The sequence below is a fragment of the Pseudoxanthobacter soli DSM 19599 genome, assembly GCF_900148505.1.
In the GTDB taxonomy this organism is placed as follows: domain Bacteria; phylum Pseudomonadota; class Alphaproteobacteria; order Rhizobiales; family Segnochrobactraceae; genus Pseudoxanthobacter; species Pseudoxanthobacter soli.
Genome location: NZ_FRXO01000002.1, coordinates 571,507 through 629,177, shown reverse-complemented (window position 1 = coordinate 629,177; position 57,671 = coordinate 571,507). Strand labels below are relative to the sequence as shown.

42 protein-coding genes and 3 pseudogenes (2 of these 45 only partly in view) are annotated in these 57,671 nt (G+C 68.1%); 24 read left to right on the top strand and 21 right to left on the bottom strand.

The genetic code is table 11. From position 1 onward, the window contains the following. Nucleotides 1–4,056, bottom strand: the 5' portion of a protein-coding gene (locus BUF17_RS07135; RefSeq protein ID WP_073626922.1) for an NACHT domain-containing protein. It extends 321 nt beyond the left edge of the window; the window shows 4,056 of its 4,377 coding nt (coding positions 1–4,056); its start codon is at nucleotides 4,054–4,056; its stop codon lies beyond the left edge, outside the window. Nucleotides 4,057–4,398: 342 nt separating this feature from the next. Between BUF17_RS07135 and BUF17_RS07130 the strand changes: the two genes are divergently transcribed. From BUF17_RS07130 to BUF17_RS23195, 5 genes and pseudogenes are all read left to right on the top strand, one after another. After that, the gene (locus BUF17_RS07130; RefSeq protein WP_139282442.1) at nucleotides 4,399–7,608 is read left to right on the top strand and encodes a PDDEXK family nuclease; all 3,210 of its coding nucleotides are present in this window, start codon (nucleotides 4,399–4,401) and stop codon (nucleotides 7,606–7,608) included. A 591-nt stretch (nucleotides 7,609–8,199) separates the two neighbouring features. After that, nucleotides 8,200–9,624, top strand: a complete 1,425-nt coding sequence (locus BUF17_RS07125; protein WP_073626921.1) for an LLM class flavin-dependent oxidoreductase — start codon at nucleotides 8,200–8,202, stop codon at nucleotides 9,622–9,624. Between the two features lie 149 nt (nucleotides 9,625–9,773). Next, nucleotides 9,774–10,332, top strand: a pseudogene (locus tag BUF17_RS07120) (ABC transporter ATP-binding protein). Further along, a pseudogene (locus BUF17_RS07115) lies at nucleotides 10,262–10,684 on the top strand (Mu-like prophage major head subunit gpT family protein); the annotation flags it as partial. The pseudogenes BUF17_RS07120 and BUF17_RS07115, both read left to right, overlap by 71 nt. A gap of 28 nt (nucleotides 10,685–10,712) precedes the next feature. After that, nucleotides 10,713–10,901, top strand: a pseudogene (locus BUF17_RS23195) (hypothetical protein); the annotation flags it as partial. A gap of 42 nt (nucleotides 10,902–10,943) precedes the next feature. On the opposite strand, the gene BUF17_RS07110 reads toward BUF17_RS23195, so the two are convergent. From BUF17_RS07110 to BUF17_RS07065, 10 genes are all read right to left on the bottom strand, one after another. Then, entirely contained in the window at nucleotides 10,944–11,441 is a 498-nt protein-coding gene (locus BUF17_RS07110) for an RES family NAD+ phosphorylase (protein ID WP_073626919.1), read from the bottom strand. A gap of 5 nt (nucleotides 11,442–11,446) precedes the next feature. Further along, nucleotides 11,447–11,797 (bottom strand): antitoxin Xre/MbcA/ParS toxin-binding domain-containing protein, encoded by a 351-nt coding sequence (locus BUF17_RS07105; RefSeq protein WP_073626918.1) that lies wholly within the window; start codon nucleotides 11,795–11,797, stop codon nucleotides 11,447–11,449. Nucleotides 11,798–11,860: 63 nt separating this feature from the next. Continuing rightward, entirely contained in the window at nucleotides 11,861–13,060 is a 1,200-nt protein-coding gene (locus BUF17_RS07100) for an MFS transporter (RefSeq protein WP_175563634.1), read from the bottom strand. Between the two features lie 10 nt (nucleotides 13,061–13,070). Further along, a complete protein-coding gene (locus BUF17_RS07095; RefSeq protein WP_073626917.1) occupies nucleotides 13,071–13,877 on the bottom strand; it encodes an SDR family NAD(P)-dependent oxidoreductase in 807 nt (268 codons plus the stop codon). After that, nucleotides 13,874–15,133, bottom strand: a complete 1,260-nt coding sequence (locus BUF17_RS07090) for an aminotransferase class III-fold pyridoxal phosphate-dependent enzyme (RefSeq protein ID WP_073626916.1) — start codon at nucleotides 15,131–15,133, stop codon at nucleotides 13,874–13,876. The genes BUF17_RS07095 and BUF17_RS07090 overlap by 4 nt, the downstream gene beginning before the upstream one ends. Before the next feature lie 30 nt (nucleotides 15,134–15,163). Next, complete coding sequence (locus tag BUF17_RS07085) at nucleotides 15,164–16,450, bottom strand: TRAP transporter large permease (RefSeq protein ID WP_073626915.1); 1,287 nt, start codon at nucleotides 16,448–16,450, stop codon at nucleotides 15,164–15,166. 130 nt (nucleotides 16,451–16,580) lie between these two features. Further along, nucleotides 16,581–17,060, bottom strand: a complete 480-nt coding sequence (locus BUF17_RS07080; protein WP_244530793.1) for a TRAP transporter small permease — start codon at nucleotides 17,058–17,060, stop codon at nucleotides 16,581–16,583. Continuing rightward, nucleotides 17,057–18,040: a TRAP transporter substrate-binding protein gene (locus tag BUF17_RS07075; RefSeq protein ID WP_073626914.1), complete on the bottom strand. Its 984-nt coding sequence runs from the start codon at nucleotides 18,038–18,040 to the stop codon at nucleotides 17,057–17,059. Before BUF17_RS07075 ends, BUF17_RS07080 begins: the two co-directional genes overlap by 4 nt. A 208-nt stretch (nucleotides 18,041–18,248) precedes the next feature. Further along, on the bottom strand, nucleotides 18,249–19,178 hold the full coding sequence (locus BUF17_RS07070; protein WP_073626913.1) for a LysR family transcriptional regulator: 930 nt from the start codon (nucleotides 19,176–19,178) through the stop codon (nucleotides 18,249–18,251). A gap of 252 nt (nucleotides 19,179–19,430) precedes the next feature. Then, nucleotides 19,431–20,144: an HAD family hydrolase gene (locus BUF17_RS07065; RefSeq protein WP_073627265.1), complete on the bottom strand. Its 714-nt coding sequence runs from the start codon at nucleotides 20,142–20,144 to the stop codon at nucleotides 19,431–19,433. Nucleotides 20,145–20,639: 495 nt separating this feature from the next. Between BUF17_RS07065 and glmM the strand changes: the two genes are divergently transcribed. The 13 genes from glmM (at nucleotide 20,640) to BUF17_RS22495 (ending at nucleotide 40,535) form a co-directional block, all read left to right on the top strand. Beyond that, a complete protein-coding gene (gene glmM / locus BUF17_RS07060) occupies nucleotides 20,640–21,986 on the top strand; it encodes a phosphoglucosamine mutase (RefSeq protein ID WP_073626912.1) in 1,347 nt (448 codons plus the stop codon). A gap of 137 nt (nucleotides 21,987–22,123) precedes the next feature. Further along, a complete protein-coding gene (locus BUF17_RS07055) occupies nucleotides 22,124–22,870 on the top strand; it encodes an outer membrane protein (RefSeq protein WP_073626911.1) in 747 nt (248 codons plus the stop codon). A gap of 196 nt (nucleotides 22,871–23,066) precedes the next feature. Continuing rightward, a complete protein-coding gene (locus BUF17_RS07050) occupies nucleotides 23,067–24,242 on the top strand; it encodes a phosphoserine transaminase (protein WP_073626910.1) in 1,176 nt (391 codons plus the stop codon). Nucleotides 24,243–24,384: 142 nt separating this feature from the next. Then, on the top strand, nucleotides 24,385–25,971 hold the full coding sequence (serA, locus tag BUF17_RS07045) for a phosphoglycerate dehydrogenase (RefSeq protein WP_073626909.1): 1,587 nt from the start codon (nucleotides 24,385–24,387) through the stop codon (nucleotides 25,969–25,971). Between the two features lie 222 nt (nucleotides 25,972–26,193). Beyond that, nucleotides 26,194–27,693: a sugar ABC transporter ATP-binding protein gene (locus BUF17_RS07040; protein WP_244530791.1), complete on the top strand. Its 1,500-nt coding sequence runs from the start codon at nucleotides 26,194–26,196 to the stop codon at nucleotides 27,691–27,693. Then, on the top strand, nucleotides 27,690–28,733 hold the full coding sequence (locus tag BUF17_RS07035; RefSeq protein WP_073626907.1) for an ABC transporter permease: 1,044 nt from the start codon (nucleotides 27,690–27,692) through the stop codon (nucleotides 28,731–28,733). Before BUF17_RS07040 ends, BUF17_RS07035 begins: the two co-directional genes overlap by 4 nt. Before the next feature lie 69 nt (nucleotides 28,734–28,802). Further along, nucleotides 28,803–29,864, top strand: coding sequence for a substrate-binding domain-containing protein (locus BUF17_RS07030; protein WP_342185832.1), 1,062 nt, complete (start codon nucleotides 28,803–28,805; stop codon nucleotides 29,862–29,864). A 221-nt stretch (nucleotides 29,865–30,085) separates the two neighbouring features. Continuing rightward, nucleotides 30,086–32,392: an Orn/Lys/Arg family decarboxylase gene (locus tag BUF17_RS07025; protein WP_073626906.1), complete on the top strand. Its 2,307-nt coding sequence runs from the start codon at nucleotides 30,086–30,088 to the stop codon at nucleotides 32,390–32,392. Nucleotides 32,393–32,465: 73 nt separating this feature from the next. Further along, complete coding sequence (gene adiC / locus BUF17_RS07020) at nucleotides 32,466–34,028, top strand: arginine/agmatine antiporter (protein ID WP_073626905.1); 1,563 nt, start codon at nucleotides 32,466–32,468, stop codon at nucleotides 34,026–34,028. Nucleotides 34,029–34,280: 252 nt separating this feature from the next. Beyond that, nucleotides 34,281–36,125, top strand: a complete 1,845-nt coding sequence (locus BUF17_RS07015) for a DUF3858 domain-containing protein (protein ID WP_073626904.1) — start codon at nucleotides 34,281–34,283, stop codon at nucleotides 36,123–36,125. 371 nt (nucleotides 36,126–36,496) lie between these two features. After that, a complete protein-coding gene (locus tag BUF17_RS07010; protein WP_073626903.1) occupies nucleotides 36,497–36,787 on the top strand; it encodes a hypothetical protein in 291 nt (96 codons plus the stop codon). A gap of 466 nt (nucleotides 36,788–37,253) precedes the next feature. After that, nucleotides 37,254–38,999 (top strand): ABC transporter permease, encoded by a 1,746-nt coding sequence (locus tag BUF17_RS07005; protein ID WP_084564173.1) that lies wholly within the window; start codon nucleotides 37,254–37,256, stop codon nucleotides 38,997–38,999. Nucleotides 39,000–39,200: 201 nt separating this feature from the next. After that, nucleotides 39,201–40,535 carry a hypothetical protein gene (locus tag BUF17_RS22495; RefSeq protein ID WP_073626901.1) on the top strand — a complete coding sequence of 445 codons (1,335 nt, stop codon included), beginning with the start codon at nucleotides 39,201–39,203 and terminating at the stop codon, nucleotides 40,533–40,535. Between the two features lie 252 nt (nucleotides 40,536–40,787). Here the strand turns inward: BUF17_RS22495 and BUF17_RS23370 are convergent, their stop codons facing one another. Both BUF17_RS23370 and BUF17_RS06990 read right to left on the bottom strand, forming a co-directional pair. Next, the gene (locus BUF17_RS23370; protein WP_073626900.1) at nucleotides 40,788–42,032 is read right to left on the bottom strand and encodes a hypothetical protein; all 1,245 of its coding nucleotides are present in this window, start codon (nucleotides 42,030–42,032) and stop codon (nucleotides 40,788–40,790) included. Nucleotides 42,033–42,637: 605 nt separating this feature from the next. Continuing rightward, entirely contained in the window at nucleotides 42,638–43,141 is a 504-nt protein-coding gene (locus tag BUF17_RS06990) for a L,D-transpeptidase family protein (protein WP_244530790.1), read from the bottom strand. A 542-nt stretch (nucleotides 43,142–43,683) separates the two neighbouring features. Here BUF17_RS06990 and BUF17_RS06985 point away from each other — a divergent pair. Beyond that, nucleotides 43,684–44,394 carry a response regulator transcription factor gene (locus BUF17_RS06985; RefSeq protein ID WP_073627259.1) on the top strand — a complete coding sequence of 237 codons (711 nt, stop codon included), beginning with the start codon at nucleotides 43,684–43,686 and terminating at the stop codon, nucleotides 44,392–44,394. 72 nt (nucleotides 44,395–44,466) lie between these two features. Continuing rightward, the gene (locus BUF17_RS06980; RefSeq protein WP_073626899.1) at nucleotides 44,467–44,979 is read left to right on the top strand and encodes a Crp/Fnr family transcriptional regulator; all 513 of its coding nucleotides are present in this window, start codon (nucleotides 44,467–44,469) and stop codon (nucleotides 44,977–44,979) included. A gap of 4 nt (nucleotides 44,980–44,983) precedes the next feature. On the opposite strand, the gene BUF17_RS06975 is transcribed toward BUF17_RS06980, so the two are convergent. Further along, a complete protein-coding gene (locus BUF17_RS06975; RefSeq protein WP_073626898.1) occupies nucleotides 44,984–45,790 on the bottom strand; it encodes an exodeoxyribonuclease III in 807 nt (268 codons plus the stop codon). A 304-nt stretch (nucleotides 45,791–46,094) separates the two neighbouring features. Between BUF17_RS06975 and BUF17_RS06970 the strand changes: the two genes are divergently transcribed. Both BUF17_RS06970 and BUF17_RS06965 read left to right on the top strand, forming a co-directional pair. Beyond that, on the top strand, nucleotides 46,095–47,048 hold the full coding sequence (locus tag BUF17_RS06970) for an acetyl-CoA carboxylase carboxyltransferase subunit alpha (protein ID WP_073626897.1): 954 nt from the start codon (nucleotides 46,095–46,097) through the stop codon (nucleotides 47,046–47,048). A 299-nt stretch (nucleotides 47,049–47,347) separates the two neighbouring features. Next, nucleotides 47,348–49,582, top strand: coding sequence for a L,D-transpeptidase family protein (locus BUF17_RS06965; RefSeq protein WP_139282440.1), 2,235 nt, complete (start codon nucleotides 47,348–47,350; stop codon nucleotides 49,580–49,582). A gap of 344 nt (nucleotides 49,583–49,926) precedes the next feature. On the opposite strand, the gene yddG is transcribed toward BUF17_RS06965, so the two are convergent. The 5 genes from yddG to BUF17_RS06940 form a co-directional block, all read right to left on the bottom strand. Further along, on the bottom strand, nucleotides 49,927–50,802 hold the full coding sequence (yddG, locus tag BUF17_RS06960; protein WP_073626894.1) for an aromatic amino acid exporter YddG: 876 nt from the start codon (nucleotides 50,800–50,802) through the stop codon (nucleotides 49,927–49,929). Between the two features lie 141 nt (nucleotides 50,803–50,943). Further along, nucleotides 50,944–51,408 (bottom strand): cupin domain-containing protein, encoded by a 465-nt coding sequence (locus BUF17_RS06955; protein ID WP_073626892.1) that lies wholly within the window; start codon nucleotides 51,406–51,408, stop codon nucleotides 50,944–50,946. Further along, nucleotides 51,405–52,214: a hydroxyacylglutathione hydrolase gene (gene gloB, locus BUF17_RS06950; protein WP_073626890.1), complete on the bottom strand. Its 810-nt coding sequence runs from the start codon at nucleotides 52,212–52,214 to the stop codon at nucleotides 51,405–51,407. The genes BUF17_RS06955 and gloB overlap by 4 nt, the downstream gene beginning before the upstream one ends. Nucleotides 52,215–52,380: 166 nt before the next feature. After that, entirely contained in the window at nucleotides 52,381–53,493 is a 1,113-nt protein-coding gene (locus tag BUF17_RS06945; protein WP_073626889.1) for a L,D-transpeptidase family protein, read from the bottom strand. A gap of 246 nt (nucleotides 53,494–53,739) precedes the next feature. Beyond that, entirely contained in the window at nucleotides 53,740–54,150 is a 411-nt protein-coding gene (locus tag BUF17_RS06940) for a group II truncated hemoglobin (protein ID WP_073626887.1), read from the bottom strand. Nucleotides 54,151–54,309: 159 nt separating this feature from the next. Here BUF17_RS06940 and BUF17_RS06935 point away from each other — a divergent pair, with 159 nt between their 5' ends. Together BUF17_RS06935 and sthA are read left to right on the top strand one after the other, a co-directional pair. Continuing rightward, a complete protein-coding gene (locus BUF17_RS06935; RefSeq protein WP_073626885.1) occupies nucleotides 54,310–55,239 on the top strand; it encodes a glutaminase in 930 nt (309 codons plus the stop codon). A 270-nt stretch (nucleotides 55,240–55,509) separates the two neighbouring features. Then, entirely contained in the window at nucleotides 55,510–56,901 is a 1,392-nt protein-coding gene (sthA, locus tag BUF17_RS06930; RefSeq protein ID WP_073626883.1) for a Si-specific NAD(P)(+) transhydrogenase, read from the top strand. Between the two features lie 149 nt (nucleotides 56,902–57,050). Here sthA and BUF17_RS06925 read toward each other — a convergent pair whose 3' ends face one another. Together BUF17_RS06925 and BUF17_RS06920 are read right to left on the bottom strand one after the other, a co-directional pair. Further along, on the bottom strand, nucleotides 57,051–57,341 hold the full coding sequence (locus tag BUF17_RS06925; RefSeq protein ID WP_073626881.1) for a hypothetical protein: 291 nt from the start codon (nucleotides 57,339–57,341) through the stop codon (nucleotides 57,051–57,053). A 204-nt stretch (nucleotides 57,342–57,545) separates the two neighbouring features. Continuing rightward, on the bottom strand, nucleotides 57,546–57,671 hold the 3' end of the coding sequence (locus BUF17_RS06920) for a hypothetical protein (RefSeq protein WP_073626879.1). 1,503 nt of this gene lie beyond the right edge of the window; the window shows 126 of its 1,629 coding nt (coding positions 1,504–1,629); its start codon lies off the right edge, out of view — the gene reads right to left on this strand; it ends in the stop codon at nucleotides 57,546–57,548.

Here is a 57,671-nt window from a genome sequence, read left to right as displayed (position 1 = left end):
CAGCATCACTACGCCATCCGTGTCAGGGGCTTCGGCAACTGCGCTAGCTAGCAAGGCAAGCTGCTTCGTTGTCGGCCCATCCTTCAGGAGGTCATAGGCATAGGCGCGAACCTCGGAGAACTCCGAAATCAAACCACCCAATTCGCGTTGCCAATGCCACCCGTCGTATGACTTGCCGTCGAGCGCGCCGCTGACGGTTAAGTCAACAAGGCGGCGCGCGGCGGATACGGTGCCGAACCTCAACGCGGTCGCGCGCCACTGATGGTTCTGGTAGAGACGCGGGTCTGCTTCTGCGAGCGTGAAAGTCACGTCTTCTGCGTCGTCCGAGCACGAACTGCTGAGTCCGCCGACCATCTCTTCAAGCATTCGTGGTTCGCGCTGCGCGTCCGGCATGACGCTCACGATGGCGGGCAGATCGGTGACAGGTGTGGCGAATGGCAAAAGGCGCAACCAATCGCGTAGCTGATACGCGTCGCTCTGAGTCAGAATCCAGGTCTCCTTCTTGGCCGCCTCAAAGGTCTCAGCTATGCCGTGGGCCACGAGCTTGATGTCGATGTCCTCGCCAGAGATGATCAGCGACAATAGCAAGGCTGCGCGCGCCTGCCTCGGCGCGAGAGAAATAAGCTTCTGGATCGTCGCGTCACGCTGGCCGTGCGGGAGCCGTGCCCCGACAATGCCGAGCGCAACTGCCAGCTTCACCTGCGCATCCGTCGAACCGTCGACAATCAAGGTCTCGATTGCGTCGAAGATCGCCTCTGCCTCGACCGATGTCGCGGCGGGATCGCCGGCGCGCGCCTCGCGGCGCGCTTCCACGCGCGAGAAATCTACGCCGCTGCGGAACTTCTTGTCGTCCTTGGGTTCGTTCGCCTCAAACCACTGGGCAGCCAGCACACGCGCCGCCAGCTCACCAAATTGCTCATCCGTCAGGTATTCACGCATCAGCGCAGAGGTCTCCGGCGCATTAATCGCCAAAAACGCACGTTGGTACTCGTGCATGTGCGGATGCTGCGCTTCGTGTACAGCGTCGCGATCCTTCCAGCCGCCCGCAGTCGCTTTTTCGTGGAAAGCCCGATAGCGGCGTAAGTTGTCGTCAAGCAATCTCTTCAAGGACGGAAGATGTGCGACGGACGGTGCGTGGCTCATCATCGTTGCAATGGTGGCCACTCGCCAACGCTTCTCATCCCCAGCGGCGAGCATGCGCTCGGCCCATTCGCGCGCCAGCACTCCGATTGCGGTCAAGCCATCCTCTTTGAAGGGGCGCGCCCGCTCATCGCCGCTAACGATCTCGCGAGAAAACAATTCGGCCAGCTGGGCAAGTTCCTCATTGCCGGCATCTGCCGCCCGCGCCTGAACAGCTGCCACTAGACTTGCGCCCGGCGTGTGGCCGATACGGTTTCGCAGACCGTGAAAGCGATCACCCGCCGCCTGATTGTACTTCCCGCTGGCGTCGCGCACGACCTTCCCAGCGGCAAGATACGCGTCGATCAGCCGGCCAACAGCGTTTGGTCCCAGCACTGAAGCGGCGGCCTCGGCGCGATCGTCGTGGCGGCTTGCTTCTTCGAGAGCGATCCCCAGCAGCGCGTCGTCCTCAAGGGCAAACCCGGCGGCCGCGAGAATATTGTCCGCGCCGTAGAAGAGTTGGCGGTGTTCGCGCACGCGTCGCAGCAGCCCGTTAGCGAGAGCCTCCGGATATCGCTTTCGCGCTTCATACAACAAGTGTATTTCGCCATCGCGTTTCCGGTCGATCTCCATTTCGGCGATAATCTGAGCAACCTCGGCGTCGCGGTCATCTCCGCCCGGCGCGTACACGATCGTGCGCAGGCGCTGGAAGTTCGAAATGCCAGCAGCCTCGCGCCGTTCGCGCGCGCGCCGGAGTTCCCGCTGTACGGCATCGGCTGCAATATCGTCGAGGTGTTCCTTTTCGGCGAGGATGTCGTAGGTCGCGTCGCCGGCATCAGCGAGCAAGTCGGCGACGTGGCGATCGGCCCCTCGAAATGAGAGCGCGTCGACCACCGTCGCCTTTACGTCCGAGTCGCTGTCAGTCTTCGCGATTGCGGTCGCAAGGTCGAGTCCGTCGATTCCGCCACGCGATGCGATTTCATGCAACACATTCTTGCGAATGTCCGGTGGCAGTGCTGCGATGCGCGCCAAGGCATCGCTCCCAAGCACAGATGGGCGAAATTGCTTCGCCGCCCGGAGGGCGGGCAAGTGTACTTGGGTGTTCGCGTGCGAAATAAGCGGCCAAATAAGATCGCCGAATTCCGGCCTGCCGGATGCGATCATGAAACGCACCGCGCGATCCACCTTGCCGGGCGCGAGCCACTGCTCGGCGAGGCTCCGCATTTCGGTGGCGATCGGTGCCCATACCTCGTCGGAGGCGCGGAAGATCATCTCGCTCCCGAGGACAGGATCGACGTCAAAAGCTGTGCGGATGGCCGCGCTGCATGCGGCTTTATGCACGGCGTCGCCGCGCGCGCTCCGTTCGACGGCGAACAGGACTGCTTCCTCCCACGGGCGCTGATCGAACACGTCGGCCTTCAGTTTCTCCCGTGCTGCCGGATCGCTGACGGCTTGTAGCATCAGTCGTTCGACGTAGTGAGAGGCGTACCATTCCTGAAATTGCTGGTGCTGGAACGAATAGCCCGGCGTGTCGCCGGAGCGAGTCAGAACGTGATTGCTGACAAGCGTGTCGAGCAAGGTGTCCGGCTGTGTGGTGATGGTCATCTGCCCATCGGCCATCAGGCCCCGCGCGGTCTTGGCAACTGCTTTCCGGGCGTTGCTATCCGTGATCGCGGTGTTGGCCGTTGTCGTAGCGAACACGGCGAGATTGTCTAAATAGTCCTGCTGGAAGCCGAGAGCCACGGCATGAAGCGCCGCGGCACGACGGGCTTCCTGCTCGTGCGCTGCAACAAAGCGCCGTAGCACTTCTTCCTTTGTCGTCGGAAAAAGTGCGCCATCTGGCAGCGACAGCAGTGCCGTGAGATACAGAGGGATGGTGACGAGTTCGCGGACGCCCGCTGTCCGCCAGGCTTGATCGACGAGCCGTGCGCCATCCTCGCCGCGCATGGCGCGCGCAATCTCCATTTGCTGCTCGTCGTCAAGCGGCAGCAAATCGACCCGAGTCCCACCGAAAGGAATGTCGAGGGCCTGCCTGCGCGTGGAGATGACAAGACCGAGTTCCGGCAATTCAGTCTTGAGGGCAGTGATTTGCACACGCGCGCGTTCGCGTGCGGTGGGATCCAGTTCGTTCCAGCCGTCAAGAAGCAGCACGACGCCAGGATTCATCGCGACGGTGCGGAAATCCTTTTCCGAAATGTCGTGAAATGCAGGACGTTTCAGGATGGATGCCAGCAGCGTGTCGACACCGGTGGCCCAATCGCCCAAAGGTACGATAAGCGGTGTGCAGTTGCCCATTTCCAACACTCCTTCAGCGATCTGAAAGAGTGTCGTCGTCTTTCCCATTCCAGGCGCTGCGACAAGCATAAGGTCGTCCAACGTGGTCACGGCGTTTGCGAGCGCGCGAGTGCTCAGCGCCTCATCCACATGCTTCACCTTCAATGTGAGCGTGAGCGCCACGTTTGTGCCCGGCCATTTGGGTGTTCGGCGGAACACGGCCAAGTCGGCTGAGGCCGCTGCTCGAAGGCGGCGCCCCAGGTCGTCCGGCGTGGGCGCTTGCATGTCGGGCCCATACGGCACGTTGTGCATCACGCTTCGCCACGAATCCTTGTTCGTCTGTCTCTTCCACCTGCGCAACACGTCGACAGTGAATATCGAATCCTTGGCGTCGACGGCACGCCCGTGCACGTCGCAGAGCCAGATGCCGTTATCGGCGGCTGCGCGCTCGTCGGTAGTCATCTGCGCGTCGTAGCGGGGACCGCCAGGCGAGGCAGCGCAGATATGGGAGGCTTGGCCGATATTGATTTCACCCGCGCCATCGGATGTGGCGGCGTGGGTCAAACGGCGGCACGCCGGGTTGGAGCAATGGCCGCGCGCTTGCCGCTCAATGGCCCGTTTGGTTGCGGGCGAAAAATCGTCTCTGCTCTTACTCTTGGCCATTGCCGGCTTGCTCGGCTGAGGTCGCTTGGACACGCTCGGACGGCTGCCCTTTGATCGGAATACTGTCGATGTCTGCAGACATCAAAAGCAGAGACGCATACCCCGCTGCTCCGACGACATTGCTTGAAGTTCCGCCAATCGCAGCCTGCGCTACTGTGGCGAAATCAACGTACCCAGTTCGCAGATGCTTGATCAAGCCGGATACATCCGATTGGAGGACCGGGTCAAAAGCATTGATCCGCCGGCCTGGAGCGATATCAGCGAAGCAGCCAAGTTCGCGATATAGGAAGCCAGACTTAAGTCCACCACTGGATTGAGACAGCGGTTGCCGGATCGTCCGAAATGAGGCGCAACTGCTCGTTGCCGATCGGCGGCTCCACGTTCGCTTTTGCCAAGATCCTTTGCGGACAAGCGGATCAAGCCGGACTATCTTCGCCACCGATTGTGCACTTCACGTCTGACACGCTCATGGATTTCCGCTCGAAACAGATTGCGCCGCCCCGCGATTGGCCTGTCTTTGAAGACCTGTGCTTGGCCCTTTTCCGCGCCGAGTGGAGCGACCCTCTCGCTCTGAAGAACGGCCGCACTGGCCAGCCCCAACATGGAGTTGATGTTTATGGATCACCTCAGTCCACGCGCGGCGAATTGTACGGCGTACAATGCAAGGGCAAAGAGCGCAATTATGGGCGCAAAGCGACCATTGACGAAGTTCGTCAGGAGCTAGCCAAGGCAGAGAAGTTCGCGCCGCCGCTGGCCCACTGGATCTTTGCGACGACCGCGCCGAAAGACGCGAGCCTACAAAGAGCCGCGCGCGAGTTTTCGGCCGAGCGCGTGAAAATGGGAACTTTTTCCATAACGGTGCTTTGCTGGGAAGATATTCAGTTCTTGCTCGCGCGGCATCCCGACGTCGTTGAGGACTTTTACCCAGAGCACGCCTACGACATCGCAGGCGTGTTACGTGCGCTTCGTGAGCTCCCTTCGGGTGAAGAAGTTCGCGACCTTCGAGAGCACATCAAGCGGCTGATCGAGCCGCAGCAACCGAACGCCCGGCGCCAGGATGACGGGCCATGGGATCTAGTGTCGTTTGAAGGCCAGCGCGACCTCGGCCCCGCGCTGCTTGGCCGCGGACTGGGGCCTACCGATGCGACCGCCTGTCCTCGTTTGCAGGAAGCCGATATGATCGTTGCGCAGCTTCGGCGTGCATTTTCTGTCAGGCTTGTGGGCGGCCCGGGCAGCGGAAAGTCCGTATGCGCGTATCAAGCCGCCGAGGAGTTTGGCGCGGGAGGATGGATTGTTCGCCGCCTGCGTGATCCGCGCGAAGATGCCTTCCCGATACCCGCGGACGATCCATGTTTGCTCTTGGTTGACGACGCGCATTTGATGCCGCGGCCAGCATTGCGCCGAGTCGAGGAATCCGCCAACGCGAGACGTCTGGTTCTTTCCATTCACAACGGCGTGGAAGATGGCCCGCTCCATCGCGGCGCGATCGTGCTCGATGCCAAACGTGCCGTGAGGACGATCGCCGCCGGATTGCTTCTGCGTCCGGAGCAAACGCTCATCGCGGTGCGGCGCGCCGATGATGATGTTGGCTTAGATCATCTTAAGGAGCCGCTTGAGAGACGGATTGATCACGCCGCGGCCCATTCGGACCAGCCATGGCAGTTCTGTTTCGTGCTTGGCGGGGGGTGGAAACGCGCGAAAGAGGCAGCTGATGCGGCGCGTGTCGCCCGCACCGATCTCGTCCTCGCGGCGGCGGCGATCATCCAGCTTGCCGCGCGCGACGCGCCGCTGCTGTCGGCACGCTTGGGCGATTTTTGCCGACAGCATGGGATCGCGGATGAGGATTGTGGGCGGGCAATTTCGTGGCTCGCCGCGCAACGGCTTTTTCTATCAGACACAGATTGTCGCTGCCCTCACCAGCGATTTGCCCTCGCCGTGCTCGGCGGAATTCTCGACGGACAAGATGAGTTGGGACGCTCCGTAGTTGGCCAGATGCTCTCGGCTGCTGTGCGCGAACCGTCCTTTCCGACCGCGGGCCTTCGCATACTGCTTCACGAGCTGCTGTTCCTCGGCCACTGCCGGCGCTGGACTCGCTTAGTTGACCAGCAGGCACTGGAGCCATTGATCGCCCGAGGCTGGCAGGCTACCTCGCCCGAGGAGCGCGCCTTCGCAGCGCTGCTCTTCTCGGATCTGGATGCATACGTCGATGGCTGGTACGAGCGCCTTCACCAGCGCGTCTCCACAATTGGAGAATGGATCACGACGGCGTCACCTCCCGCCGCTTACGGACTCAAGGACTTGATGAATGCGCTGCATAACGAACATCCACACATCGCCGCCGATATTGTGAATACGGTCAATCCGACTGCAATCGCCCAAGCAATCTCGAATGCCACACCGGAAACTGCAGATCACGCCGGTGAGCTGATCAGAGCAATCGGCCGAAAGCGACCCGACAAATGGAAATCGACCTTTGAGGCGGCGCTGAGGCGCGAGCGGCTTGTTACCCTCGCGCGATCATGGCCAAGCACCGCGCCTTTATTAGCCTTCGCCCGGTTCTGTTCCGCCATAACTGCCTGGGACGATGATCTTGGCCTTGCGATGGTGGAGGTCTTCACCCCCTCGGCTCGTAAGGCGTTTGCTGACAACCCGGTTTCTGCCTTTCAAGCGTTGGAAGATATCGCGGACCTGGTGTTGCGCCTGTCCGATCCCCTCGGAGTGTATGTTGGCAAGTTCGCGCCGAACCGGCGGCGGTTCGCGCTGGCGAACGCCATGTGTGCAGAACTAAAACCCAAGATCCTGGCAGCCCAGCTGTCTGAGACCCCGCGGCTCGACTTCCAAGACGCCACGTTCTTTCTGGCCTTCCTGAAAAAGGCGTCGAACGCAAAATTCAGGGCTACTGTGGAGGCGATCGATTGGCCCCGCATCGGCAAAACGGTCGGCGAGAATTGGGCGAATCTCTCCCATCAGGACGAAATCTTCCTGACGGTTAGCTATTCAAGCGGGCGCGCCCGTGGGCTGATTGCCGCGATGGTTGCCGAACATCTGGAGAGCATAGAGAAGTTCCCGCTGCGCCTTGCCGTGATGATGCCCGAAGTGGCTATTCGCCATATTGAAGCAGGCAAACGGGTACGGTTCAGTCAGCATCAGCATTTCGAGTTTCAGTTCGGTGCGATCTTTCTTGCACAGCTTTCCAAACTGCGTCCCGATCTCGTCGAGCCTGCGCTCGCTCCCTTCGAGAATTTTGCCGGTGAGGCACTGTCTGGCCAGAATTCCAGCTGGTTTAGAGACGCAGCTTTGTTTGTAGAAGTTCTTCGTGAAATTGCACCGGTGAGCCTTCAGCGTATTCTATCCGCGGTGGACGTTCAAAAGGCAGAAGCCGGATGGCTTGATTCTCTGTCGAGGCCAGGGAGTGCTCAAGACGCCGTCGCCCGCCTTATCGAGACGGCATTTGCGCGGGACGATGCCGTGGGCGAACTGGCGCGGAGGTTGCGCCGCCGGTACCCAAGCCGTTCAAGGCCGAAAAAGCAGAAAAATCATCTCCGAATGTAGGCGTGACGTTGATCCCCGAAGCCACCGGTTAGTGGCCCTGAGCCATCGATAGAAACGCGCGCCAGTTCGGGCATTCCGGCGTCTGGTTTTGGGCGAGCAGTGAACGAGGCTAGAAGTCTGGTATGGGGGCGCGTTGCCGTCGAAGTACAGTAGCCTGCTGAACGGCCGCTTTCCCACCTTCGGCGCCCATAACCGGTCAGGCAGGAATCCACCCCAAAGGAGACGCGTTCGCGGCCTTCGCTGAGCACGTTCCCCCTCACTTCCGCCTTCCACTGAGCCACCCCGGCAAAATCCTCAATGGCGTCGCGTTTCGCGAAGAATGGCGAGGCGAGGGCTCGGCGCGTGTTCCCAGCCCACACCAGCGGATTGAGATGTGGATGCCGAAGGGCCGGCCTCCGCTCGTGACGTCCGAGCGCAGCGGGCTGCGGGTCATCGCGCGTTCTCCCGCGGCGGCCCGGGTGAGGGGAACAGATTTCTCACTTTTTGGTCTATTTAGGCTATAAACGAACTGTATTGATGTGATCCATCCGTCCATGATCGAGCCCAGTCCCGACGGCCCTCCCGGCGATCGGGCCAGTTCCGGGTTTCGAGATGACGCGCCAGATCCGCTTCAATGCCTTCGACATGAATTGCGTGGCCCACCAGTCGCCCGGGTTGTGGCGGCATCCGCGCGACAGATCGTGGAAATACAAGGACCTCGATTATTGGCAGGATGTCGCGCGGACGCTTGAGCGGGGCATCTTCGACGGCATCTTCATCGCCGACGTTATCGGCTATTACGACGTCTACAAGGGCAGCAACTTTCACGCCATCCGCGAGGCGGCGCAGCTTCCGGTCAACGACCCGTTGCAGCTCGCCGCGCCGATCGCGCTCGCGACCGAGCATCTCGGCATCGGCATCACCGCCTCGACCTCGTTCGAGCACCCGTATACGTTCGCCCGCCGCATCGCCACCGCCGACCACCACACCAAGGGCCGCGTCGGCTGGAACATCGTCACGTCCTATCTGGAGAGCGGCGCGAAGAATATCGGCCAGGGCGGCCTGCGGCGGCACGACAACCGCTATGAAGTCGCGGCCGAATATGTCGAGGTGCTCTACAAGCTGCTCGAGGGCAGCTGGGAGGAGGGCGCCGTCGTCCGGGACCGCGAGCGCGGCGTCTTCACCGATCCGTCGAAGGTGCATGAGATCGGCCACAAGGGCCGGTTCTTCGAGGTGCCGGGCTATCACCTCAGCGAGCCTTCGCCGCAGCGCACGCCGCTGCTCTATCAGGCCGGCGCGTCGGGGGCCGGCAAGACATTCGCCGCCGAGCACGCCGAGTGCGTTTTCGTCTCGTCCCCGATCAAGTCCGTGCTGAAGGCCTATGTCGCCGATATCCGGCGCCAGGCCGCCGCCGCCGGGCGCGATCCCCGCAAGATCTACGTCTACAACCTCGTCACCCTGATCGTCGACGAGACGGACGAGAAGGCCGAGGCGAAGTTCCGCGAATACCAGTCCCACGCCTCCTATGACGGCGCCCTCGTGTTCATGTCGGGCTGGAGCGGCATCGATTTCGGCCAGTACGCGCCGACCGATCTCGTCCGCAAGGTCGAGACCAACGCCATCATCTCGATGGTGGAGACGTTCGCCGGCGGCGAGAAGTCGTGGACCATCGAGGAACTGGCGGCGTGGGGCGGGATCGGCGGCGTCGGTCCCGTGTTCGTGGGTTCGCCCTCCACCGTCGCCGACATTCTCGAACAATGGGTGGCGGAGACCGACGTCGACGGCTTCAACCTCGCCTATGCCGTGACGCCGGAGACGTTCGAGGACGTGGTCGGCTATCTGGTGCCGGAGCTGCAGCGCCGCGGCGTGTATCCGACGGCCTATCGTCCGGGCACGCTGAGGGAAAAGCTGTTCGGGGCCGGCCCCTACCTTCCGGCGTCCCACCCCGCCGACCGCTATCGCGACATCGAGGCGGTGAAGCGCCGCGAGGCCGCGGCCCGCGCGTCCGCCCCGGTGCCCGAGACGGTCGAGGGCTGAGGCGATGGCGGACCCGATCCTGAGGCTTGAGAACGTCTCGCTCTCGTTCAAGGGCATGTCCCGTTCAGATCGGATCGATCTGAACGACAAGGATATGCTCAAGCTTTTGAATCTGGAGCGATTTCTGGTCGATCTGATGATTCCCTCAGATCGGAAAGCCCCAGGGCATCAAGGCGCTGAACGCGCTCAGCTTCGCGGTCGAGCGCGGCGAAATCTGCGCCCTGATAGGGCCGAACGGAGCGGGCAAGAGTTCGCTCCTCAACGTCATCAACGGCATCTACCGCGCCGACGGGGGCGACGTCGTGCTCGACGGGCATCGCTTCGTGCGCTTCCGCCCCGGTCAGGCGGCGCGGCTCGGCTCGGCTCGGCGTCGGGCGCACCTTCCTCGTCTCGACGCTGCCCTACGGCATCCAGAAGCGCGTCGATCTCGCCCGGGCGCTCGTCGCGCGGCCCCGCCTTCTGCTGCTCGACGAGCCGATGGCCGGCATGAACCAGGACGAGAAGCGGGAGATGAGCCGGTTCGTCCGCGACGCCAACGCGGCCTTCGGAACCACCGTGGTGCTGATCGAGCACGATATCGGCGTCGTCATGGGGCTGTCCCACCACGTCGTGGTGCTCGATTACGGCCGCAAGGTCGGTGACGGCACGCCGGAGGACGTCCGACGCAACCCCGAGGTCATCGCCGCCTATCTCGGCAGGGTCCACTGAGGCTCCGTCATGTCCTTCTTCATCGAGACGCTGGTCGGCGGCCTCCTGGCCGCTGATCTATCAGCCGCGGCGGAAGTTTGCCTTCACGTCTCTCAGCAGCCTGACGGACGATAGCGTATTCCGCCGCAACAAGTTCACCTTCGGGACCGATGGCCGCTGCAACGCTGGCTTCGGCATGTGGCAGCTCGCTTATTGCCCGAAGGCCGAGCTGACATCCGCGAACTACGAGGCGGCCCGCGCTGCAATGATGGCTCGCTTCAAGCGGGACGGCTCGCCTCTCACGGTGCGGCCGAACCTCCTCGTGGTGCCTCCGGCACTCGAAGGCGCCGCCCGCCGGTTGCTGATCAACGACCGCAATGCAGGCGGCGGCAACGAGTGGAAATGCGCGCACGCTCAGCTCGCACAATCCACGCATCTACAAGGATCGCATCGTCGGCGATTATGTCGTGAACGGCGCACGGCCGCCCTTTCAATGGAGATCGGGGCGATGGGGGAATAGGGCTTGTTCGAAGAGCGCAGTTGAAGGGATATGGACTTTGCGTCTTGTCCTGAAGGAGCTGGCACATTGATGCCCGGCGCGAGGTGTTCGGCGGAAAAGCCCGCTGAACCCGTCAGCGCGACAGGCGGTTCTCGTCGTCGATCAGAACGAGCCGGGCCGGGCGGTCGTCTCCCCACCGCCAGAGAACGAGATTCAAATCCTCCGCGCGGGCGCCCGGGGCGAAGCTGCGGACCAGCAGGCCGTTATAGCCGGCGCCGATGAGGCGGCGGGCGAGCGACTGCGTCTTCGCTTCGCCGCTGCGCTTCATCTGATCCCGCCAGGTCATGTCGGCAATTGCCGCCGCATCCATCTCCACGGCCGCCAGCGCAGCGTCGTCCCGGCAATCGAACAGGCCTTCGATCTCCGCCTCGTAGGCGACGAGCGTGGTCGGCTGGAGATTGCCGACCTGGTTCGCTTCACGCAGCGCCGTCATGATCGACAGCGAGGTGTAAAGCGCGGGCACGCCTTTCGGATTGAAGCGTCCGCCATACAACGCCGCGCCGCGCCCCGACAGCGGCTCCCGGGCATGGATGGGGTTCAGGGCGCGGTAGAGCTTGCCGTGATGGTGCAGGGTGATCAGGCGTGAATTCCAGCGTCGACAGCGTCGATATAATCCAGCACGTCGTCGGCCCGGCCGCTGCGCACGAGCTGCATCGCCGTCTGCCCGGAGAATCCCGACAGGGGTTCCGAGCGGTACCAGGCATAGGCCATCAGGGCCGAGCCGAAGCGCGGCTCGACCTTGTTGATGACCTCGATCATCTCGCGCAGTCGGCGCTGGGTCCTGTCCGACCGAATCCGGTCGCGGCGCTGGATCGCATCCTTGCCGAGGCCGGCCGTGCGGGCGATTTCCTCGCTCGTCGTCCGGAAGGCTTCCGCGATCCGCCGCGGCGCGAAAAGGCCGTCATCGGCATATTGGGCGAGGCCCATGACATCGACCCCTTGTCTCAGTCCACTCATATTGACGCAAGATAGCGTCAGAAAGAGCGGCATTCAAGGGATGGCCGTGGACGGCCGCCCGCGCGCGGTCCGGCAGACGGCAACCATGCCGGTGCCCGCCGCGGCGCACAGCGCGCAGGCGGCGAAGATGCCGGGATAGTCCAGCCAGGCAAGCACCAGGCCGGCCAGCGGCCCGGTCACGGCCAGCGCGAGATCGAGGAACACGGTGTAGAGGCCGAGCGCGGCGCCGCGGCTGGCGGCCGGCACGCGCTTCATCAGCTCGATACCGAGCGAGGGAAACACCATGCCGAAACCGAGCCCGGCCAGCGCGCCGCCGAGCAGGGCCGGCAGCGGCGCCCAGGCGAGCCAGATCAGCCCGAGGCCGAGCGTCTCCAGCCCGAGGGCGAGGGCGGCGACGGTGAAGCCGCCGACGCGGTCGATCTGGCCGCCGAACAGCACGCGCGAGCCGGCGAAGCACAGCCCGAACACCGAGACCAGCAGCGAGGCACCCTTCCAGCCGGCGGCGAGGAACATCAGCCCGCCGAAGCTTGCGACGGCGCCGAAGCCGATGGCGCCGAGGGTCAGCGCCGCGCCGAAGGGCAGCACCAGCGCCAGCGTGCGGCCGGCCTTCGCACGCGCGCCGGGAATGATCGACGTCTCGCCATGGCCGAGCGCGACGGCAAGGCCGACGAGCGGCGCCAGCACCGAGACGAGGCCGACGCCCCACAGGCCGGCTGCGCCGAAGGCGATCCCGCCGATCGGCGCGCCCGCCGCGATGGCGCCATAGGCGGCGACCCCGCCCCACGACATGACCTGCGCGGTATGGGCGATGCCGACGCGGCCGATGTTCCAGGTGATGGTGGCGGTGCCGGAGCAGCTTTCGCCGAAGCCGAGCAGCAGCCGGCTCGCCACGATGGCCGCATAGGCGAGGAGCGGCATGGCCTGCAACGCCCCGGCGCCGGTGAGAAGAAGGCCGGCGACGAGCGCGGCCACGAGGCCGTAGAGCACGGTGCGGCGGGCGCCGATAGCATCCGACATGCGCCCGGCCAGCGAGCGCGTCACCACGGTTGCGAGGAACTGGCTGCTCACCGAGAGGCCGGCCAGCACCGGCCCATAGCCGAGTTCGTCGACGACATAGGCCGGCAGCACCGCCAGCGGCACGCCGACGCCGAGATAGGTGCAGAAGTTGACGAAGGAGATCGGCAGGATCCGCAAGAGCACCGGCCGCTCGCGGCGCGTCGGCAGGCAGGACACGGCGCTGTCCTCAGACCGGGCGCGGCAGGCCGGGAATGCGGCCGAGGGCGGATTCGGTGTAGCCGCCATCCATGCAGATGTTCTGGCCGACGATGAAGCCCGCCTCCGGGCCGAGCAGGAACGCCACCGTGCCGGCGACGTCCTCCGCCTCACCGACACGGCCGAGCGGCACGATGCGGTTGCGCTCGGCGGCGACCTGCGGATCGCGGTAGATGGATTCGGTCAGCGTGGTGCGGATCATGCCGGGTGAGACGCTGTTCACCCGGATGCCGGCCGGCGCCCATTCCTGCGCCAGCTGGCGGCACAGCATGATGAGCGCCGCCTTGCTGGCCGAATAGGCGCCCATGCCGGGATGCGGCGCCATGCCGGAAGCGGAGGCGACCGCGACGAAGGCCCCCCGGCTGGCGGCGAGATGCGGATGCGCGGCCTTGGCGAGCAGCCAGACCGAGCGGACATTGACCGCGAACAGCCGGTCCCATTCGGCAAGCGCGAGCCCGGCGAGCGGCGCGGGGCCGGCAACACCGGCATTGGCAACGACGCCGTCGAGACCGCCGCAAGCCTGCGTCGCCTCGGCGACGAGCCGTGCCGGCACGTCCTCATCGGCGAGATCGCCGGCGAGCGGGGCGACGCGGGCACCGAGCGCAGCGATCTCGGTGGCGACCCCGGCGAGCGCCCCGCCATGGGAGCGGCCGGTGATGGCGATGCGCAGCCGGTCGCCATGCTGCCGTGCGAGCCGCAGCGCGATGGCGGCGCCGATGCCGCGGCTGGCGCCGGTCACCAGCACGCGGACCGGCGCTTCTGATGTCTCGGCGCTCATCCCTTGAGGCCCGATCTGGCGAGATCGCGCGCGGCCTCGCGGAAGGCATTCACGGTGATCTCCATCTCGGCTTCGCCATGGGCGAGCGAGATGAAGTACCGCCCCCAGGGCGAGGGCAGGCCGACGACGCCATGGCGGCGCAGGCTGTCGCTCACCTGCTTCGTCGCCTCCGGGCGGACCTTGGCTTTCGCCTCCTCATAGACGCGCGGCGCCTTGTCGGTGAACCAGAGGGAGAACACGCTGTCGAAACCGGTGGTGATGGCGGTGATGCCTTCGGCGGCGAAGGCGTCCTCGACCGCGCGCCGCAGCGCGGCGCCCCAGTCGAACAGGCGGGTGTAGTGGCTCTGGTCTTCCAGGAGCTTCATCGTCGCCAGCACCGCCGAGGCGACGAGCGGGTTGCCGTGATAGGTGCCGAAGCAGGGCACCGTGCCGTCCTCCACCACCTCGAAGGCCTTGGGCGTGCCGAGCACCGCGGCGACCGGTACGCCGCTGCCGATGGCCTTGCCGAGGGTGACGAGGTCGGGCATCAGGCCGAGATCCTCGGACACCAGCTTCACCCCGCGCCGAAGGCCGACCATCACCTCGTCGGCGATGATCATCGTGCCGTTTTCCCGCGCCCGCCGGGTCAGATGCTCGAAGAAGCTGCGCTCGGGAACGAGGCAACCGGTGTTGCCGAGCATGGGCTCGACCAGGATGGCGGCCAGATCCCCGCCCATCTCCTCGAAAAGCGCGTCGAGATCGCCGATGTCGTTGACGCGGAACAGCGTGGTGTCTTCCTTCACCGGGCGCTCGTTGGTGCGCTCGGCCTCGGCGGATTCGACAAGGCCGAAGCGCACCGGGTCGAACCAGCCGTCATAGCCGCCCACCGCCTTGGCGATCAGCCGCCGGCCGGTATTGGCGCGCGCGATGCGGCAGGCGAGGTGGACGGCCTCGGTGCCGGTGGTGGTGAAGGTCACCCGCGTCACCCGGGCACCGCCGATGCGGGCGAGCGCGGCGCCCGCCGCCTCCTCGATGTCGTTGGGAAAACCGGGCATCGGCCCGTTTTCGAGCGCTTTGGTGCAGGCCTCGACGACCTCGGGATGCGCGTGGCCGACGAGGGTGGCGCCCATCGCCATGCCGTAATCGACGAAGCTGCGGCCTTCCGTGTCGAACAGGCGGGCCCCCTGGCTGCGGGCGACCGTGAAGCCCTTGCCGTCGAGAGGCGGCAGGCTGCGGGCACGGCTCGACACGCCGAACGGCACCGTGAGTGCGTTCATCTCAATTACTCCAATGCTATCGACGGCTTGTCAGAAGCCGAGCAGTTTCGGCAGCCATTCGGTGGTGGCCGGCACGAAGGCGACGACCAACAGGCAGATGTTGCTGCTGATGAAGAAGGGGATCAGCCGCCGGGTGACCGGGTTCACGCCGATCTTGGCGATGTTGCAGACGACGAAGATGTTGGTGCCCACGGGCGGCGTGAACAGCCCGATGCCGCCGGAGATGACGAAGATCAGCCCGAGCTGGTACGGCTGCAGGCCAACTTCGAGGCCGATGGGGTGGACGATCGGAGCGAGGATGATCAGCGTCGGGCCGAGATCGGCCCAGGTGCCGACGAAGGTGAGCAGCAGGATGATCAGCAGCGTGGTGACGACATAGCCGGCGCCGAGGTCGTGCAGCAGACCTGCCGTCCACTGCGGCACTTCCTCGACGGTGAGGATCCAGGAGAAGGGGACCGAGACCGCCATGATGATCATGATGGCGCCGGTCAGCTTCACCGTCTCGTCGCCGACCTTCCACAACTTACCCCAGCTGATCTCGCGATAGAGCAGACCGCCGACCACCACCGCCCACACCACCGCCACGAAGGCGGCTTCCGTCGGGGTGACGATGCCGGTGAGCATCGAGCCGAGCACGCCGACCGGCATCAGCACCGCCGGCAGGGCGCGGAACAGGTGCTTCGAGAACGATGCCACGGTCGGACGGGTGTCGGACTTGGGGAAGTTCTCGCGCACGCCGATCCAGTAGGCCGTCAGCATGAAGGTGACGGTGAGCATCAGCCCGGGGATGATGCCGGCCGCGAACAGGCCGCCGATCGAGGTGTTGGTGATGACGCCGTACATGATCATCACCACGCTGGGCGGGATGATGATGCCGAGGGTGCCGGCCGCGGCCGTCACCGCGGCGGAGAAGTCCTTCGGATAGCCGCGCTCGGTCATCGCCGGGATCATCACCGAACCGACGGCGCCGGTATCGGCGGAGGCCGAGCCGGTGATGCCGCCATAGACCATGCAGGTGGCCACATTGACGAGGCCGAGGCCGCCGCGGATGCGGCCGAACAGGTCGTCGCACAGATTGATGATGCGGCGCGTCAGTCCGCCCTCGTTCATGATGCCGCCGGCGACCAGGAACAGCGGAATGGCGGCGAGCGCGATGGAATTGGCGCCGTTGAACACCTGCTGGGCGAACCAGGCCGGCGGCAGCGGCACCAGGCCGACCGCGATGACGGCGAGGGAGGAGATGGCGATCGACCAGGCGACCGGCACGCCGGAATACAGCGTGAGCGCGAACACGCCGAAGAGAACGAGAAGGGTCATGCGGATCTTTCGGCGTCTGGCGCATATCCCGTTCGGAGCGAACCGGTCCGACCGGCGAGGATATGCTCAAGCCTCTGAATCTGGAGCGATTTCCTGCCGATGGGATGAGCTCATCAGACCGGAAAGCGCTCTAGCGCAGGATTCGGAACAGGCGCAGCAGCGCGATGACGCCGAGACACACGCCCATGAAGATGACGATGCCCTGCATGGTCCAGGAGGGGATGCGCATCACCGGCGTCGGCATGTAGCCGGTGCGCCCGAGCATCGCGTAGCCGCTGCGGATCAGCGCGGCGGAAACGAGCAGCAGCACCACCGCGTGATAGGTGCGGAAGAGCGGCCCGCGGTCGCTGCTGGTGCCGTCCACCGAGACGTTCTCGCCGGAGACCTCGGCCAGCACGGTGCCGACCGCGATGATCCAGAGGAACATGATCGACAGCATCTCGAACGACCAGGTGACGCCCTGGATGTGGAAATAGCGGCCGACGACGCCGAGGCCGGTGGAGGCCAGCAGCACGACGAGCGCCAGCATCCCGGCCCAGGTCAGGCCGAGATGCAGGGCGCGGCCGAGCCGGGCGAACACGCTCCGGCCCGGCACGGCGGGCGCGCTCACGCCTTCGCCGCCGCGTCGCGCACCGATTTGACGAGATCGGCGCCGTATTCCTTCGAGAAGGTCTCGTAGACCGGGCCGACCATGGCCGCGAAGGGCGCGGTGTCGACCGCGTTCACCTCGAGCCCCTTCTCCTTCAGCTTCACGATGATGCCGTCATAGGCCCCGGCGATGGCGGTGCGGTACCAGGCCTGCGTGGCCGCGGCGGCGTCGGTCACCGCCTTGCGCTCGGAGGGGGAAAGGCTGTCGAGCTTGGCCTTGTTGGCGTACCACCAGTTGGCCATCCACATGTAGTTGGACAGCGACAGGTACTTTTGCGCCTCGTACCATTTGGCGTCGTAGAAATCGCGCAGCTCCGGCTCGGCACCGTCGACCACGCCGCTCTGCAGGGAGGTGTAGACCTCGCCATAGGGAATGGCCTGCGGCAGCGCGCCGAGCGTCTTGATGGTCTCGATGGCGACCGGGATCGGCGGCGTCCGGAGCTTGAGGCCCGCCATGTCTGCGGGCTTCACGATGGGGTGCTTCGAGTTGGTGAAGCTGCGGAAGCCGGAATCCAGCACGCCGACGATCTCGTAGCCCTTGGGCGGGGCCATGGCGACGAGTTCCTTGCCGATCGGGCCGTCCAGCACGGTGTGGACCTTGGCGAAGCTGTCGAACAGGAACGGCAGCGAGACGACGTTGAGGCGCGGGTCGATGGCGTCGACGACACCGCCGAGGCCCATGTCGATCGAACCGTCGCCGACCTGTTCGCACACCGGCCCTTCGTCGCCGAGCAGCCCGTTGGGGAAGATCGTGACCTTCACGCTGCCGCCGGTCGATGCCTCGACATCGGCCTTGAACTTGACGAGGGCCTGCTGAATGAGGCTGTCCTCGGGGGAGGAGTGCGCCACCTTCAGCGTCGTGGCGGCCGAGGCGCGCCCGGTAATCGCGAAGGTGGAGGCGGCGGCTACGCCGGCGATGAAAGTCCTGCGGTCAAGGCGCATAGTCGTCTCCAGATGTCGCACCCGCTGAAATCAGATGAACCTTCGGAGTTTCCGCCCGGGAATCGTTCTATCCGATGGGCATGCCGAACGTGGCGTTCTATTGCCGCCGAAGACAGCCCTCGATGACGAGTTGGTGACAGTGTGATCCTGCGGTGCCGACAGCGTCAATCGCCGGTAGGACAAGGCCGGGCAACAAGTTCTTATGCCTTCATAAGCCCGCTTTATTTCTGGCCGGCGTGTCCCGCTCCGCGCCCTCGATCCAGCCGACGGTTTCGACGCCCGGCTCGCGGGCGCGGGCGAATTCGCGGCGCAGGAAGGCGGCGAGCTGGCGGGCGGCGAGGCGCTCGCTGCGGCTGACCAGCAGCACCAGCGGCAGAGCCGGCAAAGCGGGCAGACCGTCCGCCTCGCCGAGGCAGCGCCATCCCGCCGGCACCGCGGATTCCGGCAGCACGGTCAGCATGCTGCCGGAGGCGACGGCGAGATGGATGCCGCTGACATGGGAGGAGGTGTGGGCGAGCCGCCAGGGGCGCTCGGCGCGGTCCAGCGTGGCGAACACGCGCGGGCGGGCCGAGCAGTCGTCGGAGAACATGGCGAGGCGCAGCACCTCCTCGTCCTCCGGATGGCCGTTGGGGCCGGTACACCAGACCTGCCGCTCGTAGCGGAACACCGAATCCGGCGGGTCCTCCGGCGCCTGGGTGACAATGGCGACGTCGAGTTCGCCGTTGTTCATCATCAGCCGCAGTTTGCGCGAGAAGTCGCAGGTGAGGTCGATGTAGAGCGCGCGATTCTGCGGACTGAAGCGGTGCAGCAGCGCCTCGCCGATCGAGCCGACGAAATCGTCGGGCATGCCGAGGCGGACCCGGCTCTCCGTCACGCGGTCGGCGACCGCCTCCAGCGCCTCGGCCTCGATCGTCTGGATCTGCCGGGCATAGCCGATCAGGCATTCGCCGGTGACGGTGGCAGTGACCCGCCGGTGGCCGCGCTCGAACAGCTTCTTGCCGAGCCGCTCCTCCAGGCGCGCCACCGCCATGCTGACCGCCGCCTGCGTCTTGCCGAGATGCTCGGCGGCGGCGGTGAAGCTGCCGAAATCCGCGACCGCGACCAGCGCGGCCAGCGTATCGCTATCGAAATGGCGCACCTTCGTCCTCTTTCGCTGCGAGCCTCCCCGCAGGGAAGACTAACGCGGCGCAGGCGGCGCCTTAAGAATGAATAAGCTGCAGTTTTGGCGGCGAGTGATGCCTCGATAGGCAGAAAGCACGGGCGCGGCGTGCAAGCGAGCTCGCGATCCGCGACCGGGATCGCCATGCCCCGGCATCCGATGGAGGCTGTCGCGATCGCAGGGGCGAGACGGGACCCCGATTGGCCGTTTTCGTCTGGGTCCGGAAATCCGTCACCCCCTCCGCCCCGTCAGCCACCCCGGCAGCTCCGCGATGGCGTCGAGTTTCGCGAAGAACGGCGAGGCGGCGGGGGGCTCGGCGTGTTCCAGCGCCCACACCAGCGGGTAGGGGATGTGGATGCCGAAATGGCCGGCTTCCAGCGCGGGGATCACGTCCGAGCGCAGCGAGTTGCCGACCATCGCGCCTTCCCCAGCGGCGGTGCCGTGGCGGGCGAACACCCGGCGATAGGTCTCGGCCGTCTTCTCGCTGACGATCTCGACGCCGGAAAAATGATCGCCGAGGCCGGAGCGGGCGAGCTTCTGCTCCTGGTCCATCAGGTCGCCCTTGGTGATCAGCACGAGGCGATAGTCCGCGGCGAGGGCGGCGAGGGTCTCGGCGACGCCGTCGAGCGGCTCCACCGGATGGTCGAGCATGTCGCGGCCGAATTCCAGGATCGACGCCACGGCGGAGGCCGGCAGGCGGTGGTCGGTGATCTCCAGCGCCGTCTCCAGCATCGACAGGGTGAAGCCCTTGATACCGTAGCCGTAGCGCCGGAGATTGCGCCGCTCCACCGCGATCAGGTGCTCGGTCAGTGCCTCCGGCGCCGCATAGGGCGCGAGCAGGTCCTTGAAGCGGCCCTCGGTGAAATGGAACACGGTCTCGTTGTGCCAGAGCGTGTCGTCCGCATCGAGGCCGATGGTGGTGATGGTCGCGGAGCTCTTCGTCATGGCGGTTGCCTTGGCGGTTGTCTTGGCAGTCTTCTTGGTCATGGATACGCGGTCAGCGATACGGGGTGTCGGGCGTTGCGCTGAGGATCGTCTTCGACGCGCGCCGTTCGCGGCGGTCGCGCGCGGCCCCGGGCGATGTCCTGTCCGCACGACGGCCTTTCCCTGTGCGCGTCCGTGTCACCGGCCTGAGCTTCTCCGCGTCGTCCGGATCGCTTCGAAGGCGATATGCGCCATGTCCGCAGCCGGCTTGCAACACACATACACACAAATTGATGCCGTGCGGCTGGTGCGGCCTGCCGCGATGGACGTATTTGTTGCCGATTGTGCGGGCCTCCGCCCGCCCGGCGGGCGTGGGTTGTCTGGCCGGCGGGGACGGGTTTTCCGCCCGCGAGGGCATCGGTCTCCGTCCGCGAGGGCAGGGGCCTTCCGGTTGACGAGGCCGGCGCGCGACGGCCGCAGGGCATGCGGGCGCGCGGCACCGGCGCGAGGTTTGGAATGACGAAACGCTATTTCGGCACAGACGGCATCCGCGGCAAGGCCAATCGCTGGCCGATCACGCCCGACGTCGCCCTCAAGATCGGCATGGCGACCGGGCTCGCCTTCAGCCGGGGCGGCCACCGCCACCGTGCCGTGATCGGCAAGGACACCCGCCTCTCCGGCTACATGATCGAGACCGCGCTGGTCGCGGGCTTCACCTCGGTCGGGCTCGACGTGTTCCAGACCGGCCCGGTGCCGACCCCGGCGGTGGCGATGCTGACGCGCTCGCTCCGCGCTGATGTCGGCGTGATGATCTCGGCCTCACACAACCCGTTCGACGACAACGGCATCAAGATCTTCGGCCCCGACGGTTTCAAGCTTTCGGACGAGCTGGAAGCCGAGATCGAGGAGATGCTCGACGCCGATCTCACGCCGCGGCTCGCCCCGCCGCACGCGCTCGGCCGCAACACCCGCGTCGACAGCGCCATCGACCGCTATGTCGAGTTCGTCAAGCGCACCGCCCCGCGCGACATGCGCCTCGACGGCATCCGCATCGTGCTCGATTGCGCCAACGGCGCCGCCTACAAGGTCGCGCCGACCGCCTTGTGGGAACTCGGCGCCGAGGTGATCCCGATCGGCGTGAAGCCGGACGGCTTCAACATCAACGACCATTGCGGCTCCACCGACCCGGAGGCGCTGTGCGAGCGGGTGCGCGAGGTGCGGGCCGATATCGGCATCGCCCTCGACGGCGACGCCGACCGCGTCATCATCGTCGACGAGCGCGGCCACATCGTCGACGGCGACCAGCTCCTCGCCGTCATCGCCCAGTCCTGGCAGGAGGAAGGCACCCTCGTCGGCGGCGGCGTGGTGGCGACCGTGATGTCAAATCTCGGCCTCGAGCGCTATCTGCGCAGCCTCGGGCTCGATCTCGTCCGCACCCGCGTCGGCGACCGCTACGTGGTCGAACAGATGCGCGCCGGCGGCTTCAACATCGGCGGCGAGCAATCCGGCCACATCGTGCTGTCCGACCATTCCACCACCGGCGATGGCCTGATCGCGGCGGTGCAGGTGCTGGCCGTGGTGGCGCGCACCGGCAAGCGGGTGTCGGAGGTCTGCCACCGGTTCGAGCCGGTGCCGCAGATCCTCAAGAACGTGCGCATCCAGGGCGGCAAGCCGCTGGAAAGCCCCGCCGTGCAGGCGGTGATCGACGAGGCCACCGGCCGCCTCGGCGCCGGCGGCCGGCTGGTCATCCGCCCCTCCGGCACCGAGCCGCTGATTCGGGTGATGGGCGAGGCGGACGATGCGGGCCTGCTCGCGAGCGTGGTCGACGACATCGTCGACGCGGTCGGCCGCGCGGCGGCGTGAGGCGGCTCGCGGGAGGAACCGGGCCGCAAGAGGTTAATATCCGTGGTTAACAAACACGGTTAATGCGGTCTTAACGGTTGCCGGCGACAGTGGAGCGGGGCGCGCGCCTGCGCCCGCTTCGCCGGAACCGTTGCCGCATGCGTATTGCCCGCCTCTTCCTCGCCCTTCTCGCCTGCCTGCCGGCCGCGGCCGCGACGGCGCGCGATCTCGGCGAGCCGCCCGAACTCGAGCACACCGCGGACATGCTGCCGGAAGTGCCGGACGATTTCGGCTTCTATGCGCGAATGGATGGCGGCGTTTCCTTCCTGAAGATCGGCAGCGTCAGGATGCGCAGCCCGCTCGCGAGCGCGTGGGCGCAATCGCAGGGCGTCGACGCCAGCTCTGCGCCCGCCGGCAGCTTCGGCCTCGGCGCGGGGCTGCGCTGGTCGCAGTGGCTGCGGGCCGACCTGACGGTCGATTACGGCTTTCCGGGGCAGGTGGAGGCGACGCGCGCGTGCCTGCCGTGCGCCGGGCGCCTGCGGGCCGAGGCGGACGTCGATTCGCTCGCCGTGCTCGCCAACGCCTATATCGACCTCCCGACCTTCGGGCGCTTCACGCCCTGGATCGGCGGCGGCATCGGCATGGCGCACCTCTCCCTCGATTCCGGCGGCATCTCGCTCGGAAACCGGCAGATCGTGCCGATCGCCTCCAACGACGCCTGGAACTTCGCCTGGCAGGGCAGTGCCGGCGTCGCGATGCGGCTGACCGAGGCGCTGAGCCTCGATGCCGGCTACCGCTATCTCGGCCTCGGCGACATCAAGACCGGCGGCCCGAGGCCCGGCGAGGCGCGTGACATCGCCCGCCAGGAGGTGCGGATCGGGCTTCGCTACCGGCTCGACCAGTGATGTGCCAGAATGTCGCGGTTCGCGCCCGATCCGCGAGCGGCGGCGCGGTGTTGCGCCCGTCCCGACACCGTCATGAGGCTGCATTGCCGGCGCGCTAGTCGTGTGCGGCGCGCTTGACCCGGCGGGGCCGCAGGAGTAGCAGCGGCGGCGGGACACCCCTCCCCACCGAGGGGCGCCTATCTGAAAGGGTAGCCAGATGACCGTTCTCGCCAAGCCGGCCACGAAGCCGGCAAATCCCCATTTTTCTTCGGGCCCGTGCGCCAAGCGTCCCGGTTGGACGCTGGAAGCGCTGAGCGATGCCGCCATCGGCCGCTCGCACCGCGCCAAGATCGGCAAGGCCAAGCTTAAGGCCGCCATCGATCTCACCCGCGAGGTGCTCGAGGTTCCCGCCGATTACCGCATCGGCATCGTTCCCGCGTCCGACACCGGCGCCGTCGAGATGGCCCTCTGGTCGCTGCTCGGCGCCCGCGGCGTCGACATGGTCGCCTGGGAATCGTTCGGCGAAGGCTGGGTCACCGACGTGGTGAAGCAGCTCAAGCTCGCCGACGCCCGCACCATCAAGGCGCCCTACGGCGAACTGCCGGATCTCGCCCAGATCGATTTCGACCGCGACGTGGTGTTCACCTGGAACGGCACCACCTCGGGCGTGCGCGTGCCGAACGCCGATTTCATTCCCGCCGACCGCAAGGGCCTGACCATCTGCGACGCCACCTCTGCGGCGTTCGCCCAGGTGCTCGACTGGCCGAAGCTCGATGTCGTCACCTTCTCCTGGCAGAAGGCGCTCGGCGGCGAGGCGGCCCACGGCATCCTGATCCTGTCGCCCCGCGCCGTCGAGCGGCTGGAGACCTACGTGCCGGCCTGGCCGCTGCCGAAGGTGTTCCGCCTGACCGCCAAGGGCAAGATCAACGAAGGCATCTTCGTCGGCGAGACCATCAACACGCCCTCGATGCTGTGCGTCGAGGACTATCTCGACGCCCTGAACTGGGCGAAGGCCGAAGGTGGCCTCGGCGGCCTCACCGCGCGCGCCGACCGCAACTTCGCGGCCGTCGACGCCTGGGTGAAGGCGACGCCGTGGATCGACTTCCTGGCGGTGGAGCCGGCGACGCGCTCCAACACCAGCGTCTGCCTCAAGATCGTCGATCCCAAGATCGCCGCGCTCGATGCCAAGGGCCAGGACGCCTTCGCGAAGACGCTGGTCGGCCGGCTCGACAAGGAAGGCGTGGCGTTCGACATCGGCGCCTATCGCGACGCCCCCGCGGGCCTGCGCATCTGGGTCGGCTCGACGGTCGAGACCGCCGACGTCGCGGCGCTGCTGCCGTGGCTCGACTGGGCGTTCGCCGCCGAGAAGGCCGCGCTCGACGTCGCCGCCTGACGCGGCGTCCGCGTCCCGTTTCCAGACGACATCATTCCTCCCCCGGCGACCGGGGGAGGCGAGGCGGGGCGGCCCCGCGCGGAGCATGATGCCCGCGCCAGAGGCGGCGGCCCCCAGCTCATCCTTCGAAGGAATGCGGCCGATGGCCCCCAAGGTTCTGATTTCCGACCAGATCTCCCCCGCCGCCGTGAAGATCTTCACCGATCGCGGCATCGACGTCACCTACGAGCCTGAGCTCGGCAAGGACAAGGACAAGCTGGCCGCCGTGATCGGCCAGTTCGACGGCCTTGCGATCCGCTCGGCCAGCAAGGTGACCGACAAGATCATCGCCGCCGCCGGCAATCTCAAGGTGATCGGCCGCGCCGGCATCGGTGTCGACAATGTCGACATCCCGGCGGCGACCGCCAAGGGCATCATCGTGATGAACACGCCCTTCGGCAACTCGATCACGACGGCCGAGCACGCCATCGCGATGCTGTTCGCGGTCGCCCGCCAGATTCCCGCCGCCGACGTCTCCACCCAGGCCGGCAAGTGGGAGAAGAACCGCTTCATGGGCGTGGAGCTGACCTCCAAGACCCTCGGCATCATCGGCTGCGGCAATATCGGCTCCATCGTCGCCGACCGCGCCCTCGGCCTGAAGATGAAGGTGATTGCGTTCGATCCGTTCCTGTCGGTCGAGCGCGCGCTCGATCTCGGCGTGGAGAAGGTCGATCTCGACACCCTGTTCGCCCGTGCGGACTTCATCACCCTCCACACCCCGCTGACCGAGAAGACGAAGAACGTCATCGACGCCGCGGCGATCGAGAAGATGAAGGACGGCGTCTATATCGTGAACTGCGCCCGCGGCGGGCTGGTGGACGAGGTGGCGCTGCGCGCCGCGCTCGATTCCGGCAAGGTCGCCGGCGCCGCGTTCGACGTGTTCACCGTCGAGCCGGCCAAGGAAAACGTGCTGTTCGGCGCGAAGAACCTGGTCTGCACGCCGCATCTCGGCGCCGCCACCTCGGAAGCCCAGGAAAATGTCGCCCTGCAGGTCGCCGAGCAGATCGCCGACTATCTTCTGACCGGCGCCGTCACCAACGCCCTCAACATGCCGTCGATCTCGGCCGAAGAGGCGCCGAAGCTGGTGCCGTTCGTCAAGCTCGCCGAGCAGCTCGGTTCCTTCGCCGGCCAGCTCACCGAGACCAGCCTCAAGGCCGTGCGCATCGAGTTCATCGGCGCGGTCGCGGGGATGAACGTGAAGGCGCTGACGTCGGCTGCGCTCGCCGGCCTGTTCCGTCCGCTGCTGCAGGACGTCAACATGGTCTCCGCCCCGGTGATCGCGCGCGAGCGCGGCATCGTGGTGGACGAGGTGCGCCGCGAGCAGCAGGGCACCCATGAAAGCCTCGTCAAGCTCACCGTCGTCACCGACCGCCAGGAGCGTTCGGTCGCCGGCACGGTGTTCTCGGACGGCAAGCCACGCCTGACGCAGATCAAGGGCATCAACATGGATGCCGAACTCGCGCCGCACATGCTCTACGTCACCAACGAGGACAAGCCGGGCTTCATCGGCGCGCTCGGCACCACCCTCGGCACCGCCGGCGTCAACATCGCGACCTTCAATCTCGGCCGCCTCGCCCAGGGGCAGGACGCCATCTGCCTCGTCGAGGTCGACGGCCCGATCCCGGCCGAGGTGCTCGCCACCATCGGCAACCTGCCGCTCGTGCGCCAGGTGAAGGAACTGACGTTCTGACGGCATCGATCTCCCGTTGACCGGCTGTTGCCGGCGGGACAGCGACGACAGGAAGGGGCCCCGGCGCGGGCCCCTTTCTTTTTTCTCGGGCCGCGGCGGCGCCAAACCAATCCGCTTTAGTCTAGTTTTTTAGTGGATTATGGCCTGCCTCGGGCAGGCCGCACCTCTAGGATCGGCAGGCATCGCGGGATGGCCCCGCGACGCTTCCGCCAGAGGTTGACCGTGCTTCGTCTCAGGACCATCACCAAGCATTACGGCCCGACGCGGGCGCTTGCGGGCGTGGACCTCGACGTCCGTCCGGGAGAGATCCTGGCGCTGATGGGGGCGAACGGCGCCGGCAAGTCCACGCTGGTGAAGATCATTTCCGGCGTGCAGCCGGCGGACGGCGGCACCATCGCGCTCGATGGCGCGGAGGTCGCGTTCGACGGCCCGGCGGCGGCGGAGGCGGCCGGCATCGTCGCCGTTCACCAATCGATCGCCGATGTCGGCGTTCCCACCCTCAGCGTCGCCGACAACCTGCTCATCGATCTCTATTGCACGGGGCGCTCGCCGCTGGTGCTCTCCGGCCGCGCGGTGCGGGCGGAGGCGGCCGCGCGCGCGGCACGGGTCGGCCTCGGCGTCGATCTCCGTGCCCGCCTCGAAACGGTGTCGCTCGCGGACCGCCAGTTGATCGCCATCGCCCGGGCGCTCGCCCGCAAGCCGAAGGTGATGATCTTCGACGAGCCGACGGCGAGCCTTTCCAAGGCCGAAGCCGAGCGGCTGTTCGCGCTGATCGAAGCGCTGCGCGACGATGGCGTCGCCATCATCTACATCTCCCACAAGCTTCCCGACCTGTCGCGGCTGGCGAGCCGCGTCGTGGTGCTGCGCGACGGTGCGGTCGCCGCGGAATTCGTGCCGCCCATCGACCACGATGCCGCGGTGGAGGCGATGATCGGGCGGACGGTGAAGCGGGTCTCGCGCACCGCCGTCGCGCGCACCGGCCGCGCGTTCTTCTCCCTCAGGGGCGCCCGGCTCCCGCGTGGCGACGGGCCGTTCGACCTCGAGATCGAGCGCGGCGAGATCGTCGCGGTCACCGGCCCGCTCGGCGCGGGCAAGACCACGCTCGCCGGGGCGATCTTCGGCATCTGGCCGCTGGTCGAGGGTGAAATCACGCTGGACGGCGCCCGCTGGATCCCGGTGAGCCCCGCCCGCTCGATCCGCGACGGCGTGTTCTATGCGGGCGAGGACCGTTGGCGGACCTCGTTCTTCCCGTCGAGCGTGCCGTTCGCCTCGATCGCCGGCACCGTCGGATTTCCCTTCCTGCCGCAATGGTCTCCCGGCGGTCTTTTGCCGGCGAGGAAAGAGGTGGAGGTGGCGGCGCGGGCCATCCGCAGCTTCGGCATCAAGGCCCGCGACGGCCGCGACCCCCTGACCGCGCTTTCCGGCGGCAACCAGCAGAAGGTGGTGCTGGCGCGCTGGCATGCCGAACCGGCGCGGCTGCTGCTGCTCGACGAGCCGTTCCAGGGCGTCGATGTCGGCGCGCGCGAGGACATCGTCGCGGCGCTGCGCGCGCGCTCGGCGGACCGCGCGACCGTGGTGTTCGTCAGCGACTACGAGGAAGCCCTCGAGGTCGGCGACCGCATCGTCGCGATGGAAGCCCACCGCATTCTTCCCGACCTCCCGCCGTCTACCGATGCCCCGGTCCCGGCCTCGCTTCCTTCCCACACAGGCGTCCCCTCATGACCGATCTCGCCAACCAGCCTTCCCTGCCGGTCACGGTGGGCCGGCGATCCGACCACGCCCTGTCGTGGCGCCAGCTCACCATCAAGAGCGGCATCTTCGTGCTGCTCGCCGTCATGATCGTGGCGTTCCAGACCCAGGAACCGGCCTTCCTGCGCATCGCCAACATCTTCAGCATCCTGCAGGCTGTGGCGATCGTCGCCCTGCTCGGCATCGGTGTGACGGTGTCGTCGGCTGTCGGCGGGTTCGACCTTTCGGTCGGCGCGCTCGCCGCGCTCTCCCAGATGGCGGCGGCCTATGTGCTGATCGTGCTGAACGGCTCGGGGCTGGAGGCGGTGGCGGTGACGCTCGCCATCGGCGCGCTGGTCGGCCTCATCAACGCCTTCCTGATCGTGCGCCTGCGGGTGCCGGACCTGCTGGCGACGCTCGGCATGCTGTTCCTGCTCGCGGGTCTGCAGCTGATCCCGACCGGCGGCCGCTCGATCGCGCCCGGCATGGCCCTGCTCGACGGTTCGTCGGCGACCGGCGTGTTTCCGGCGGAATTCCTCGCGCTCGGCCGCGCCCGGCTCTGGGGCGTGGTGCCGGTGCCGGTGGTCGTGCTCGCCGTGGTCGCCGTCGCGTTCTGGTTTCTGATGGAGCGAACCCGCTGGGGCCGGGTGTTCTATGCGGTCGGCGGCTCGGAACTCGCCGCCCATCTCGCCGGTGCGCCGACCAGGCTCTACCGCACCTCAGCCTATGTGCTGTCGTCGCTGATCGCGTCGCTCGGCGGCATCCTGCTCGCCGCCCGGCTCGGGCGCGGCGACGTCAGCGCCGGCAACTCCCTGATGCTCGATGCCGTGGCGGCTTCGCTCATCGGCTACGCGGTGCTCGGCGCCAGCCGGCCCAACGTGTTCGGCACCGTGGTCGGCGCGGTGTTCGTGGGCGTGCTGCTCAACGGACTGACCATGCTGAACGCGCCCTACTACCTCCAGGATTTCGTCAAGGGCGCGGTCCTCATCGGCGCGCTCGCTCTCACCTTCGGGCTCGCGCGCCGCACGGCATGAGCCGCCGGCAAATCCACCGCTTCCAAAGACCTCGACACCAAAGATCTCGCCAAAAGAAGGACGTCCGCCGTGATCCGTCGCTCACTCCTCCGCCTTGCCGCCGCCGCGGCCATCGCCGCTCCGCTGGGGCTCGCGAGCTTCTCCGCCTCCGCCGCGGGCATTCCCGGCGCGCCGGCCCCGTTCGACAAGGGCGGCGTGCGCGTCGCGCTGATCGTCTACCTGTCGGGCGGCGACTACTACCAGAACTACGAGGCGGGCGTGAAACGCCAGGCCGACGAGCTCGGCATCGAGCTGCGCTCGTTCCAAGGCCGTCAGAAGCCGGACGAGGAGCGCGAGCAGATCCGTCAGGCGATCAATCTCGGCGTCGACGGCATCATCATCGCCGGCGGCAAGGGCGAGGCGGTCTCGGACGTGGTGCAGGAAGCGATCGACGCGGGCATCACCGTCGTCGCGCAGAACATCACGCTGCCGCAGAAAGAGGTGGTCGTCATCGACCAGGACGAGTCGAAGCAGCTCGACCTCGTGCTGGGCCAGGCGGTGAAGGACAACGGCGACGCCTTCAAGGCCGGCTACATCTATGTCGAAGGCTTCCCCGCGCTCGACAAGCGCGATGTCGCCTGGAAGGCGTTCAAGGCCGCGCATCCGAAGGTCGAGCAGCTGGCGCAGTGGGGCGCGGTGGACGACACCCCGGCCGAGACCGTCGCCAACCAGACCGCCGCGACGCTGCGGGCCAAGCCGGACATCAACGTCATCCTCGCGCCCTGGGACGAGTTCGCCCGCGGCGCCAAGATCGCGGTCGACGAGGCCGGCCTCTCCGACCGGATCAAGATCTACAGCGTCGACGTCTCGACCTCCGACATCCAGGCGATCCGCGAGCCGGGCAGCCCGTGGGTGGCGACCTCGGCGGTCAGTGCGTCGGGCACCGGCGCCGCGGCGCTTCGGGCCGTCGCGCTCGCCCGCACCGGCGAACTGAAGGACACCCGCGTGCTGCTGCCGCCGACCCTCATCACCCAGACATTCCTCAACGACAACGACGTGAAGAACGAGGAAGAGCTGAACGCCAAGCTGCCGGGCTTCGACCTGAAGGACCAGGTGACGGCGTCGTGGATCGCCAAGGGCGTCACGAACTGAGGCTCTTCAAGCGGCCGGCGTCCGGCGCTGCCCACGGCCTCTGCATCGAACGGGGCGCGTTCCCATCCCGGGAGCGCGCCCCGCGCATTCTGGCCAGAATGCGCCCGTTGCAACCGGAAGGGCGGCGGGAATTGATCTTTCTCGTTTCGCGCCGGTGAAAGGCGTGCATCCTTCCCGAAACGGCCGGCACGCCGGCCTGAGGTAAAGGGGAGGCCGCTGGAATGGACACCAGGGAAAATCGTCTCGGCATGCGGCTCCTGTTCGTGGACGACGAACTGCGCGCCGAAACGGCGACGGGCCGGGCCGCGCGCAAGCTGATCGAGGACCTGCGCGGCCGGGACGTCGAGGTGGTGGAGGCGCTTTCGGCCGACGACGGCCGCTCGGTCGCCCTCAACGACGCCTCGATCCAGTGCCTCGTGCTGGACTGGGATCTCGGCGATGGGAACGACCATAGCGATGCCGAGGCGCTGCTGACGGCGCTGAGGGAGCGCAACGCGGCAATGCCGGTGTTCCTGCTCGCCGAGCGCACCGCCGCCTCCTCGCTCTCGGTGCAGGTGATGACCGACGCCGACGATTTCATCTGGCTGCTCGAGGACACGCCGGAATTCATCTCCGGCCGCATCGTCGCGGCGATGCGGCGCTACCGCGACAACGTGCTGCCGCCGATGGCCGCCGCGCTCGTCCGCTTCGCCCAGGTGTTCGAATATTCCTGGCACACGCCGGGCCACACCGGCGGCACAGCCTTCCTCAAGCATCCGGCCGGGCGCGCCTTCTTCGAGTTCTTCGGCGAGAACCTGTTCCGCTCGGACCTGTCGATCTCGGTCGGCGATCTCGGATCCCTGCTCGACCATTCCGGGCCGATCGGCGCCGGAGAGGCCTATGCCGCGCGGGTCTTCGGCGCGCACCGCTCCTATACGGTCACCAACGGCTCATCGACCTCGAACCGCGTCATCCTGATGGCGAGCGTCACGCGCAACCAGGTGGCGCTGTGCGACCGCAACTGCCACAAGTCGGTCGAGCACGCGATGACCATGTCGGGCGCGATCCCGACCTATCTGCTGCCGTCGCGCAACCGCTACGGCATCATCGGCCCGATCCGCCCGGAACACCTGACGCCGGTCGGCGTCCGCCGGGCCATCGCCGACAACCCGCTGGTGACGCCGGAGATCGACCCGACGCCGGTCCATGCCGTCATCACCAACTCGACCTATGACGGCCTCTGCTACAACGTCACCCGCGTCGAGGAACTGCTCGGCGAAAGCGTCGACCGGCTGCATTTCGACGAGGCATGGTACGGCTACGCCCGGTTCAATCCGCTCTATCGCGACCGCTTCGCGATGCACGGCGAGCCGGGCGACCACGATGCCTCGAAGCCCACGGTGTTCGCCACCCAGTCGACCCACAAGCTTCTCGCCGCGCTCTCCCAGGCCTCGTTCATCCACGTCCGCGACGGACGGCGCGCCATTCCCCACGGGCGCTTCAACGAGGCGTTCATGATGCACGCCTCCACCTCGCCGCAATACGCCATCATCGCCTCGAACGACATCTCGGCGGCGATGATGGACGGCCCGTCCGGCAAGGCGCTGACAACGGAATCGATCCGCGAGGCGGTGTCGTTCCGCCAGACGGTGGCGCGCATCAACACGGAGCTGTCCGACAGCGGCAGCTGGTTCTTCGACGTCTGGCAGCCGGACACGGTGCGCGACCCCGCGACGGGCAAGGTGATGCCGTTCCACGAGGCGCCGGAGGCGCTTCTCGTCCGCGATCCCTCCGCCTGGGTGCTGAAGCCCGGCGCCCAGTGGCACGGCTTCGGCGACGTCGAGGACGGCTACTGCATGCTCGACCCGATCAAGGTCTCGGTGGTGACGCCGGGCGTCGCCGCCACCGGCGGGCTGATGCCGGTCGGCATCCCGGCGGCCGTGGTCACCGCCTATCTCGACGCGCGCGGCATCGTGGTGGAGAAGACCACGGACTTCACCATCCTGTTCCTGTTCTCCCTCGGCGTGACCAAGGGCAAGTGGGGCACGCTCGTCAACGCGCTGCTCGACTTCAAGCGCGACTACGACGCCGACGTGCGCCTTGCCGAAGTGCTGCCCGACCTCGTCGCCGCCCACGGCGACCGCTACGGCACGCTCGGGCTTCGCCAGCTCTGCGACATGATGTTCGAGGCGATGTCGGAACTCGGCACCACGGCGGCCATGGCGGATGCCTTCTCGGTGCTGCCGCACCCGGACATGAGCCCGGTGCAGGCCTACGAGACGCTGGTCAGGGGCGATGTGGAGCAGCTCGGCCTCGACGAACTCGCCGGCCGCACCGTGGCGACGGGCGTCGTGCCCTATCCGCCGGGCATTCCGCTGATGATGCCGGGCGAGAACGCCGGCGCGGCCGACGGCCCGCTGATCGGCTATCTCAGGGCGCTCGAAGCCTTCGACCTGCGCTTCCCCGGCTTCACCCACGACACCCACGGCGTGGAGGTGGAGGACGGCGCCTACCGCATCCACTGCGTCAAGCGGCCGGAAGCGGCCTGACACCGGCAACGGCCGGAACGGACACGACGGCGGGCGCGGATCTCCGGGAAATCCGCAAGGGGAGAAAGCGGCGATGGCGACGGCGGCAACGGCGACGGACAGGGCGGCGCCCGCGGACAGCGGCAAGATCGGCGTCATCGCCGCCACGCTGATGGTGGCCGGCAACATGATGGGCTCCGGCGTGTTCATGCTGCCGGCCAATCTCGCCGCCATCGGCGGCATCGCGGTGTTCGGCTGGATCGTGACGCTGATCGGCGCGCTGGCCCTCGCGCTGGTGTTCGCGCGCCTCGCGGCGATCGATCCCGCCGCGGGCGGTCCCTATGCCTACGCCCGCAAGGCGTTCGGCGATTATATGGGCTACCAGACCAACCTGATCTACTGGCTCGCCAACGTCGTCGGCAATGTCGGGCTCGCGGTCGCCGGGCTCGGCTATCTCAGCCACTTCTTCCCGGTGCTGAAGCAGCCGCTGATCCTGGCGTTCGCCCAGGTGGCGGTGGTGTGGTTCTTCACCTACGCCAACATCCTCGGGCCGAAATTCGTCGGGCGGCTGCAATCGCTCACCACCATGTTCGCGCTGGTGCCGATCATCGGCATGGCGCTGATCGGGTGGTTCTGGTTCTCCTCGGCGACCTACGCCGCCGGCTGGAACGTCTCGGGCAAGGATGGTCTCAGCGCCGTCGGCATGACGCTGAATTTCACGCTTTGGGCCTTCATCGGCGTCGAGACGGCCTCGGTCTCGGCCGGGGTCGTCGAGAATCCGCGCCGCAACGTGCCGATCGCCACGCTCGCCGGCGTCACGCTGGCGGCGGTATGCTACATCCTGTCCTCGACAGCGATCATGGGCATGATCCCGAACGGCCAGCTCGTCGCTTCGTCGGCGCCGTTCGCCGATGCCGCGCGCCTCGCGCTCGGCGGCTGGGCCGGCGACGCGGTCGCGGCCTGCGCCGCCATCGGCTGCCTCGGTTCGCTGGCCGGCTGGACGCTGCTGGTGGGCCAGACCGCCAAGGCGGCGGCCGACGACGGTCTTTTTCCCAACGTGTTCGCCAAGGTGAACGCCAAGGGAGTGCCGTCGATCGGGCTCGCGATCGTGGCGGTCATCATGACCGTGCAGATCTTCGCCACGATGTCGCCGACGGCGAGCGCGCAGTTCGGCAAGATCGCGTCCATCGCGGTCATCATGACGCTGCTGCCGTATATCTATTCGGCCATCGCCATCAAGGTGCTCGGCTACAAGGCGATGCCGCAGGGCGAATATGGCCTCTACTCGATCATCGCGGTCATTGCGGCGGTCTATAGTCTCTGGGCCCTGGTCGGCTCGGACGGCAACCAGACGCGCTGGTCGCTGATCTTCGTCATCTCCACCATCGTGTTCTATGCCCTGGCGCTGAACCACAAGCGCGACATCGAGGAGCACCGCATGGAACCGGGCGGGAAGGCGCCCCGGTGGGTGCGCTATGTCACGCTGGCCATCACCATCGCCGCGCTGGCGCTGATGTTCTGGGAATCCGTCGGCAAGCGGGAAGACCTGCTGCTGCGGACGCGCTCGCCCCAGCCCGGCGCCGCGATCACGGGGCCTGCGACGACGGAAACACCTGCGACGACAGAAACGCCGGCCCCGGCTGCGCCGGCCCCCTAGAGCATACCCCGTTCAGATCGAACCGATCTGAACGACAAGGATATGCTCAAGGCTTTGAATCTGGAGCGATTTCTTGTCGATCGGATGAGTCCATCCGATCGGAAAGCGCTCGGGGGCGCCGGACCACCCGGCGCCGGGCCGGCCGGGGCGCCGCCCTGCGGTGTCCCGCCATGGTTCGCGTCCGCACCGCGCGTTGATTTTCGGCGCGGGGCATAGGAGGCTCACGCCCGCTGGTTCTTGCGTGGAGTGGATATGCCCCGCCTCGGTGTGTTGTTGAGTGCCGTCCTTTCGCTCCTCGTGATCGCCACGGCGCGGGCCGACGACGCGGCAAGCGCGGGCGACCTGCTGACCTACGATTTCCAGATCGCGCAGGATTATTCCTATGTGCTGACGGTGACGGGCGAGAGCACGATCCGCACGCCGGAAGACGCGGCGGGGCACAGCGAACAGGCGGTGACCTTCGATCCCGCGACAAGCTCCGTGCGCTTCGTCGAGGCCTGGGTGCAGGAACCGGACGGAACGCGGCAGGAGCCGGCGCCGAACTCCGTGCTGGTCCGCCCCTCGGAGGCGGCGCGCAACAGCCCCGGCTTCGTCTCCACCCAGACCGCGACCCTGATCCTGCCCCAGCTCAGGATCGGCAGCCGCGTCCATGTCGCCTACCAGCTGACCGTGAAGACGCTGCCGCTGTTCGGCTTCAACGAGGCGTTCGTGCCCTCCCGCACCGGCGTCGGCACGCTCGGCGTCTCCATCCGCCTGCCGAAGGACCTTCCCCTGACGATCGGCCAGGAAGGCGGCTTCGAGGTCTCCGACACCTCGAGCGGCGACACCCGGACGATCACGGCGCAGCTTCGGCTCACCCATCCGCTCGTCACCGACGAGGAGCCCCATGCGCTTCCGATCGTGGAGACGGGGCCGATCTTCATGGCGTCCTCGCTGAAGAGCTATGAGGAGATCGGCGCGATCTACCAGCGCAACAGCATCGACAAGATCGCTGTGACGCCCGACATCAAGGCGCTGGCGGCCCGGATCGTCGGCGACAGGACCGGCCCCGATGCCGCCCACGCCATCCACGACTGGATGACCGACAACATCCGTTATCTCGCCGTCTGGCTCGACGAGGGCGCCACGCTGGTGCCCCACGATGCGGCGACGGTGCTGAAGAACGGCTACGGCGACTGCAAGGATCATGTCGCCCTGATGCAGGCGCTGCTGGCGGCGGTCGGCATCCGCTCCGCCCCGGCGCTGATCAATCTCGGCGACATCTACACACCGCCGCCGGTGCCGTTCTCGTCGATGTTCAACCACGTCATCGTCTACCTGCCCGACTATGACCTGTTCGACGACCCGACCGACCAGTTCGCGGCGTTCGGCGTGCTCGACCGGACGCTGGCCGGCAAGACCGTGGTGATCGCGGCCGAACAGCCGGCGATGAAGACCACGCCCGCGCTGACGCCGGCCTCCGCCGCGTTCGAGGCGACCTCCCGGATCGCCATCGAAGCCGACGGGACGATGGCCGGCGACCTCACGGCGACGATGACCCCGGTGGTGGCGGCGGAGCTGCGCGCGCTGCTCGCCAGTCACGCCGACGCGGCGCGCCAGATGGAAGCGCGGCTCGGCTCGACCCTTGAAGGTGGCTTCGGCCGCATCAGGACGACCGATCCGGAGAACCTCGACACGCCGTTCGAGATCCGCGCGAGCTGGACGAGCCCCCACGGCATCGCGCCCGATGCGCCCTACATGATGCTGCCGGTGGGCCCGAACTTCGCGCCCGTGCCGGCGTTGCGCGGCTATCTCACCCGGACGGCCAAGCGGACGCTGCCGTTCGAGCTCGACATCGTCGACGTGACGTGGACGTCGACGATCTCCCTGCCGGACGGATGGAGCCTGAAGGCGCTGCCGCCGGCGGTGAGCGTCGACAACGGCGTCGGCGCCTACACCGCCGCCTACACGCTCGACGGTGCGCAGCTTGCGGTGCACCGGCATCTGGTGCTGAAGCAGAGAGTGGTTCAGCCGCAGGACTACGCGGATCTCCAGTCGGTGATCTATGCGCTGGTCGACGACATGCACGCCATCGTGGCGCTCGACCGCGCGCAATAATCTCTCGTACGCGTCGCCCTTGTGCGCGCATCCCCCCTGCGCGCGCGGCCCCTCGGGCGCGGGCATGTGGCCGCGCCGGGACGAATCGTGCGTTCCCGCCGCGCGGCTTTGCGCCGGGACCTTTGGCGCCGGGACCGCTGGTGCCCGGACGATTGGTACCGGGACGGTCGGCTCGCCGTCGAGGCCGCCATCTTTTGCCGCGACCTTCGCGCTTGGACGTCTTTATTTTGCCCTAGTCTTGAATATCGAACGACGATGCTTTCATGAACTATAATTAAGTTGTTCCTCACAGGCATCGCGGATAGATTCTAATCGTCAGAACATGAGTTCTGAAGAATTTCGAATGTTGATAACTGCGCGCGAGAGCGATGATGAATATCTCCAAGCATTCTTTTGCTTCCAAGATCGATGATTCCGCGCTGGACGAGATCAACGGGGGCATCAGCCTCTCCGCGATCGGTGCCGGTGTGGGCGCGGTGGTCGGTGTCGGGGCCGCGGTCACCGCGGCGGTCGCCTCCGCGCCGTTCGCGCTGGCAGCCGGGGCGACGGCGGCCGAGATCGTGGGCGGGGCGGCGATCGCTTCGGTGGCTTATGGCGGCAGCGGCGCCGTCGATGGCGGCATCGTCGGCGGTGCGGCCAACTGGGTCGAAGACCACATCTGACGCGCGGCGACGACGGGATTTCAGGGGTTAGAGCGCTTTCCGATCTGATGGACTCATCCGATCGACCAGAAATCGCTCCAGATTCAAAAGCTAGAGCATATCCTTGTCGTGCAGATCGGTTCGATCTGAACGGGATATGCTCTAGCCCCGGGGACGGCGCGGATGCGAGGCATCCGCGCCGTCTGCTTTTTTGGCCAACGATGCCACTTTGGATTTCCTCCAGACTGTTGGGGCGACAGCGGATTTTCCCGCGGAGCGATTGACTCGCCGCCCCGCGGGCGCCTAGAGCATATCCCGTTCAGATCGGTTCGATCTGAACGACAAGGATATGCTCAACCCTTTGAATCTGGAGCGATTTCTGGTCGATCGGATGAGGCCATCCGATCGGAGAGCGCTCTGACCCGGGGGATGGGCGGGACGAAGACGGGCAAGATGCCGTTCCCGTCCGTCGGGGCTTGGAGGTCTGATGGCCGGAGACGGGTGCGAGACCGCGCGAGCGGCAGGCGGCGCGGCTGCTATGCCGGCCGTGCGCCGGCATGAGCCGGGCTGGTCCGTCGCGGTCGCCGTGCTGGCCGCCGCCGCGCTCGCGCCCCTCGTCGCCGTCGTCGTTCTGGCGTTCGGGCCTTCTGACGGCGTGTGGTCGCACCTCGTCTCCACGGTGCTGCCGCGGGCCATCGCCGAGACCGCCTGGCTGATGGCGGGCATCGGCATCGTCACCGGTGTGGTCGGCGTCGGCGCGGCCTGGGCGGTCACGATGTATCGCTTCCCCGGCCGCAGGGTGCTGGACTGGGCGCTGCTGCTGCCGCTGGCGGTGCCGACCTACATCGCCGCGTTCGCGGCGGTGGAACTGCTCGATTTCGCCGGCCCGGTGCAGTCCGGCCTGCGGGCGGTGCTGGGGGTGACCTCCAAGCGCGACTACTGGTTCCCGGAGGTGCGGACCCTCGGCGGCGCCGTGTTCGTCATGGGCACGGTGCTCTATCCCTATGTCTATCTCAGCGCCCGGGCGACCTTCCTGATGCAGTCCGCCGCCGCGCTCGACGTGGCGCGCACCCTCGGCGCTGGCCCCTGGCGGCTGTTCTTCCGCGTGGCGCTGCCGCTCGCCCGCCCGGCGATCGCGGTCGGCATTTCGCTGGCGCTGATGGAAAGCCTCAACGACATCGGCGCGGTGCAATATCTCGGGGTGCGCACGCTGACGGTTTCCGTCTACGACACTTGGCTCAACCGAAATTCGCTGGCCGGCGCGGCGCAGATTTCCGTCGCGATGCTCGCGGCGATGTTCGCCCTCGTCGCGGTGGAACGCGCCGCCCGGCGCCGCCAGCGCTTTCACGCCGGCAGCCGGGCCGCCGTCGTGGTGCCGCGGCCGCTGCCGAGGGGCCGGGGGCTCGCCGTCGCGGCGTTCTGCGCCCTGCCGGTGGTGGCCGGGTTCGTGCTGCCGGCGCTCGTGCTGGCGCGCTCGGCGTTGCGCCGGCTCGACCAGGCTTCCGATCCCGCGCTGGCGCTCGCGGGGTTCCACAGCATCTCGCTCGCCATCGTCGCGGCCGTCTCCACGGTCGCCGCCGGCGCGGCGGTCGCCTATGCCGTGCGGCTGAAGCCGGGGCGCTGGCCACGGGTCGGGGCCGCAATCGCCTCCATCGGCTATGCGGTGCCGGGCACGGTGCTGGCGGTCGGCATCCTCATGCCGCTTTCGAGCCTCGACGCGGCGCTGGCCCGCACGCTGCGCGACCTGTTCGGGCTCGCCGCCGGTCTGATGCTCGCCGGCTCCGGCGCGGGGCTCGTCTATGCCTATTGCGTCCGGTTCCTGGCGGTGCCGATCGGCAATGTCGAGACCGGCCTCGGCCGGCTTTCCCCCCACCTCGACATGGCGGCCCGCACACTCGGCCGCAGCGCCGCCGGCACGCTCCGCGACGTGCTGCTGCCGCTGCTCCGGCCCTCGATCGCCACCGCGGGCCTGATCGTGTTCGTCGAGACGATGAAGGAACTGCCGGCGACCGTGCTGCTCAGGCCGTTCAATTTCGAGACTCTGGCGACCACGGTGTTCAATGCCGCCTCGCGCGAGCGCTTCGAGGATGGCGCGCTGGCGGCGCTGGCCATCGTCGCCGTCGGGCTGGTTCCGGTGATCGTGCTGGCGCGCGCGAGCGCGGGCGGGCGTAACCTTGCGCGCAGGCAAGCTTCGGCCGAAATCCGGGACGCTTTACAGCATCGTCCGGCCTGATCGGGGCCGATCCGCGATTGTCTCGTTCGGCCCGATCCGCGATAATGGAACCACGTATTTCAATCCGGATCCGCGGTGGTGATGTCTTCTTCCTCGATCAGGCCGGCCGTTGCCCGCTTCCGGTGTTTCGAATGCGGCGAGCCCCTGTTTGCGCAAGGCCGCAGCTGCCCGCATTGCGGCGCATCGAACTCGATCCATCCAATGGAAGAGCAGCCGGCGGCCGCCGAAGCCGACGCGGTTGCCGAGACCCACGAGGCGCCGGGCGCCGATGGCGCCGGCACTGACGCCGCGGGCGAGGACGTGCGCGCCGCCGAGCCGGCCCCGGCCGCCTCGCCGGCCGCCGTCGCTGCCGAAGCCGCGGATGAGTCCGAAGCCGCGCGTGCGGACGCACCGGGCGCCGCTTCCGGCGGGACCGATGCCGACGAACCGGAGGTGATCGCCGCGCGTGACGGCCTCGCGCCGGATCGGGTGGCGGCGGACGTCGGCGGCGAGGCCCTCGAAGCCGAACCGGCCGTGTCGGCCGCAACCGCCGCGGCTTCTGCGGCGGCGGTCGAACCGGACCTCGAAGATGGACGGATCGAGCCTGTCTTCGACGTTTCCGGATCCGAATCCAAGTCCGGGGCGGAGCCCGAAGTCGCGGCTGTCGAACCCGAGCCGACGGAATCCGCGCCGGAAGACGTCATGGCCGGAGAACCTGCCGGCGAAGCGGCGTTCTCCCCGGCCGTGCCGCAGCCGAAATCCGATCTCACGCCGAAATTCGCAACCGACGCACCCGAGGAGACGAAACCCTCGTTCGATGCCGCGCTGGAAGACGTCAAGCCCGGCGCGGACATCGCGGCGGAGAAGGCGGAAGGCGACGCGGCGGCCTCCGGCGAAGAAACCACCGCCGCCGGGGCGCCTGCGGTGGAGGCGCCGGCCTTCGCGCCCCAGGCCTCTTCGGCCGGCAGCGCGTCTGGTGCGGCCCTCGGTGCTGCCGCCGGCGCGGGGTTCTCGGCCGGCGCGAGGCCCGCCGAGGCCGCACCGGCCGCCCGTGGCGATGGCAAGCCCGGCTGGCTGAAGTCGCTCTGGCCGGGTCCGCTGCGCGGCAGGCTGCGTGGGGGGGCGAAGCCTTCGAAGGCAAAGTCCGCGGCGCGATCCGCTCCTCCTCCTCCGCCGCCGCCCCGGCAGGAAACGCCGGCCCAGTTCGTTCGCACCGCCCGGCGCACGCGGGTGATCCAGCTCGCGGTCGTCACCTGCCTCGTGGTGCTCGCGGCGGTCTACGGTCGGTCTTGGCTGAAGACGGCGGGCTTCCTGACCTCCGGTATCGAAGTGCAGGCCAGCACCAACTGGACCAATCTGCCGGTCGATCCGGCGGTGTTCTCCGACGGGCCGGCGATCATCTCCGCCAATGGCCCGTTCCGGCTGCGGGTGGACGGCACGGTCTACACCATCGTCGGCCGCGAACAGGTGGTGGTGCCGATCGGCGACGCGACGACGGTCGAGGTGCGCTCCATCGAGCAGCCGCTCACGGTCCGCTTCCTTCCCGGCCAGGGCTGAGGACGCGCGGCCCGGCGAGGGCCACGCCGAGGCTTCCGAAGCCTGCGGCTTCGCCCGGTCCACGCGGGCATATCGCGTTCGAACCGATGCGGTCCGAACGACGGCGATATCATCACGCCCTTGAAGAGTCCTTCGGCCTCGAACCGCGGCCTCGAACCGCGGCCTTGCGCGGAGCGGCGAAAACGGCCGACCCGGAAGGCGCGCCGTCCTGTCCCGCCGCATCAGGTCCCGCCGCGTCGGGCGGGCGCCTGTTCAGTTGTTCGAGACGCACACCCCGAAGATGGTCTCCTCGCCGGTGCCGATGGGCGCCGCGCACGGCGCGAACTTCAAAAGCCGGCCCTGCGCCAGCATCAGCCGGCTTTGCAGCGCATTGAGCGAAAGCGGCTGGGTGATGCCCTCGTCGCTCTCGAAGGTGCCGATCGCCGACTTCACCTGATCCGGCGTCGGCGTCGTGCCGCTGTCGAGATAGCGCAGGTTCGACAGCATGCTGATGACCTGCGGGTCGTTCTCCTGGGAGATCGGCGGCGCCTGGACATCCTCCTGGGGCGGCGGCTCCGTTTGTACCACGGGGGCCGGCGGCTCGGCCGGGGCCGGCGCGGGAGCCGGCGGCGGGGCCTCCGGGGTGGCGGGCTGTGCGGCCACCTGCTCCGGCGGCGGCTCGTCGCCCGGCCGCGGCAGCGGCAGGATCACGGTCGGAATCGGCGGCGGCACCGCGGCTGACGGCGGCGGCTTCGACGGCTTCGGAGCGGGCGCGGTGCGCGGCGGCGCGGTGGCGACGCGAGGAGGCGTTGTGGCGACGCGCGGCGGTGCCGGCACCACCACGGGCGGTGGCAACGGCGCTCCGACGACCGGCGGCGGCACCACCATCACCGGCGGCGCAGGCGGTGGCGGCGGTGGCGGCGGCGGGGGAGGGGGCGAGATGAACGCGGTGTCGGCGCCGGGTGCGACCCAGTCGTCGCTCGGCAGCCGGCAGCGCTCGCCGCGCACCGTCATGTGCAGGCCGGTCGAGCCGCGATACTGATAGGAAAAGGTCCGGCAGCGCCCTTGCGGTCCCGGGCCGGCATAGGGCGCCGATGCCCGGATGGTCATGCTCGCGCCGGACGGAATCGGAATCGTCCGCGGCGTGTTCGCCGGGGCGAACTCCATCGCGTTGGCGATCTGGGCATTGATGAAGCCGCGCTCGTAGGGCGGGATTTCCGGCGGTGTCGGGTTGCGCGGCGGCTGCCCCCACCACATCACGCCGGGGCTCGCCATCGGATATTGCGCGCGGGCCTCGGGGGCGCCGCCGAGCGCCAGCACCGCCGCGGCGAGGGCGGGGATCGCGGCGGGCAGGGCCGCGCCGGCGAGGAAGCGGGCAAGGCGGCCGGCGGGAGCCGTCTCCGGCGCGGACCTGAAGCGACCGCCCGGATCGAGGTCGTCCGGATGGAGACCGTCCGAATCATGGCCGTCCGGATGGAGACGGGAAGGTTCGAGGCCGCATGTGTCGGGACCGGGCATTTCGGACGATAGGCTCCGTGTCTGGATCCGGCTACGCGCGCCCGCGGGGTCGCGCACACGCCTCGTAGGGGCCGTATCCCCGCCGGCCTGTTCGACCGTGTGAATCGGCTGGCGATGTCGACCCGGCGCGTCCGCCCGTCGGCCGGGGTTCACCCGGCCGGGCGACCGCCCCGCGTCCGTCGTCGGTTCGGAGCATGGCGCACGGGCCGTGAAACGGCCTGCGCTGCCATGCTCCACGCCCGGTGCAGATGCTCCGCACGCCGCATCCGCCGACCCATTGCCGGACGAAGTTGCCTCCGTCAGCCGGCGAGCCGGTGCCGATCCGGTTGCGCCTGCCGGGGGGCAGCGGCGGCGCAGCAGGATCGACAACGGCACTCTGGCCGCCGGACCCTGCGCGAAGCTGACGTCGAACCCACGCAGACGTGAATATTGGTCGAGAAATGTCATCACGGCAAAGAGCTTGTTCCGGATCGCCGGGATCGTCCGCCGGAAGCCGGCGATCCTTCGTGCCCGAGGAGTTCGGCGGCAACGAGACCGCAATGCGGCCGGCGCGCCGTTTGCGTCGCCGCTTTGGGGCTCAGGCCACCGCTTTCATGTCACCGTCATCATGGCACGACCAGTACCGCGCGCGCCGGCAGGCGGCTCAGGAGCCGGGCCAGCGTCTCGCGCGGCAGCGCGACACAGCCGGCGGTCGGCTCCAGCCCCGGCCGGGCGCAGTGCAGGAAGATCGCACTGCCGCGCCCGGCCACGCGCCGGGTGATGTTGAAGTCGAGGACGACGACGATATCGTAGAGCCCGTCTTCCCGCATCAGCGTCTCGTGGGAGGGCGCGAACGGCAGCCGCACGAACCTGTTGTAGCGGCCGTCGGCGGGGGCGTCGCACCAGCCGTCGCCGGGGCGCGCGGCCCGCGACGGCAACGGGCTCGCGGGCCGGCGCGTCCTGTCCGCGCGCCACAGCAGGGCCATCAGCGCGTGCCGTCCGGCCGGCGTGCCGCCGTCGCTCTCGCGCTTGATGTGGCGGATGCCGCCGGTGCCGAGGGCGCACGGCCAGACGGTTCCCGCGAAGGCGAGCAGACCCTGCCGCGGCCGGCCCGGACGGGGGCGTACCACCAAGACCGCCGGCCGCCTCGGGGGCGTCCCGCCCCGGCGCTGCGGGCGCTGGAGGCCTGGAATCGGCACGAACGGCATGTCCCCGTGTCTCCGTGTTTCGGTTCGGTCCGCGCGCTATAGCATAATCCCTGCGGATCGACGCGCGCCCGCATTGCCCCTGCCTGTGCGGCAGGATCGTGCACAAGCCCTTGAATCCGGATCGATTTCCTGTCGGCCGGTACGCCGGCCCGCCCGGTCTGGCGCCGCCTGGCGGCGAACCATGCCCTGAAATCCCGGCCGCCGCGGGTTGGGCCGGGCGCGAGGATACGATATTGTGAGAACGGCCGCTCTGGCGTCCGGCGTGAAATAACCGAAAACAGAGTGCAAGGAAAAAGCGGCCGATTCGGCTCGCCGGGCGTGTTCCGGCGGATGCCGCGGCGGGACGGCAGGGCCGTAGAGCGCCGATGCCGCGTTCCGTCCGGTCGCGAGTCCGGCGCAAGTCCGGCCCGGCGGATGCAGGCAGCTCCCGGGCGCCCAAGATGACGGTGGAGGATAACCGCACGATGACGACCCGCACGATCCTGATCGTCGACGACGACCCGGACCTGCGCTCGGCGCTTTCCGAGCAGTTGGCGCTGACGGACGAGTTCGCCCCCGTCCAGGCCGAAACCGCAGCCGAAGCGATCCAGTTCATCCGCGGCACCCCTGTCGACCTCGTGCTGATGGATGTCGGGCTGCCCGATCTCGACGGCCGCGAGGCGGTCAAGCTTCTGCGGCGTAACGGTTTCAAGGCGCCGGTGATCGTGGTTACGGGCCACGAGGGCGAGGCCGACACCATTCTCGGCCTCGAATCGGGCGCCAACGACTACGTGACGAAGCCCGTGAAGTTCGCGGTGCTGCTCGCGCGCATCCGCGCCCACCTGCGCCAGTTCGAGCAGAGCGAGGACGCGACGTTCTCCATCGGCCGCTACACCTTCCGCCCGAGCGCCAAGCTTCTGGTGGACGAGCGCGGTTCGAAGGTGCGCCTGACCGAGAAGGAAACGGCCATCCTGAAGTTCCTCTATCGCTCCGGCGAGAAGGCGATCGGGCGCGACGTGCTGCTGCACGAGGTCTGGGGCTACAATTCGGGCGTGACCACCCACACGCTCGAAACCCACATCTATCGCCTGCGCCAGAAGATCGAGCGCGATCCCTCCTCGGCGGAACTGCTCGTGACCGAAGGCGGCGGCTACAAGCTGGTGCCGAACCCGGCGCGCGACGCGGCACAGGCCTGAACGCGGGCCTCGGCCGGAACGGAGCGACATGAGTCTCGCGACATGAGCCATGTGACATGAGTCTTGCCTGACATGAGTCTTGCCGAAGACATCGCCGCCCTCAGGCGCGTTCCGCTGTTCGCCGATCTCGACGACGACCAGCTGCGGCTGCTCGCCTTCAGCGGCGAGGGCAGGTCGGTCGCCGGCGGCGAGGTGCTGTTCGAGGCGGGTGCGCCGGCCGATGGCGGGTTTGTCGTGGCGTCCGGGCGGTTCGAGCTTTCCGATGCGTCCGGCGACCGGGTGCCGGTGGAGGCCGGTCCCGGCGCGGTGCTGACGGTGGAAAGCCTGCTGGTCGAGGGGCCCTACGCCTTCCGTGCCGTGGCGGCGGAGCCGACGGACGTCTTCGCGATCCGCCGGGCGGCGTTCCGGCGGATGCTCCTGGAATATCCGGCCATCGCCGGCAAGATGCACGCGCGCCTCGCGGCGCAGCTTTCGGCGCTCGCGGCCCAAGCGGGCCTGGTCGCCACCGAACTCGCGACCGTGAAGGACCTGCAGGCGCGGACCGCCGCCGAGGATGCCGGCGAGCCGGCGCCGGCCGTCGGCTGAGCCCTCAGGCTTCCAGCGTGATGACGATGGGGACATGGTCCGAGGGCCGCTCCCAGCCCCGGGTCTCGTCCATGATCTCCACCGAGACGACGCGGGCGGCGATGTCCGGCGTCGCCCAGACGTGGTCGAGGCGGCGACCCTTGTTGCTCTCGCGCCAGTCGCGGGAGCGGTAGCTCCACCACGTATAGACCTTCTCGGGTACCGGGCGCGCCGCGCGCACCACATCCACCCAGCCGCAGGACAGGATGTCGACCATGCGCCCGGTTTCGCCGGGCGTGTGGCTGACGACGTCGAGCAGCTGGCGGTGGGACCAGACGTCCTCGGGCAGCGGCGCCACGTTGAGGTCTCCGACCAGGATGGCGCCGCCTTCGCCCGTCACCGCCGGCGACCACGCGTGCATGGCATCGAGGAAAGCGATCTTGGCGGCGAAGCGCGGATTGACGGCCGGGTCGGGAATGTCGCCGCCCGCCGGAACATAGAGATTGTGCACGGTGACGAGGCCGCCGGCGAAGGCGACCCCGGCGCGCTGCTGGCGCGCCTCCTCCTGGGAGGCGATCTGTTCCGGCGTCGCGCCCGTCAGCGGGCGCCGGGAGAGGATGGCGACGCCGTGGTGGCCCTTGCGGCTGTTCAGCGTCATGTGCTCGTAGCCGAGCGCGCGCACCGCCGCGCTGGGGAAGCTGCCGTCCGGGCACCGGGTTTCCTGCAGGCAGATCACGTCGGGCGCGCGCATCTCGACGAAGCGGGCGAGATGATCGAGCCGCGAACGGATCGAGTTGACGTTCCAGGTGGCGAGGACGAGGCGTTCGGACATCGGCAAACCGGTCAAAGGCGGGAGGGCGCACGATGGGCGAGCGGCGGCGGCGAAACAAGCGTTCTCGTCCGTCGCGGACACTTTTCCAGGCCGCTTCGGGGGCCGTCCGACCCGGCTCGTGGGGCGAAACGGCACACGGCGCGCACATGCCGGCCTTGACATTTTGCCTCTCAGGTAGCCACTACTCCCGCCTTGAGTTCGCCCGGCCCGGCGCGGCCGGATGTTTTTCTGTGTGCGATCGCCTGTTCCTTGCCGTCCGACGGATGGCCGCCGGGGCGGTCGAAGACCAGTCACGGACGGTGGAATGCGCAGCTACCTAGACTTCGAGAAGCCGGTTGCCGACCTCGAGGGCAAGGTCCAGGAGCTCAGGGCGCTCGCCGCCGACGGTGCGGCCGTCGATGTGGGTGACGAGATCGCCCGGCTCGAGGCCAAGGCCGCGCAGGCGCTTCAGGACGCCTACGCCAAGCTGACGCCTTGGCAGAAGACCCTGGTGGCGCGCCATCCCGACCGGCCCCATGCCGTCGATTATATCCGCGCTCTCGTGACGGAATTCACGCCGCTCGCCGGCGACCGCGCGTTCGGCGAGGATGCGGCGGTGATCACCGGCCTCGGACGCTTCCATGGCCGCCCGGTGGCGATCCTCGCCCAGGAAAAGGGCTCCGACACCCAGAGCCGCCTCAAGCACAATTTCGGCATGGCGCGGCCGGAAGGCTACCGCAAGGCCGTGCGCGTGATGGAGATCGCGGACCGCTTCGGCCTGCCGGTCGTGGCGCTGGTCGATACCGCCGGCGCCTATCCCGGCATCGGCGCGGAGGAGCGCGGCCAGGCCGAGGCGATCGCGCGCTCGACGGAAGCCTGCCTCAATCTGGGCGTGCCCAATGTCGCCGTCATCATCGGCGAAGGCGGTTCGGGCGGGGCGATCGCGCTCGCGACCGCCAACCGCGTGATGATGCTGCAGCACTCGGTCTACAGCGTGATCTCGCCGGAAGGCGCCGCCTCGATCCTGTGGCGCGATTCGGCCCGCGCGCAGGACGCGGCCACCAACATGAAGATCACCGCCGACGACCTCGTGCGGCTCGGCGTGGTGGACGAGATCATCCCCGAGCCGGTGGGCGGCGCCCATCGCGGGCCGGCGACCGTGTTCCAGGGCGTCGGCGAGGCGGTATCGCGCGCGCTGGACGATCTGGTCGGGCACGACGCGGACAGCATCAAGCGGATGCGGCGGGAAAAGTTCCTCGCCATCGGCCGCAATCTCTAAAATTGCATCCTTTCCGTTGCGCGCACGCGCGGCTTGGGGCAGCATCTGCGCGGGTTGTTCTCCCGTCTTGCGCGCTTGCCGGTGGTGATCGGGCGCCGAGCGATCTCTCCGCCGCGGGGTGGGTGTTCGGCATTCGTTCGGCGATCACCACTTGGTAACCGTGTCTCGTTATTCTCCAGCGGCCAGCGGCGTCCGTCCGGTGCTTGGAAAGGCTTGTTTTCCGACCCGGTCAGGATGACCCAAGGCGACCCGTTCCGGAGTTCGTTTCGAGCGTGATGTCGGCCGATCTGATGTTCAGAATGACCACCACCGGCGACCGCGAAGGCGGCGCCAGCGAAACCCGCGCCAACGGGCGGGCGAAGCTTTCCGTGCGTGCTTCCCGCGCTTTCGGCGTGCTGTCGGCCAAGGCCGTCGGCCGCGCCGCGGTGATGGCGGCCGCGCTGGTGCTCGCCGGCTGCCAGGCCGACGAGGTCGCGACGGTTTCCCCCTACAAGACGGTCTATGGCGGACCGCAGAAGTCCCGCGCGCCGGTGAGCCCGATCCTGGTCGCGCGGATGCAGACCCTCGACATGGACAAGAACTCGCCGATCATGGTTCGGCTGTTCAAGAAGGAGTCCAAGCTCGAGGTCTGGAAGCAGACCCGCAACGGCCGCTACGCGCTGCTCGAGACGTTCGATATCTGCAAGTGGTCCGGCAATCTCGGCCCGAAGGTGAAGGAAGGCGACCGGCAAGCGCCGGAAGGCTTCTACATGATCACCCAGGGCCTGATGAACCCGAATTCCAACTATTATCTCGCCTTCAACACCGGGTTCCCCAACGCCTACGACCGCTCGCTCGGCCGCTACGGCACCAATCTGATGGTCCACGGCGCCTGCTCGTCGCGCGGCTGCTACGCGATGACCGATCCCCAGATCGAGCAGATCTATGCGCTCGCCCGCGATGCCTTCGCCGGCGGCCAGAAGGCGTTCCAGTTCCAGGCCTATCCGTTCAAGATGACGCCTGAGAACATCGCCGAGCACTATGACGACCCCAACATGCCCTTCTGGAAGATGCTGAAGGAGGGCTACGACCATTTCGAAGTCACCCGTCAGGTGCCGAAGGTCGATGTCTGCGGCCGCAAGTACGTGTTCGATTCCACGCCGGTGAAGTCCGGTGCCGCGCTGGTCCCGACCCGGGACTGCCCGGAACTGACGATGCCGCAGACGCTGCAGCTCGCCGTCGCCTCCAAGAGCAAGCAGGACGACGTCAAGGTCGCCGCGCTCCTGCCGAAGGTGCGCCGCGAGAAGCAGCGCGAGGAAGACGCCGCGCGCTTCCTGATGATCGCGAGCGCCAACCCGAACCCGAATCAGTCGACCATCGTCCGCCCGGGCCTGCCGCAGCCGATCGCCAAGCGGCCCGCCGCGGCGTCGGTCATGATCGCCTCCGCTGCGCCTTCGTCCGCTACACCTTCGTCCGCCGCACCTGCGTCGACCGCGCCCGCCGCCGCGACGGCCGCGCCGCTTCCGGCGGAAGCCGCCGTTGCCTCCGCCACGACGGTCGCCACCGGCTCCGCGCGGCCCGCCGTCGCCGAGGCGGCCATCGCTGCCACGCCCGCCGCCACGACCGCCGCCACGCCGGGGCAGGTTCAGGTCGCGTCCGCCGACACGGAATCCTCCGGGCTGTTGCCGCCTGAGAAGCCCGGCACGGCGCAGGCCGATCAGGCCGGGGACACGCGCACCGCCAAGGCGGGCATCCTCGAAAGCGGCGGCACGATGATCCGCGGCTGGTTCGACGGCCTCTTTGGAAAGCCGAAGACACCGGCCGGCGAGGGCGCGCCGGTGCTCGCCGGAGCCGCCGAGGCCGATCCCGCCGCGTCCGCGGTCGCTCAGGCCACGCCGGCTCAGGGCGCTCCGGTTCAGGTTTTGCCGGTCCATCCGGCTGGGGTGGCGACCGCTTCCGCGCAGCCGGCCGCCCCGGTCCAGGTGGCCTCGCTCGAAGCCTCTGGTGCCAGCGCGGCGGGCCTGCCGGCCAATCTCTCGATGGAAGTCCTGCCGGTGCCCCGCCCGGCGCTCTCCGGTGGTGCGGCCTCCGCGGCTCCGGCCGTCGTGCCGGCCGTTCCGGCTGCGGCGGCGGCACCCGCCGTCGCTTCGCCCGCGCTCGCGGCGCCGGTGGCCGCTCCGGCAAAGCCCGTTGCTGTCATTCCGACGCCGGCGACTGCGGCGGCGACTGACGCGATGGCCGCCGCACCTCTGCGCACCTCCGTTCCCGCGACCACGCCTGCCGCCACCCCCGTCGTGGCAACCCAGCCGACGGCAAGCCAGCCTGCTGCAGCCGCCAAACCCGTTGCGCCCAAGCCGGTTGCGGCCAAGCCCGTTGCGGCCAAACCAGTCGCGGCGAAGCCGGCGGCGCCTGTCGCCAGCGCGGAACCGGCTGCTTCGGCCGCGCCGGCCGCCAATGCCGCGCCGGCCGCGTCGAAGCCGCTGGTGCTCGATTCCGCCAATCCGCCGGCCAAGAAGTCCGTCTTCGCCAAGGCGTTCGACATGTTCGGCGAATGATGCGGGGATGAGGCGGTCCCGGCGCAGCTGCGGCCGGGCGCGCTCTTGTCCCGCCCGACATTTCTGAAGCCCCGCCCCGGGAGATCGTGGCAGGGCTTCTGTCGTTCTGGGTGTCGTATGGCCGGGTACTGGGTTGTCGCCGGCGCCGGTGCCGGCGTCCCGGGACGGACTCGCGCGGACGGGCACGCCGGTTCCTGCCGCAGACGGCCCGGCAAATCGATCCGGACTCGTGCGTGCCCGCCGGCACGGCCTTCGTCAGAGCGCTTTCCGATCGATCTGAACGGGATATGCTCCGGCGGGAGAGCGCGGCCGAGCGAGGGCGACGCGCCCGTCGTCGATGGGGATCATCGCCGGCGCCAGATCATGTCCTTGGCGGCGATTACGCCGCCACCGGAGATCAAGAGGCAGGCGATCGCCAGCGTCCAGGTGGGTTCGCCGAAGCCGACCGCGACGAGCAGCAGCGTCGAGAGCAGCGGGGCCGCATAGGCCGCCGCGCCGAGCACCTGGATGTCGCCGTGCTTGACGCCCACGTCCCAGGTGAAGAAGGCGAGGCCGAGCGGCAGCAGCCCGAGGCCGGCGATCGCGAGCCATTCCGTCGCCGAGGCCGGCCAGACCGTCGTCTCGACGGCGAGATGGCAGAGGGCCGACAGCACGGCGGCCGCGAGGCAGAACCCCATGACGGTGGCGCTCGGCACCGCGGCGTAGCGGCGCGAGGCCACGGAATAGACCGCCCAGATCACTGCCGCCGCGACCGCCGCGGCATAGCCGGGCGCATAGTCCGCCGACAGGTTGAGCGCGGTGCCGCCTTTCGTGACGATCAGCCCGGCGCCGACGAGGCCCGCGAGCGCGCCGACGATGTGGTGTGCCCTCAGCCGCTCGCCCGGCAGCAGCCCGGAGAGGACGACGATCAGCAGCGGCCAGAGATAGCAAATCAGGCTGGCATCGGCGGGCGGGGCGGTCTTGACCGCGGTGAAATAGAAGAAGTGGTAGCCGAACAGCCCGGCGATCCCGAGCGCCCACACCCCCGGCGGCTGGCGCATCACCGAAAACGAGCCGGTCCTGATGCGGACGGCGGCGAGCCCGACGATGCCGGAAAGGCCGAAGCACAGCGCGCTCAAGAGGAACGGCGGCACCGCGCCGGACGCGGTGGCGAGCGTCGCGAGCGTGGCCCACATCAGGATGGCGGTCAGGCCGACGAGCGTCGCGGTGGAACGGGTCACGGCAGGGGGCTCCGGGAAAGGCGGGGTCCGTCCGGTCTACAGCATCGCGCGCGGAACCGGGAAGGCCGTCGATGAGAATCCGGCGTCGGGATCGCGGTTGCCGCTGCCGGCGGCGCTTTTGCGGCGAGCCGCGCCGGGGCGTCAGGCCCCGGGCGCCCAGCCGGGCGGGGCAAGCACGAAGCCCTCGAAGCGGAAGCCGGGCGCCACGGTGCAGCCGACCAGCGTCCAGGCGCCGAGCGAGCGCGCCGCCTGCCAGTGGCCTTCGGGCACGATGCCCTGGGGCCGCTCCCCGGCGGCGAGATCGGGTCCGAGCACTTGGGGCACGGGCGCGTCCGCATCGCTGGCCGCGGTCTCCAGCACGAGTGGCGCGCCGGCGTGCCAGTGCCAGATCTCCACGGCATCGACCCGGTGCCAGTGGGAGCGGATCCCCTCCGGCAGCAGGAAATAGATCGCCGTCGAGCGATCGCGGCCGCCTTGAGGATCGGGGTCGCGGAAGGTCTCGCGATAGAAGCCGCCTTCGGGATGCGGCGCGAGCCCGAGGAGGTCGATCACCGCGCGGGCGGAAAGACCGGCGTGGGTCGCGGCCGCGCCTTCGCCCGCCGTCACCGGAAGCTGTCCTTGCGGCGGCGGATCTCGGCGAACACCGCCGCCGGCGGCGCGCGGCCTTCGGTCGGCATCACGGCGGCGACCGAAGGCGCGTCGGCGCGCAGGAACGGGTTGGTGGCCCGGTCCTCGCCCATGGTGAACGGAACCGTCGGGCGCCCCTCGGCGCGGGCGGCCTCGACGGCGCCGGCGCGGGCGACCAGCGCCTCGTTGCCGGGATCCACGGTCAGGGCGAACCGCGCGTTCGACAGGGTGTATTCGTGGCCGCAATAGACGAGGGTGTCGTCGGGAAGCGCCGACCGCAGGCGGCAGAGCGACTCCCACATGATCTCCGGCGTGCCCTCGAACAGGCGCCCGCAGCCGAGCGCGAACAGCGTGTCGCCGGTGAAGGCGACGCCGAGGCCGGCGAAGTGATAGCTGAGCGGCCCGGAGGTGTGGCCGGGGGTGGCGATGCAGCCGGCTTCGAGGCGGCCGAGACGAACGGTGTCGCCGTCGGCGAGCGCGTCGTCGAGCGGCGGCATCCGGTCGGCCTCGGCCGCGGGCCCGTGCACCTGCGCGCCGGTCGCCTCCACCAGAGCGGCGACACCTTGGACATGGTCGTGATGGTGATGGGTGAGGAGGATGTCCGTCAGCCGCCAGCCCGTCTCGCCGAGGGCGGCGAGGATCGGCCCCGGCTCCGGCGCGTCGACGAGGACGGTGGTGCCGTCGACGCGGTCGTGCATCAGCACCGCGTAATTGTCCGACAGGCAGGGCACGAGGCGGATCTCGACGCCGTCCTTCTCGATGGTGTGGGAAGATGTGTTGTCCATGCGCTCCGCCGGGGATGTCGTCCGAGAGGCGGGCATCCTAGAGCATATCCCGTTCAGATTGAACCGATCTGAACGATAAGGATATGCTCAAGCTTTTGAATCTGGAGCGATTTCTTGTCGGTCGGAGGGAACCATCCGGTTCCTGCCGGCCTCTCGCCGCTCCGGCTCAGGTGTGGCCGCTCGCGGCGGCGAGGACGGCGATGGGGTCGGAGGCCGGAGCGGCGGCCGTCGACGGGGTTGTCGCCGGAGCGGCGGGGGCCGGCGGTGCACCTGCCATTTCCGCCGTGGGGGCCGAGGAATAGGGATCGGCCAGTGCGGCGTCCGGCCGGCTGATCGGCACTTTGCCGGAGGTCATCTGGCCCATCTTCTTCGAGCCGACCTGGCGCATCAGCGCGCGGAAGCTCTCGTGCATGCCGCCGTCCACATAGGACATGGCGAGCGGAGCCGCGGGCGGCTCGGCGGCGAGCGATGCGGCGAGCGCGTTGACGGAGGCGAGCGCCGAGGCGGTGGCCGGATCGGTGGTATAGGCCGGGCAGGGCGCCAGCGGCTCGAACGTCGCCGAAGGATTGGTGGCGACCGCGTTGAAGACATAACGGCCGCCGCAGGCATCCACCTCCGGCGGCTGCCGGGTGGCGTCGAAGATCGCCGCTCCTTGCTTCAGGTTCAGCCAGAACGGCATGTTGGGGTCGCCGCGGTGCCGCTCCAGGTTCGCCGCCGTCATGCGGAACGGCAGGGCCTGCACCTCGAAGTCGCGCTGGCCGCCGGCGAACGCCTCGCGGGCGACGGCATAGAGCTCGCCCGCCTGCTGGTCGGTCATGGCATAGCAGCCGGAGGACGAGCACGCGCCGTGCACCATCAGCGCCGAGCCGGTATAGCCGAGCGCCTTTTCGAGCTTGTTCGGGAAGCCGAGGTCGAACGACAGGTAATATTGCGAGTTCGGATTCATCTGCCGCGCGGAGACGGTGTAGAAGCCTTCCGGCGCCTGGCGGTCGCCGCTCGCCGTCTTCGGGCCGAGCTTTCCGGACCAGCGGCAGATCGGGTAGGTCTTCAGGAGGGCGTAGCGGCCGCGCGTGTCGCGCTTCCAGACCTCCAGCTCGCTTTCCTGCTTGTAGATGCGGATGAAGATCGGCGCGGCCGGGCTCATGCCCTTGGCGCTCATCTGGGCCAGCAGCTTCGCCGGGATCGGCTGGTCGGCCCGGTTGCCCTGATCGGGAACGCAGCCGGCCATAATCAGGCCGATCATGGTGCCGAGCGCGAGCGCGCGTGCCAGTCGTTTCATCGCCGTCCGTTCCTCGATCGTTGCTCCGGCCCCGCGCGGCGGGGACGGCACGGCTTTACCGTCGCGCACGGCAGGCCGCCCTATGCGTGCTGCTTCGGCGTGCTGCCTCGGCTCGTCCGCGCCGCTTCAATCCACCAAGCCCGGCGGCCATACCCGGATCTCGCGGCGGATGTTCGGCGATGCCGCCGGATGTCCCGATCATCGGCCGGGACGGTTAGCGAAACGTGACCGTCGTGTCCACCGGGGTCACGGCCGGTTCTGCATGTGGTTGGCGAGCGCCTCGATGCGTTCCAGCAGAAAGCCGCGCAAGGCCTCGTCCTCGACGGTCTCCACGAGGGCGCGGCGGAAGCACAGCATCCAGCCGTCGCGCTCGTCCGGCCCGATCGGGGCGTGGAGGTGCCGGCGGCGCAGCATCGGCGCCCCGCGCCGCTCCACGAACAGCGGCGGCCCGCCGAGCCAGCCGGAGAGGAACTCGTAGAGCTTCTGTTCGGAATCGGCGAGGCTTTCCGGGTGGATCGCCCGGCAGGCGGCCGCCTCCGGCAATTCGTCCATCAACCGGTAGAACCGCGCGACGAGGCGGCGGACGGCATCGTCCCCGCCGATCATCTCGTAGGGCGTCGTCGCCTCCGGCAGGGTTGCGTCCGCGCTGCTCGTCATCGGGTCTCGCTCCTTGCGTGCCGTCGTCGCCATTGATCGCCGGCCGTGCCGGATGGCATGAGTGGGGCTTGTCCGTCCGGATCGGACCCATCGGCGGCCGCCGCCGCCATCCGCCCGCGTCCGGACCCGCAGACCGCCGCAGCAACGAGGTGCCCGCCCTTGCCCGCGCTCGACAAAGTCCTGAACGACATCGCCGACACCATGGCCAAGGAGACCCGACGGGGCAAGGTCGCGGATTATATTCCTCAGCTCGCCAAGGTCGATCCCGCCCGCTTCGGCATTGCGGTCGTCACCAACGACGGCGAGACCTTCACGGCGGGCGATGCCGACGAGCCGTTCTCGATCCAGAGCATCTCCAAGGTCTTCACGCTGACGATGGCGCTCGGCCTCGTCGGCGACAGCCTGTGGAAGCGCGTCGGCCGCGAGCCCTCCGGCAATCCGTTCAACTCCATCGTCCAGCTCGAGCGCGAACAGGGCGTGCCCCGCAACCCGTTCATCAATGCGGGCGCGCTGGTGGTGACAGACGTGGTGCTGTCGCAGCACCAGCCGCGCGAGGCACTGGGCCAGATCCTGCATTTCCTCCGCTTCCTGGCGGGCGACGAGAGCATCGTGGTCGACAGGGCCGTCGCGCGGTCGGAGACCGAGACCGGCTTCCGCAATATCGCGCTCGCCAACTACATGAAGGCGTTCGGCAACCTGGAGCACGACCCGGACAAGACCCTCGGGGTCTATTTCCACCAGTGCGCGGTGGCCATGAGCTGCCGCCAGCTCGCCATGGCGGGACGCTTCCTCGCCGCCGACGGCCGCAACCCGGAGACGGGCGGACGCGTGGTGTCGAGCCAGCGCGCCCGGCGCATCAACGCGCTGATGCTGACCTGCGGTCACTATGACGGCTCGGGCGACTTCGCCTTCCATGTCGGCATTCCCGGCAAGAGTGGCGTCGGCGGAGGCATCCTTGCGGTGGTGCCCGGCAAGGCGTCGATCGCGGTGTGGTCCCCCGGGCTCAACCAGGTCGGCAATTCCCAGCTCGGCGCCATCGCGCTGGAGAGGTTGGCGCGCACCATGGGCTGGTCCGTGTTCGGCCCCTGAAGCCCGCACCGGCCGGCTCAGCCGGGCGGGACCGCCGCGCCGGTGCGCCGGCCGCGCGCGGCTGCCGTCATCCGTTCTCGGCTGTCGATCCGTTCTCGGCTGTCATCGGGTCCTGAGTGTCATCCGATCCGGCTGTCATCCTGTCTTGGCATTGATCGTGCATCGCTTTCCGGTGGCGCTCCCCAGGCACGGGTTGCGCCCCGGGCATCGTCCGCCAGGACGGCGCCCGCTCCCGCCTCGTTCCGTTCCTCGTCGAGAAGAGCCGGTTTCATGTACGATTTCGACATGGTCGTCATCGGCAGCGGTCCGTCGGGCCGCCGCGCCGCCGTCCAGTCCGCCAAGATCGGCAAGTCCGTGCTGGTGGTGGAGAAGGGCCGCCGGGTCGGCGGGGTGTCGGTCCACACCGGGACCATCCCTTCCAAGACCCTGCGCGAGACCGTGCTGAACCTGTCCGGCTGGCGCGAGCGCGGCTTCTACGGCCGGTCCTACCGGGTCAAGCAGGATATCGGCGCGGAAGACCTGCTGATCCGTCTGCACAAGACGCTCGACCACGAGGTCGAGGTGCTGGAACACCAGTTCAGCCGCAACGCGGTGAAGACGGCGCGCGGGGAGGCCCGGTTCGTCTCGCCCCACGAGATCGAGGTCACCGCCGAGGACGGCGAGCGCCGCACCATCAGCGCGGCGCATGTGCTGATCGCCTGCGGCACGCGCCCGTTCCGGCCGGATTATGTGCCCTTCAACGGCACCAACGTGTTCGACAGCGACGAGATCATCGAGCTGCCGCGTCTGCCGCGCAGCCTCACCGTGATCGGCGCCGGGGTGATCGGCGTCGAATATGCCACCATCTTCAGCGCGCTCGACGTGGCGGTGACGCTGATCGAGCCGCGCACGAGCTTCCTCGACTTCCTCGATCGGGAACTGATCGAGGAGTTCGTGCACGAACTCCGCGACCGCAACGTCGCCCTGAGGCTCGGCTCCGCCGTGACCTCCATCGAACTGGGAACGTCGGGTCCGGTGTCGAGGCTCGCCAACGGGCGCACGGTGGCGACCGACATGCTGCTGTTCGCCGCCGGCCGGGTCGGCGCCACCGACCGGCTGAACCTCGCCTCGGCCGGCATCGAGACCGACCATCGCGGCCGGATCACCGTCGATCCGAAGACGCTGCAGAGCTCGGTGCCGCACATCTATGCCGCGGGCGACGTGATCGGCTTCCCGAGCCTCGCCTCCACCTCGATGGAGCAGGGCCGGCTCGCCGCCTGCCACGCCTTCGGCCTCGAACCGCCGCCGCCGCCGGAATTCTTCCCCTACGGCATCTATTCCGTGCCGGAGATCTCCACCGTCGGCATGACCGAGGAGGAGGTCGCCAAGCGCGGCATTCCCTACGAATGCGGCATCGCGCGGTTCCGCGAAACCTCGCGCGGGCACATCATGGGTCTGAACGCGGGCATGATGAAGATGATCTTCTCGACGAAATCGCGTCGGCTGCTCGGCGTGCACATCCTCGGCGAGGGCGCGACGGAGCTGATCCACATCGGCCAGGCGGTGCTGAACCTCAAGGGCACCATCGACTATTTCATCGAGAACACGTTCAACTACCCGACGCTGGCCGAGGCCTACAAGATCGCCGGCCTCGACGCCTGGAACCGCATGACGCGGGTCTGAAGCCAGGGGCGGATATCCAGTCCAGATTGTCCGGTCCGGGTTATCTGGGCCAAGTTATCGGGGCCAAATTGTCCGGCCTGGCCGATATCAGCTCCCAACGGAAATGCCGATGTCGCTGCGGCCGGGTGGCTCCGTTCCCGGCGGCTGGATCAAAAGATGTCGTTCCAGACGCTCTTCACACCGTCGACCACGCCGCCCACCGCGGTGCCGACGACGCTGCCGCCGGCGATCATGCCTCCGCCGACGACGAGATTGGCGCCCTCCGCCAGCACCGCGCCCACGCCGACGACCGCGGCCGTCGGCGCCGCCGCGATCGCAAAGGCCGCCGCGCCGACGACGGCACCGGCAATCGCGCCGATCCCCAGCGCGCTGATACCGGCGTCTATCTCGCCGAGCTGTGTGTCCGTCAGGACGTTCAGGCTCGGGAAAGCGGTGTTCATGACCGTGCTCATCTTCAAAACCCCACCGGAATTCGGTTGTCGGGACTTCAGCTCAACCGTGTCGGAATCGGCTTTGCTCCAACGTGCCGTTCAATGGCCGGGTGGAACGCCCGCTCCGATGAGCTTGACTTAATATGTCCCGGTGGGAGGCTTCAAATTAAGAAGATGTCATCTTTATATCGTTCTTTGTAATATTCATTCCGATCAGGGGGCGGGTGCCACCTTCTCCAGGCGGCAGCCCTGTGCCGGGACGGAATCGATGGTGCTGGTGATGGGCGCGCATTCTCCGGTCTTCTTCAGGCCGTAGTGCTGAAGCGCCGTGTCGGCGGC

What these genes read in the sequence shown, in the direction of transcription:
- BUF17_RS07130 (WP_139282442.1), top strand. Translation starts at nt 4,399, where the DNA reads ATGAGGCGCAACTGCTCGTTGCCGATCGGCGGCTCCACGTTCGCTTTT.
- BUF17_RS07050 (WP_073626910.1), top strand. Translation starts at nt 23,067, where the DNA reads ATGACCGTTCTCGCCAAGCCGGCCACGAAGCCGGCAAATCCCCATTTT.
- BUF17_RS06925 (WP_073626881.1), bottom strand. Translation starts at nt 57,341, where the DNA reads ATGAACACCGCTTTCCCGAGCCTGAACGTCCTGACGGACACACAGCTC.
- BUF17_RS07010 (WP_073626903.1), top strand. Translation starts at nt 36,497, where the DNA reads ATGAATATCTCCAAGCATTCTTTTGCTTCCAAGATCGATGATTCCGCG.
- gloB (WP_073626890.1), bottom strand. Translation starts at nt 52,214, where the DNA reads ATGGACAACACATCTTCCCACACCATCGAGAAGGACGGCGTCGAGATC.
- BUF17_RS06985 (WP_073627259.1), top strand. Translation starts at nt 43,684, where the DNA reads ATGACGACCCGCACGATCCTGATCGTCGACGACGACCCGGACCTGCGC.
- BUF17_RS07095 (WP_073626917.1), bottom strand. Translation starts at nt 13,877, where the DNA reads ATGAGCGCCGAGACATCAGAAGCGCCGGTCCGCGTGCTGGTGACCGGC.
- BUF17_RS07075 (WP_073626914.1), bottom strand. Translation starts at nt 18,040, where the DNA reads ATGCGCCTTGACCGCAGGACTTTCATCGCCGGCGTAGCCGCCGCCTCC.
- BUF17_RS07015 (WP_073626904.1), top strand. Translation starts at nt 34,281, where the DNA reads ATGCCCCGCCTCGGTGTGTTGTTGAGTGCCGTCCTTTCGCTCCTCGTG.
- BUF17_RS06965 (WP_139282440.1), top strand. Translation starts at nt 47,348, where the DNA reads ATGACCACCACCGGCGACCGCGAAGGCGGCGCCAGCGAAACCCGCGCC.
- BUF17_RS07085 (WP_073626915.1), bottom strand. Translation starts at nt 16,450, where the DNA reads ATGACCCTTCTCGTTCTCTTCGGCGTGTTCGCGCTCACGCTGTATTCC.
- BUF17_RS07105 (WP_073626918.1), bottom strand. Translation starts at nt 11,797, where the DNA reads ATGGGCCTCGCCCAATATGCCGATGACGGCCTTTTCGCGCCGCGGCGG.
- BUF17_RS07005 (WP_084564173.1), top strand. Translation starts at nt 37,254, where the DNA reads ATGGCCGGAGACGGGTGCGAGACCGCGCGAGCGGCAGGCGGCGCGGCT.
- serA (WP_073626909.1), top strand. Translation starts at nt 24,385, where the DNA reads ATGGCCCCCAAGGTTCTGATTTCCGACCAGATCTCCCCCGCCGCCGTG.
- BUF17_RS06945 (WP_073626889.1), bottom strand. Translation starts at nt 53,493, where the DNA reads ATGAAACGACTGGCACGCGCGCTCGCGCTCGGCACCATGATCGGCCTG.
- sthA (WP_073626883.1), top strand. Translation starts at nt 55,510, where the DNA reads ATGTACGATTTCGACATGGTCGTCATCGGCAGCGGTCCGTCGGGCCGC.
- glmM (WP_073626912.1), top strand. Translation starts at nt 20,640, where the DNA reads ATGACGAAACGCTATTTCGGCACAGACGGCATCCGCGGCAAGGCCAAT.
- BUF17_RS06970 (WP_073626897.1), top strand. Translation starts at nt 46,095, where the DNA reads ATGCGCAGCTACCTAGACTTCGAGAAGCCGGTTGCCGACCTCGAGGGC.
- adiC (WP_073626905.1), top strand. Translation starts at nt 32,466, where the DNA reads ATGGCGACGGCGGCAACGGCGACGGACAGGGCGGCGCCCGCGGACAGC.
- BUF17_RS06940 (WP_073626887.1), bottom strand. Translation starts at nt 54,150, where the DNA reads ATGACGAGCAGCGCGGACGCAACCCTGCCGGAGGCGACGACGCCCTAC.
- BUF17_RS22495 (WP_073626901.1), top strand. Translation starts at nt 39,201, where the DNA reads ATGGAAGAGCAGCCGGCGGCCGCCGAAGCCGACGCGGTTGCCGAGACC.
- BUF17_RS06980 (WP_073626899.1), top strand. Translation starts at nt 44,467, where the DNA reads ATGAGTCTTGCCGAAGACATCGCCGCCCTCAGGCGCGTTCCGCTGTTC.
- BUF17_RS07065 (WP_073627265.1), bottom strand. Translation starts at nt 20,144, where the DNA reads ATGACGAAGAGCTCCGCGACCATCACCACCATCGGCCTCGATGCGGAC.
- BUF17_RS07055 (WP_073626911.1), top strand. Translation starts at nt 22,124, where the DNA reads ATGCGTATTGCCCGCCTCTTCCTCGCCCTTCTCGCCTGCCTGCCGGCC.
- BUF17_RS07125 (WP_073626921.1), top strand. Translation starts at nt 8,200, where the DNA reads ATGACGCGCCAGATCCGCTTCAATGCCTTCGACATGAATTGCGTGGCC.
- BUF17_RS23370 (WP_073626900.1), bottom strand. Translation starts at nt 42,032, where the DNA reads ATGCCCGGTCCCGACACATGCGGCCTCGAACCTTCCCGTCTCCATCCG.
- BUF17_RS06975 (WP_073626898.1), bottom strand. Translation starts at nt 45,790, where the DNA reads ATGTCCGAACGCCTCGTCCTCGCCACCTGGAACGTCAACTCGATCCGT.
- BUF17_RS07090 (WP_073626916.1), bottom strand. Translation starts at nt 15,133, where the DNA reads ATGAACGCACTCACGGTGCCGTTCGGCGTGTCGAGCCGTGCCCGCAGC.
- BUF17_RS07025 (WP_073626906.1), top strand. Translation starts at nt 30,086, where the DNA reads ATGGACACCAGGGAAAATCGTCTCGGCATGCGGCTCCTGTTCGTGGAC.
- BUF17_RS07035 (WP_073626907.1), top strand. Translation starts at nt 27,690, where the DNA reads ATGACCGATCTCGCCAACCAGCCTTCCCTGCCGGTCACGGTGGGCCGG.